This window comes from Saccharopolyspora hordei (genome assembly GCF_013410345.1).
GTDB classification, from domain to species: Bacteria; Actinomycetota; Actinomycetes; order Mycobacteriales; family Pseudonocardiaceae; genus Saccharopolyspora; species Saccharopolyspora hordei.
The window spans coordinates 5,632,088-5,688,926 of the sequence record NZ_JACCFJ010000001.1; the positions used below are offsets into that span (position 1 = coordinate 5,632,088).

The 56,839-nt window shown below is 73.2% G+C and carries 52 protein-coding genes and 1 pseudogene (1 of these 53 only partly in view); 23 read left to right on the top strand and 30 right to left on the bottom strand.

Going from position 1 to position 56,839, the window contains the following annotated elements:
* Positions 1-25 precede the first annotated feature (25 nt).
* Positions 26-1,102: a succinyl-diaminopimelate desuccinylase gene (gene dapE, locus HNR68_RS25740; RefSeq protein WP_179724288.1), complete on the bottom strand. Its 1,077-nt coding sequence runs from the start codon at positions 1,100-1,102 to the stop codon at positions 26-28.
* Between the two features lie 125 nt (positions 1,103-1,227).
* On the opposite strand from dapE, the gene HNR68_RS25745 reads away from it, so the two are divergent.
* The 7 genes from HNR68_RS25745 to HNR68_RS25775 all read left to right on the top strand — a co-directional run bounded on the left by HNR68_RS25745 (position 1,228) and on the right by HNR68_RS25775 (position 6,722).
* Positions 1,228-1,524 (top strand): hypothetical protein, encoded by a 297-nt coding sequence (locus HNR68_RS25745; RefSeq protein WP_179724289.1) that lies wholly within the window; start codon positions 1,228-1,230, stop codon positions 1,522-1,524.
* A gap of 3 nt (positions 1,525-1,527) precedes the next feature.
* Positions 1,528-3,327, top strand: a complete 1,800-nt coding sequence (locus HNR68_RS27525; RefSeq protein ID WP_179724290.1) for an alpha/beta hydrolase — start codon at positions 1,528-1,530, stop codon at positions 3,325-3,327.
* Positions 3,324-3,842, top strand: coding sequence for an LppA family lipoprotein (locus tag HNR68_RS25755; protein WP_179724291.1), 519 nt, complete (start codon positions 3,324-3,326; stop codon positions 3,840-3,842). The genes HNR68_RS27525 and HNR68_RS25755 overlap by 4 nt, the downstream gene beginning before the upstream one ends.
* Positions 3,835-4,167 carry a hypothetical protein gene (locus HNR68_RS25760; RefSeq protein WP_179724292.1) on the top strand — a complete coding sequence of 111 codons (333 nt, stop codon included), beginning with the start codon at positions 3,835-3,837 and terminating at the stop codon, positions 4,165-4,167. Before HNR68_RS25755 ends, HNR68_RS25760 begins: the two co-directional genes overlap by 8 nt.
* 91 nt (positions 4,168-4,258) lie before the next feature.
* A complete protein-coding gene (locus tag HNR68_RS25765; RefSeq protein ID WP_179724293.1) occupies positions 4,259-4,696 on the top strand; it encodes an LppA family lipoprotein in 438 nt (145 codons plus the stop codon).
* 43 nt (positions 4,697-4,739) lie between these two features.
* The gene (dapD, locus tag HNR68_RS25770) at positions 4,740-5,726 is read left to right on the top strand and encodes a 2,3,4,5-tetrahydropyridine-2,6-dicarboxylate N-succinyltransferase (protein ID WP_179724294.1); all 987 of its coding nucleotides are present in this window, start codon (positions 4,740-4,742) and stop codon (positions 5,724-5,726) included.
* A gap of 87 nt (positions 5,727-5,813) precedes the next feature.
* The gene (locus tag HNR68_RS25775; protein ID WP_179724295.1) at positions 5,814-6,722 is read left to right on the top strand and encodes a CHAD domain-containing protein; all 909 of its coding nucleotides are present in this window, start codon (positions 5,814-5,816) and stop codon (positions 6,720-6,722) included.
* 33 nt (positions 6,723-6,755) lie between these two features.
* On the opposite strand, the gene dapC is transcribed toward HNR68_RS25775, so the two are convergent.
* The 6 genes from dapC to typA all read right to left on the bottom strand — a co-directional run bounded on the left by dapC (position 6,756) and on the right by typA (position 13,701).
* Positions 6,756-7,877, bottom strand: a complete 1,122-nt coding sequence (dapC, locus tag HNR68_RS25780) for a succinyldiaminopimelate transaminase (protein WP_179724296.1) — start codon at positions 7,875-7,877, stop codon at positions 6,756-6,758.
* Positions 7,874-8,194, bottom strand: coding sequence for a ferredoxin (fdxA, locus tag HNR68_RS25785; RefSeq protein ID WP_179724297.1), 321 nt, complete (start codon positions 8,192-8,194; stop codon positions 7,874-7,876). The genes dapC and fdxA overlap by 4 nt, the downstream gene beginning before the upstream one ends.
* A 232-nt stretch (positions 8,195-8,426) precedes the next feature.
* The gene (locus HNR68_RS25790; protein WP_179724298.1) at positions 8,427-8,792 is read right to left on the bottom strand and encodes a hypothetical protein; all 366 of its coding nucleotides are present in this window, start codon (positions 8,790-8,792) and stop codon (positions 8,427-8,429) included.
* Positions 8,789-9,703 (bottom strand): N-acetyl-1-D-myo-inositol-2-amino-2-deoxy-alpha-D-glucopyranoside deacetylase, encoded by a 915-nt coding sequence (gene mshB / locus HNR68_RS25795; RefSeq protein ID WP_179724299.1) that lies wholly within the window; start codon positions 9,701-9,703, stop codon positions 8,789-8,791. The genes HNR68_RS25790 and mshB overlap by 4 nt, the downstream gene beginning before the upstream one ends.
* 86 nt (positions 9,704-9,789) lie before the next feature.
* Positions 9,790-11,541, bottom strand: coding sequence for an ABC transporter substrate-binding protein (locus tag HNR68_RS25800; RefSeq protein ID WP_179724300.1), 1,752 nt, complete (start codon positions 11,539-11,541; stop codon positions 9,790-9,792).
* 243 nt (positions 11,542-11,784) lie between these two features.
* Entirely contained in the window at positions 11,785-13,701 is a 1,917-nt protein-coding gene (typA, locus tag HNR68_RS25805; protein ID WP_179724301.1) for a translational GTPase TypA, read from the bottom strand.
* Between the two features lie 365 nt (positions 13,702-14,066).
* Here typA and HNR68_RS25810 point away from each other — a divergent pair, with 365 nt between their 5' ends.
* Positions 14,067-14,249, top strand: coding sequence for a hypothetical protein (locus HNR68_RS25810; protein ID WP_179724302.1), 183 nt, complete (start codon positions 14,067-14,069; stop codon positions 14,247-14,249).
* Positions 14,250-14,292: 43 nt separating this feature from the next.
* Here the strand turns inward: HNR68_RS25810 and HNR68_RS25815 are convergent, their stop codons facing one another.
* On the bottom strand, positions 14,293-14,604 hold the full coding sequence (locus HNR68_RS25815) for a YciI family protein (RefSeq protein ID WP_179724303.1): 312 nt from the start codon (positions 14,602-14,604) through the stop codon (positions 14,293-14,295).
* 205 nt (positions 14,605-14,809) lie between these two features.
* On the opposite strand from HNR68_RS25815, the gene trpS reads away from it, so the two are divergent.
* Positions 14,810-15,775 carry a tryptophan--tRNA ligase gene (gene trpS, locus HNR68_RS25820; protein ID WP_179724304.1) on the top strand — a complete coding sequence of 322 codons (966 nt, stop codon included), beginning with the start codon at positions 14,810-14,812 and terminating at the stop codon, positions 15,773-15,775.
* Positions 15,776-16,002: 227 nt separating this feature from the next.
* Here the strand turns inward: trpS and HNR68_RS25825 are convergent, their stop codons facing one another.
* The 3 genes from HNR68_RS25825 to HNR68_RS25835 form a co-directional block, all read right to left on the bottom strand.
* Positions 16,003-16,890 (bottom strand): NUDIX domain-containing protein, encoded by an 888-nt coding sequence (locus HNR68_RS25825; RefSeq protein ID WP_343050410.1) that lies wholly within the window; start codon positions 16,888-16,890, stop codon positions 16,003-16,005.
* Positions 16,891-17,008: 118 nt separating this feature from the next.
* A complete protein-coding gene (locus tag HNR68_RS25830; RefSeq protein ID WP_179724305.1) occupies positions 17,009-18,373 on the bottom strand; it encodes a sensor histidine kinase in 1,365 nt (454 codons plus the stop codon).
* Positions 18,370-19,056, bottom strand: a complete 687-nt coding sequence (locus HNR68_RS25835; RefSeq protein WP_179724306.1) for a response regulator transcription factor — start codon at positions 19,054-19,056, stop codon at positions 18,370-18,372. The genes HNR68_RS25830 and HNR68_RS25835 overlap by 4 nt, the downstream gene beginning before the upstream one ends.
* Before the next feature lie 548 nt (positions 19,057-19,604).
* Between HNR68_RS25835 and HNR68_RS25840 the strand changes: the two genes are divergently transcribed.
* From HNR68_RS25840 to HNR68_RS25870, 7 genes and pseudogenes are all read left to right on the top strand, one after another.
* Entirely contained in the window at positions 19,605-21,194 is a 1,590-nt protein-coding gene (locus tag HNR68_RS25840; protein WP_179724307.1) for an ABC transporter substrate-binding protein, read from the top strand.
* An 11-nt stretch (positions 21,195-21,205) separates the two neighbouring features.
* Entirely contained in the window at positions 21,206-22,159 is a 954-nt protein-coding gene (locus HNR68_RS25845) for an ABC transporter permease (RefSeq protein WP_179724308.1), read from the top strand.
* On the top strand, positions 22,156-23,058 hold the full coding sequence (locus tag HNR68_RS25850) for an ABC transporter permease (protein WP_179724309.1): 903 nt from the start codon (positions 22,156-22,158) through the stop codon (positions 23,056-23,058). Before HNR68_RS25845 ends, HNR68_RS25850 begins: the two co-directional genes overlap by 4 nt.
* Before the next feature lie 151 nt (positions 23,059-23,209).
* Positions 23,210-24,973 (top strand): ABC transporter ATP-binding protein, encoded by a 1,764-nt coding sequence (locus HNR68_RS25855; protein ID WP_179724310.1) that lies wholly within the window; start codon positions 23,210-23,212, stop codon positions 24,971-24,973.
* Positions 24,970-26,070 (top strand): serine hydrolase, encoded by a 1,101-nt coding sequence (locus tag HNR68_RS25860; protein ID WP_179724311.1) that lies wholly within the window; start codon positions 24,970-24,972, stop codon positions 26,068-26,070. The genes HNR68_RS25855 and HNR68_RS25860 overlap by 4 nt, the downstream gene beginning before the upstream one ends.
* Positions 26,071-26,122: 52 nt before the next feature.
* Positions 26,123-26,443 (top strand): annotated as a pseudogene (locus HNR68_RS25865) (GNAT family N-acetyltransferase); the annotation flags it as partial.
* A gap of 91 nt (positions 26,444-26,534) precedes the next feature.
* Positions 26,535-26,831, top strand: a complete 297-nt coding sequence (locus HNR68_RS25870; protein WP_179724312.1) for a 4a-hydroxytetrahydrobiopterin dehydratase — start codon at positions 26,535-26,537, stop codon at positions 26,829-26,831.
* Between the two features lie 5 nt (positions 26,832-26,836).
* On the opposite strand, the gene HNR68_RS25875 is transcribed toward HNR68_RS25870, so the two are convergent.
* From HNR68_RS25875 to HNR68_RS25885, 3 genes are all read right to left on the bottom strand, one after another.
* Positions 26,837-27,790, bottom strand: coding sequence for an FAD-dependent oxidoreductase (locus HNR68_RS25875; RefSeq protein WP_179724313.1), 954 nt, complete (start codon positions 27,788-27,790; stop codon positions 26,837-26,839).
* A 62-nt stretch (positions 27,791-27,852) separates the two neighbouring features.
* Positions 27,853-28,596: an alpha/beta fold hydrolase gene (locus tag HNR68_RS25880; RefSeq protein ID WP_179724314.1), complete on the bottom strand. Its 744-nt coding sequence runs from the start codon at positions 28,594-28,596 to the stop codon at positions 27,853-27,855.
* 535 nt (positions 28,597-29,131) lie between these two features.
* On the bottom strand, positions 29,132-29,656 hold the full coding sequence (locus HNR68_RS25885; RefSeq protein ID WP_179724315.1) for a MarR family winged helix-turn-helix transcriptional regulator: 525 nt from the start codon (positions 29,654-29,656) through the stop codon (positions 29,132-29,134).
* Positions 29,657-29,716: 60 nt separating this feature from the next.
* Here HNR68_RS25885 and HNR68_RS25890 point away from each other — a divergent pair, with 60 nt between their 5' ends.
* A complete protein-coding gene (locus tag HNR68_RS25890; protein WP_179724316.1) occupies positions 29,717-30,433 on the top strand; it encodes an SDR family oxidoreductase in 717 nt (238 codons plus the stop codon).
* Between the two features lie 62 nt (positions 30,434-30,495).
* Here the strand turns inward: HNR68_RS25890 and HNR68_RS25895 are convergent, their stop codons facing one another.
* From HNR68_RS25895 to HNR68_RS25905, 3 genes are all read right to left on the bottom strand, one after another.
* Positions 30,496-31,602, bottom strand: coding sequence for a GtrA domain-containing protein (locus HNR68_RS25895; protein ID WP_343050411.1), 1,107 nt, complete (start codon positions 31,600-31,602; stop codon positions 30,496-30,498).
* A 295-nt stretch (positions 31,603-31,897) separates the two neighbouring features.
* Complete coding sequence (locus HNR68_RS25900) at positions 31,898-32,368, bottom strand: NUDIX domain-containing protein (protein WP_179724318.1); 471 nt, start codon at positions 32,366-32,368, stop codon at positions 31,898-31,900.
* A complete protein-coding gene (locus HNR68_RS25905) occupies positions 32,329-32,814 on the bottom strand; it encodes a hypothetical protein (protein ID WP_343050412.1) in 486 nt (161 codons plus the stop codon). Before HNR68_RS25905 ends, HNR68_RS25900 begins: the two co-directional genes overlap by 40 nt.
* On the opposite strand from HNR68_RS25905, the gene HNR68_RS25910 reads away from it, so the two are divergent.
* Positions 32,762-33,607 carry a tetratricopeptide repeat protein gene (locus HNR68_RS25910; protein ID WP_484592939.1) on the top strand — a complete coding sequence of 282 codons (846 nt, stop codon included), beginning with the start codon at positions 32,762-32,764 and terminating at the stop codon, positions 33,605-33,607. The two genes, HNR68_RS25905 and HNR68_RS25910, sit on opposite strands and share 53 nt — an antisense overlap.
* 22 nt (positions 33,608-33,629) lie before the next feature.
* Here HNR68_RS25910 and cutA read toward each other — a convergent pair whose 3' ends face one another.
* The 3 genes from cutA to ychF form a co-directional block, all read right to left on the bottom strand.
* Entirely contained in the window at positions 33,630-33,947 is a 318-nt protein-coding gene (gene cutA / locus HNR68_RS25915) for a divalent-cation tolerance protein CutA (RefSeq protein WP_179724321.1), read from the bottom strand.
* A 136-nt stretch (positions 33,948-34,083) separates the two neighbouring features.
* Positions 34,084-34,617: a DUF1648 domain-containing protein gene (locus HNR68_RS25920; protein ID WP_179724322.1), complete on the bottom strand. Its 534-nt coding sequence runs from the start codon at positions 34,615-34,617 to the stop codon at positions 34,084-34,086.
* 163 nt (positions 34,618-34,780) lie between these two features.
* Positions 34,781-35,860 (bottom strand): redox-regulated ATPase YchF, encoded by a 1,080-nt coding sequence (gene ychF, locus HNR68_RS25925; protein ID WP_179724323.1) that lies wholly within the window; start codon positions 35,858-35,860, stop codon positions 34,781-34,783.
* 207 nt (positions 35,861-36,067) lie between these two features.
* Between ychF and HNR68_RS25930 the strand changes: the two genes are divergently transcribed.
* Positions 36,068-37,546, top strand: a complete 1,479-nt coding sequence (locus tag HNR68_RS25930; protein ID WP_179724324.1) for an AlkA N-terminal domain-containing protein — start codon at positions 36,068-36,070, stop codon at positions 37,544-37,546.
* Between the two features lie 24 nt (positions 37,547-37,570).
* Positions 37,571-38,068, top strand: a complete 498-nt coding sequence (locus HNR68_RS25935) for a methylated-DNA--[protein]-cysteine S-methyltransferase (RefSeq protein WP_179724325.1) — start codon at positions 37,571-37,573, stop codon at positions 38,066-38,068.
* Position 38,069: 1 nt separating this feature from the next.
* Here HNR68_RS25935 and HNR68_RS25940 read toward each other — a convergent pair whose 3' ends face one another.
* Positions 38,070-41,021 carry an AAA family ATPase gene (locus tag HNR68_RS25940; RefSeq protein ID WP_179724326.1) on the bottom strand — a complete coding sequence of 984 codons (2,952 nt, stop codon included), beginning with the start codon at positions 41,019-41,021 and terminating at the stop codon, positions 38,070-38,072.
* Positions 41,018-42,202, bottom strand: a complete 1,185-nt coding sequence (locus HNR68_RS25945; RefSeq protein WP_179724327.1) for an exonuclease SbcCD subunit D — start codon at positions 42,200-42,202, stop codon at positions 41,018-41,020. The genes HNR68_RS25940 and HNR68_RS25945 overlap by 4 nt, the downstream gene beginning before the upstream one ends.
* 230 nt (positions 42,203-42,432) lie before the next feature.
* Here HNR68_RS25945 and HNR68_RS25950 point away from each other — a divergent pair, with 230 nt between their 5' ends.
* A complete protein-coding gene (locus HNR68_RS25950; RefSeq protein WP_246331415.1) occupies positions 42,433-43,329 on the top strand; it encodes a DNA recombination protein RmuC in 897 nt (298 codons plus the stop codon).
* A 6-nt stretch (positions 43,330-43,335) separates the two neighbouring features.
* On the opposite strand, the gene HNR68_RS25955 is transcribed toward HNR68_RS25950, so the two are convergent.
* The 3 genes from HNR68_RS25955 to HNR68_RS25965 all read right to left on the bottom strand — a co-directional run bounded on the left by HNR68_RS25955 (position 43,336) and on the right by HNR68_RS25965 (position 47,460).
* Complete coding sequence (locus tag HNR68_RS25955) at positions 43,336-44,274, bottom strand: alpha/beta hydrolase (RefSeq protein WP_179724329.1); 939 nt, start codon at positions 44,272-44,274, stop codon at positions 43,336-43,338.
* Positions 44,275-44,355: 81 nt separating this feature from the next.
* Positions 44,356-45,855 (bottom strand): FGGY family carbohydrate kinase, encoded by a 1,500-nt coding sequence (locus HNR68_RS25960; RefSeq protein WP_179724330.1) that lies wholly within the window; start codon positions 45,853-45,855, stop codon positions 44,356-44,358.
* Positions 45,856-46,044: 189 nt separating this feature from the next.
* Positions 46,045-47,460 (bottom strand): L-fucose/L-arabinose isomerase family protein, encoded by a 1,416-nt coding sequence (locus tag HNR68_RS25965; RefSeq protein WP_179724331.1) that lies wholly within the window; start codon positions 47,458-47,460, stop codon positions 46,045-46,047.
* A gap of 224 nt (positions 47,461-47,684) precedes the next feature.
* Between HNR68_RS25965 and HNR68_RS25970 the strand changes: the two genes are divergently transcribed.
* Positions 47,685-48,686, top strand: a complete 1,002-nt coding sequence (locus HNR68_RS25970) for a substrate-binding domain-containing protein (protein WP_179724332.1) — start codon at positions 47,685-47,687, stop codon at positions 48,684-48,686.
* A 45-nt stretch (positions 48,687-48,731) separates the two neighbouring features.
* On the opposite strand, the gene HNR68_RS25975 is transcribed toward HNR68_RS25970, so the two are convergent.
* The 4 genes from HNR68_RS25975 to HNR68_RS25990 form a co-directional block, all read right to left on the bottom strand.
* Entirely contained in the window at positions 48,732-50,987 is a 2,256-nt protein-coding gene (locus tag HNR68_RS25975; RefSeq protein ID WP_343050413.1) for a glycoside hydrolase family 172 protein, read from the bottom strand.
* Positions 50,988-51,481: 494 nt separating this feature from the next.
* Complete coding sequence (locus HNR68_RS25980; protein WP_179724334.1) at positions 51,482-52,486, bottom strand: substrate-binding domain-containing protein; 1,005 nt, start codon at positions 52,484-52,486, stop codon at positions 51,482-51,484.
* 22 nt (positions 52,487-52,508) lie between these two features.
* Positions 52,509-53,540, bottom strand: coding sequence for an ABC transporter permease subunit (locus tag HNR68_RS25985; RefSeq protein WP_179724335.1), 1,032 nt, complete (start codon positions 53,538-53,540; stop codon positions 52,509-52,511).
* The gene (locus HNR68_RS25990; protein WP_179724336.1) at positions 53,537-55,138 is read right to left on the bottom strand and encodes a sugar ABC transporter ATP-binding protein; all 1,602 of its coding nucleotides are present in this window, start codon (positions 55,136-55,138) and stop codon (positions 53,537-53,539) included. The genes HNR68_RS25985 and HNR68_RS25990 overlap by 4 nt, the downstream gene beginning before the upstream one ends.
* A 330-nt stretch (positions 55,139-55,468) precedes the next feature.
* Here HNR68_RS25990 and HNR68_RS25995 point away from each other — a divergent pair, with 330 nt between their 5' ends.
* Positions 55,469-56,251, top strand: coding sequence for a DUF6542 domain-containing protein (locus HNR68_RS25995; protein WP_179724337.1), 783 nt, complete (start codon positions 55,469-55,471; stop codon positions 56,249-56,251).
* A 73-nt stretch (positions 56,252-56,324) separates the two neighbouring features.
* Here the strand turns inward: HNR68_RS25995 and HNR68_RS26000 are convergent, their stop codons facing one another.
* A protein-coding gene (locus tag HNR68_RS26000) for a 4-hydroxy-3-methylbut-2-enyl diphosphate reductase (protein WP_179724338.1) crosses the window boundary here: on the bottom strand, positions 56,325-56,839 show its 3' portion. Its footprint extends 505 nt past the window's final position; only the last 515 of its 1,020 coding nucleotides appear in the window; its start codon lies off the right edge, out of view; it ends in the stop codon at positions 56,325-56,327.

Here is a 56,839-nt window from a genome sequence, read left to right on the forward strand (position 1 = left end):
ACCCGGCGGCAGGCGCCTTCCGCGGTCAGCGCAGGAAGCGGGTGAGCACGTCCGCGCAGTGGCGGATCTCCGCCGTGGCCACGTGCTCCTGCTGGGTGTGCGCCAGGGTCGGTGAGCCGGGGCCGAAGTTCACCGTCGGCAGGCCGCGCGCCGCGAAGCGCGCCACGTCGGTCCACCCCAGCTTGGCGACCGGCTCGGAACCGGACGCCTCGACCAGCTCCGCCGCGGGCCCCGCGGTCAGGCCCGGCTTCGCCCCGGCCGCGCCGTCGGTCACCGTGACGTCGAAGCCGTCGAAGACCTCGCGCAGGTGCGCTTCGGCGTCGGCCAGCGACTTGTCCGGGGCGAAGCGGTGGTTGACCTCCACCACGCACGAGTCCGGGACCACGTTGCCCGCCACACCGCCGGAGATGCGCACCGCCTGCAGGCCCTCGCGGTACTGCAGGCCGTCGATCACCGGGTTGCGCGGCTGGTACTCCACCAGCCGCTGCAGCACCGGGTGCGCGGCGTGGATCGCGTTCTCCCCCATCCAGGCGCGCGCGGTGTGCGCGCGGGTGCCGGTGGTGCGCACCTCGACCCGCATGGTGCCCTGGCAGCCGCCCTCGATCACCGCGTTCGACGGCTCGCAGACCACCGCCAGGTCGCCGTCCAGCCAGTCCGGCAGCTCGCGCTCGATGCGGTTGAGGCCGTTGCGCTCGGCCTCGACCTCCTCGCAGTCGTAGAACACGAACGTCAGGTCGTGGCGCGGTTCGGCCAGCGTCGCGGCGAGGTGCAGCATCACCGCGTCACCGCTCTTCATGTCCACCGTCCCGCACCCGTGCAGCACCTCGTCGGCGCCCGAGCCGGACCGGGTCAGCGGCAGGTTGTCGTTGATCGGCACGGTGTCCAGGTGGCCGGCGAGGACCACCCGCGCGTCCCGGCCGAGGGCGGTCCGCGCCAGCACCGCGTCCCCGTTGCGCACCACTTCCAGGTGCGGCGCCTGGGCGCGCAGCGCCTGTTCCACCGCGTCCGCGATGGCCTTCTCGCCGCCGGAGACGCTGGGGATGTCCACCAGCGCGGCGGTCAGCTCGACGGGGTCAGCGGTGAGGTCCAGCAACGCAGTCACGACCCGGAGGCTACCCGGCGGCGGCGCCGGGGGCGGGGGCGGCGGAGGAGGCGGGAACCGATTCGCCCGATCGTGCATCTCACCGGTGATCACGACGCTAGGCTTCGGCCGCTGGAGGTGGGGCGTTGACGTTCACGGCAGACCCGGACGTGCTGCGCAAGGCCGGGAAGAGCGCGACGAGGGCGGGTGAACGAGCCGGGCAGGTCACGCTCGGGCCGCCCGTGGAGGACGTCGCCGGGGCGATGCCCGGCGGCCGGTCCGAGGGCGCGGCGAAGCAGGTCGCGCAGAGCTGGCAGCAGGCGGTCGCGCAGTGGAGCGCGGCGGCGGCGGAGCACGGCCGCTCGCTGACCGCCAGCGCGGACGAGTACCAGGGCTCCGACGAGGCCGGCGCGCAGGGCATCCGCGCCGCGGGTGGGCGGTGACCCGTGGTCTCGTACGCCGACGTGCGCCGCTGGAAGCCGGAGGAGCTCGAATCGGCCCACTCCGAGCTGGGCAAGCGCCGTGACGACCTGATCGGCCTGCAGGACGAGCTGGACGGGGCGAAGAACCCCGCGGGCTGGAGCGGGCCGGCCGCCGAGCGCGCCGCCGGGGAGCACGCCGAGCTCGTCGACGGCATGCGCTCGCTGATCGCCGAGGTCGCGACGGTGCGGGTCGCGGTGGCCGCGGCCGCCGACGAGGTCGCCCAGCTCAGGAAGCGGATCGAGCAGGCCGACCACGAGGCCCGGGCCCACGGCTTCGAGATCACCGAGGAGGGCGGCGTCCGCGACGTCAACCCGCCCCAGGACGTGCCCGAGGACCAGCTGGAGGAGGTCCGGCAGCAGCGCCTCCAGGTCCGCGACAAGCTCGTGGCCGACATCGAGAAGATCCTCGACGACGCCGAGCAGACCGACGCCGAGCTGGCCAAGGCGCTCACCGCGGCCGAGGAGGACCGGATCGAGCCCGGGAAGGGCGGCACGCTGGCCGACGCCGCGGCCACCGACGAGCTCGTGGAGCTGGCCGCCTCCGCCGGCAAGCCCGCCGACGACTCGCCGGAGGCGAACGCGCGGTGGTGGACGTCGCTGTCCGACGAGCAGCGCGCCGCCCTGCTGGAGAGCCCGCCGGCCTGGCTGGGCAACCGCGACGGCATCCCCGCCGAGGTCCGCGACATGGCCAACCGGGCCCACCTCGACGACACCCGCCGGGCCCTCGAGGAGGAGAAGGCCGCGCTGGAGCGGGGCGGGGTCAGCGAGGACGAGAAGGCCGAGCTCGAGCAGGTCAACGCCAAGCTCGAGGCGGTGGACGCGGTCGAGGAGACCGTCGCCCGCGACGAACCGCCGCGCCAGCTGCTGGTGCTCGACCCGAGCGGGGAACGGCTCAAGGCCGCCGTCGCGGTCGGCGACGTCGACGAGGCCGACCACGTCTCGGTGTTCACCCCCGGTTTCACCACCACCGTGGAGGGCAGCCTCAAGGGCTACGACGACACCATGCAGAAGCTCGTCGCCGAGTCCAACGACCAGCTGGCCGCCAGCGGCAAGGAGGAGGAGGAGGTCGCGGCGATCACCTGGATCGGCTACGAGGCCCCGCAGTGGTCCGAGGTCGGCGACATCACCGGCGACTCGGTGGCCAGCTCCGAGTCGGCGCAGGAGGGCGGCCAGAAGCTCAACGACTTCTACAAGGGCATCAACGCCTCCCGCGACCACGACCCGCACCTGACCGCGATCGGCCACTCCTACGGCTCGACGACCACGGGCTACGCGCTGCAGGGCGGCGGCCACGGCGTGGACGACGCGATCCTCTACGGTTCCCCGGGCGTGGGGACCAACGACATCGAGGACCTGCACGTGCCGAAGGGCCACGCCTACCTGCTGGAGGCGAAGAACGACCCGGTCGCGGACCTCGCCCGCTTCGGCGGCGACCCCTCCCACGTGGACGGCTTCACCGACCTGTCGACGGAGGAGTCCGAGCACGGCGACGGGGTGACCGGCCACAGCGACTACCTCAAGCCGAACACCACCAGCCAGCACAACATGGCGGCGATCGTCGCCGGGCTGCCGAAGGAGACGGTGAAGGGCTCGACCGACGGCGTGGGCGACGTGATCTCCTACGTGCCGCACCAGGTCCAGGAGGGCGTCTCCGCGGTCAAGGACTGGGGCACCGAGGCCTGGTCGGACCTCAAGGACTTCGGCAGCGACGCCTGGTCCGGTGTCAAGGACGCCGGCTCGAAGATCAAGGACCTGTTCTCGTGAGGCGACTCGCCCTGCTCGTCCTCACCGCCGCGCTCGTCACCGCGTGCGCGAGCCAGCCCGACACGCCCGACGGGGGAAGCATGGAAGACCCGACCAGCACGTTGCAGCAGCGGCCCTCGATGGCCGAGATCACCGCGCGCTACGAGCAGATGCTGCAGGAACTCCGGGACCGCTGGGCCTCGGAGCTGGGCCTGACGACCCCGTGGGTCAACGACGGCGACCGCGGCACGGCAGGCTGCGCGGAGTTCCCGGACGTCCCCGGCGCCGAGAAGCACACCCTGGACCGCTGGCGGTACGAGGGCGGCGTCCCCGACGACCAGTGGCCGCGCGCGCTGGAGATCGCCGACGAGCTCGCGGCCCGGTACGGCTTCACCGAGCGCGAGGTGGTGCTCGACCGGCCCGGCGACCACAAGGTCGAGATCCGGGACTCCTTCGGCGGCACGCTGCAGATCACCACGAAGGTGAACGCGGTGCTGCGCGTGCGCACCGGGTGCCACCTGGTCCAGGATGGCTGATCGGTCGGGTGCGCGGGTCGTCGCGCTGGTCTCCGCTGTCGCCTCGACCCTGCTCGCCGTGCCGCAGGCGGCCTACGCCGTCCTCATCGGCGTGTGGGCCGCCTCGGTGCCGTGCGAGGCGGGCGAGACCGGCGTGTGCCCGTCGATGGGCTACACGACGGCCATCGCGCTCTCGGTGATCGTGGCGGCCCCGATGGTGCTGTGGATGCGCGTGCGCAGGCCCGGCACCGTCGGCAGCGCCGTCGCCGTCGGGCTGCTCGGCGTGGTGGTGGCGCCGCTGGCCGCCTTCGGGATCATCCACGTCGCCGCGTCCTCGATCGGTTGACCCCAGGTGGTGCGGGCCACCAACTGCGGTTCCCGGAGGGTGATCTCCGGCATGATTCCCCTCCGGGGTAGTGCGATCGAGGGGAGATGCCGTGGAAGATCCGCGCAGCGTGCTCCGGCTCCGACCCAGCATCGAGGAGATCAGCGCGCAGTACAGCCAGCTGCAGCAGCGGATCCGGGACCGGCTCGACCACGAGCTCGGCCCGCTGTCCTGGGTGAAGACCGAGCCGGTCACCCGGGCGGGCTGCGCCGGGTTCCCGGACGTCCCCGAGGCAGAGGTCTGGGAGCTCGAGTCGTGGCAGGTGCCGGAGAACCTGCCGGACGCGTTCTGGCCGCGGGCGGTCGACATCGTCCGGCAGCTCAGCCGCGAGTACGGCTTCGGCGAACCCGAGGTCGTGGTGAACCGCAGCGGCGACCACGAGATCACCGCCAACGACGAGTACGGCGCGGTCTACCGGTTCAGCACCTCGGACCACACGGTGCTGTCCATCGTGACCGGGTGCCACCTGCGGGCGGCCGCGGAGGACTGACCCGTTCGGGCCACCACCACCTGCGCCGATTACCGTTCCCGGTATGAGTGCACAGTCTCCCGATCCGCAGACCACGGGCGCCCACGGCGTGGGCCTGGCCACCGTGACCGACGACGGCACGGTGCTCGACACCTGGTTCCCGACCGTCCGGTTGGGCGAGCCGGGGCAGTCCGGCACGACGCGGCTGAGCGCCGAGGAGGCCGCCGGGGCGCTCGGTGAGGCCGGTGCCGCGCTGCTCGGGCGGGACGAGGCCCGCGGCGTCGAGGTGGTCGCGGTGCGCACCGAGATCGGTCGGCTGGCTGACGCCCCGGCGGACGCGCACGACGTGTACCTGCGGCTGCACCTGCTGTCGCACCGCCTGGTCCGGCCGCACGGGCAGAACCTCGACGGCGTCTTCGGCCTGCTGTCCAACGTCGTGTGGACCAACCACGGCCCCTGCCCGGTCGAGGGCTTCGAGGCGACCCGGCTGCGGCTGCGGGCCCGCGGCCCGGTCACCGTCTACGGCGTGGACAAGTTCCCGCGCATGGTCGACTACGTCGTCCCGTCCGGCGTGCGCATCGGCGACGCCGACCGGGTCCGGCTGGGCGCGCACCTGGCCAGCGGCACGACCGTGATGCACGAGGGGTTCGTGAACTACAACGCGGGCACCCTCGGCGCCTCGATGGTCGAGGGCCGGATCTCCGCCGGTGTCGTGGTCGCCGACGGCTCGGACATCGGCGGCGGCGCCTCGATCATGGGCACGCTGTCCGGCGGTGGCAAGGAGGTCATCTCCATCGGCGAGCGCTGCCTGATCGGCGCCAACGGCGGCGTGGGCATCTCGCTGGGTGACGACTGCATCGTCGAGGCGGGCCTGTACGTCACGGCGGGCACGAAGGTGTCGCTGCCGGACGGCACGATCACCAAGGCCGCGGAGCTGTCCGGGTCGAGCAACCTGCTGTTCCGCCGCAACTCCACCACGGGCCTCGTCGAGGTCACCGAGCGCTCCGGCGGCAAGGTCGAGCTCAACGCCGCCCTGCACGCCAACGACTGACCAGCTCCTCGCAGCGGGCCCGTGAGCACTCCCGCTCGCGGGCCCGCTGCGCACGCGAGGTGCGGCCGGGCGCCCCTACCATGGGCAATGGCCAGCAGCCGGCAAGACTTCGGTCTGCCCGCCGAACCCGTGGTGGCCGACCGGGAGGCCTCCGTCGCCGAGCACGTGCGGGCGGTGCTGGACGCGCGCACGCGCGCGCTGGTCGCGCACGCCCCGGGCACCCGGCTCGGCGCGGACCCCGAGGAGCTGCACCGGGTGCGCGTCGCGGTCCGCCGGATGCGCGCGGTGCTGCGGGTGGCGCGACCGCACCTGGACCGCAGCTGGTCGGAGCCGCTGCGCGCCGAGCTCGGCTGGCTGGGCCGGGCGCTGGGACCGGCTCGCGACCTCGACGTCCTGCTGCAGCACCTGCGCGCGGAGACCACGGACCTGCCGCCCGGTGACCGGGCCGCGGCCGACCGGCTGGTCGCCGGTGTCGAAGCCGAGCGCCGCACGGCCCGGAGCGCGCTGCGGGAGGCGCTGGACAGCCGGCGGTACGCGGACCTGCTGCGCGCACTGGCCGCCGCCGTCCGCACCGCACCGGATCGGTCCGATGTGGACAGCCGGCGGCAGCTGCGGGAGCTGGTGCTCGGCCAGGTCCGCCAGCTCCGGGAGGCGGGCGACCGGCTGCCACCGGACCCGTCCGACCGGGACCTGCACGCGCTGCGGATCACGGGCAAGCGCGTCCGCTACGCCGCGGAGCTCGCGCAGCCCGCCCTCGGCGACCCCGCGCGCCGGCTGGTCGCCGAAGCCCGCCGGTTGCAGGACGTCCTCGGTGCGCACCAGGACGCCTGCGTGGCGGTGGAGCGCTTGCGCGGCCTGCTCCGCGACGACACCGACCCGCAGGTGGCGTTCGTGGCGGGCCGCCTGGTGGAACGCGAGCACCACCGCCGCACCGAGCTCCGGGCCCGATGGCCGGTGGTGTGGGAGTCGCTCCGGCAGGCGGCCGAGGCGGTCTGACCCGGGCCCTCCCCGCGCCGGGGAGGGCCGGGATCACTCCGCGAGGCGCTTGGCGGCGGCGCCGATGCGCTCGTCCGTCGCGGTGAGGGCGATGCGGACGTGCTGCGCACCCGCCGGGCCGTAGAAGGTGCCCGGGGCCGCGAGGATCCCCCGCTGCGCCAACCAGTCCACCGTCTGCCACGCGTCCTCGCCGCGCGTCGCCCACAGGTACAGGCCCGCCTGCGAGTGGTCGATCCGGAAGCCCGCGGCCTCCAGCGCGGGCCGCAGCACCGCGCGCCGCGCCGCGTACCGCTCGCGCTGCGCGCTCACGTGCGCGTCGTCCTCGAGCGCCGCGGTGATCGCCGCCTGGACCGGCCGCGGCACGATCATGCCCGCGTGCTTGCGCAGCTCCAGCAGCCGCGCCACCAGGTCCGGGTCGCCGGTGACGAACCCGGCGCGGTACCCGGCCAGGTTCGACGACTTCGACAGCGAGTGCACCGCGAGCACGCCGCGCCGGTCCGCGCCCACCGACGGGTGCAGCACCGACACCGGCTCGGTGTCCCAGCCCAGCGCCAGGTAGCACTCGTCCGAGGCGACCACCGCGCCCAGCTCCTGCGCGGCCCGCACCGACTCGCCCAGCTGCTGGGCGTCCAACACGCGCCCCGTCGGGTTCGACGGGGAGTTCAGCCACAGCAGCGTGGTCCCGGCCGGCGGCCGCTCGCCCGGCGCCAGCCGCACCACCTCGGCACCCGCGATCTTCGCGCCCACCTCGTAGGTGGGGTAGGCCAGCTCGGGGACGGCCACGACGTCGCCGGGCCGCACGCCGACCAGCGTCGGCAACCAGGCGACCAGTTCCTTCGATCCGACGGTCGGCAGCACGGCGTCGGGCTCCAGCCCGGTGATCCCGTAGCGCCGCTGCAGGGACGCGACCGCCGCCTCCCGCAGCTCCGGGGTGCCGTGCGTGGCCGGGTAGCCCGGCTGGTCGGCGACCGCCGACAACGCTCGACGCAGGTTCTCCGGCACGGGGTCGACCGGGGTCCCGACGGACAGGTCGACGATGCCGTCCGGGTGGGCCCCCGCGGTGGCCTTGTGCCCGGCCAGCGAGTCCCACGGGAAGTCCGGCAGCTGCGGACCGCGGGGCCCGGACGCGGTGCCCGGGCCGGTCGCGCCGCTCATTCGCCCTGCGGGGGAAGGCTCTTGATGGGCTCGACGTCCTTGTTGACCTTGCCCACCTTCGCCGCACCGCCCGGCGACCCGAGGTCGTCGAAGAAGTCCGCGTTCGCCTTGGTGTAGGCGGCCCACTCCTCCGGCACGTCGTCCTCGTAGTAGATGGCCTCCACCGGGCAGACCGGCTCGCAGGCACCGCAGTCGACGCACTCATCGGGGTGGATGTAGAGCATCCGCCCGCCCTCGTAGATGCAGTCGACAGGGCATTCCTCGATGCACGCCTTGTCGAGCACGTCCACGCAGGGCTCGGCGATCACGTAGGTCACGGTTGCACTCCTGCTCGAAGCGTTGTCCTACTCGCGCGCAGGAACCTCCTGCGGCGACTGCTGACAGTATCTCCCCTACCCACCCAGGACACGTAACCGGTCCACAGCTCGGGAGCGGTGATGACTCTACGTCGCACGAGTTAACGACGTAAACCACAAGGGTGACCCGCCGAGCGGTGACGCGCACGTCGGAGGTGGTCGGAGGCGCCGCGTGCGGTGCGCCACACCGCCGTCACCCGCGGGCGCGCTTGCCGAGGACGACGCCGAGCATCATGGCGCTCGGCAGCGCCCCGGCACCGATCAGCAGCAGCGTCCGCCAGTCGTTGCCGAGCAGCACCAGGTCGCCGCCCGGGCCGAAGGCGCCGAAGACCATCACGGTCGCGAACCACACCACCAGCGGCGCCCCGGCGATCCGGCGGCGCGGGGAGAGCCGGGCCGCCTCCGCGACCAGCAGCGGCGTGGTCACCGCCGCGACCGCCGCGGTGATCGGGAACTGCACGGTGCCGAGGTAGGACGGCAGGAACAGCAGCTCGACCAGCGCCAAGACCACGGCGTCGACCAGCAGGAAGCCGAACACCACGCGGTCCAGCGGACTCACCGGTCCTCCACCGGTTCGGTCCCGCACACGCCGAGCCCGCCGAACAGGTCCGCCTCGCACCCCTCGGACGGACCGCTGGCCAGCACGTAGTGCTCGGTCGGCACGATGGGCTGCGCGACGCCGTTGGACAGCGCGTACGCGGCGACCCCGCCGCCGTTGTCCCAGCGGTCCAGCCACACCTTGACCTGGGTGCCGTGCGCCCGCAGCGCGCTGATCTTGGCGGGCAGGTGCGTGGAGACGTCGATCACGGTGGTGATCGTCTCGTCCGGGACGCTGGCCAGCTCGTGCGGCTCGGGCAGCTGGAACGGCAGGTCGTCCTCGACCTCGGCCAGCGCGGCCAACCCCTTCGCCAGGGCGTCGCGCGAGGGCACGGCGTAGAAGACGCGCTGCACCTCGGGCACCTCCGCCGCGGCCGCGACGGTGATCTCGTGGGCGCGGACGTGGTCGGGGTGCCCGTAGCCGCCGTCGGCGGCGTAGGTGACCACGACCTGCGGCTTGACCTCGCGCAGCACCGCCTCCAGGGCGTCGGTCTGCTCGTCGGCGGGACCGACCGCGAACGCCCGGGGGTGCGCGTCCGGCAGCGCGCCCGCCACGCCCGGCCGCTCCCAGAGCATCCCGGAGTCGCGCCAGCGGCCGATGCCGCCGAGGAAGCGGTGGTCGGTCACGTGGAGCGCGGCGCAGGCCGAGCGCAGCTCGCCGACCCGGTAGCCGCCGAGCTGGTCCGCCTGGTCCGCGGCCAGACCGCGCAGGCTCTCCGGGATGACCTCGCCCTCCTCGCCGAGGGTGCAGGTCACCACGACCACCTGCACACCGCGTGCGGCGTAGCGAGCGATCGTCCCGCCGGTCCACAGGCTCTCGTCGTCGGGGTGTGCGTGTACCAGCAGCAACCGCGGTGGGGCCGTCAGCTTCACCGGTCCAGCCTAATCTGCGGCACGCACCACACGACGCCAGGCGTCGCGTTGCTCCGGACGGCCCAGCGACCAGCGGCGGAACGGCCTCAGTAGCCGTCGTTGTCGGCGTAGGTGCCGAGCCAGCGGGCAGCGGTGGAGAACGGACCGGCCAGGCCGTGGCCCGGCTCGACCCCCTCCACCTCGGGCCCCAGCGCCATGACCTGCGCCTGCTGGTACAGCGGCAGCGCGACCCCGGCCCGCCACAGCACCGGCTCCACGACCGCCGACGCCTCGGCGAACGGCACCTGCCCGGTCAGCGCCGCGTCGATGGTCGGCTGCAGCAGCTCGTCGCAGAACCCGGCCGCGTTGTGCGGGAACGGCTGCTCGCCGTCCGAGGACGTGGCGGGGCAGCCGTACGCCGTGGCCATCGTCGCGGCCGGGTCACCGCCCGCCGGCCGCGGCGCGATCGCCATGTCCACCGAGGCCGCGCCGCCGGAGTCCCCGGACTTCGGGTTGGCCGCCAGCATCTCGCCGAAGAGCTGGTCCCCGGTCGGTGTCACGACCGTCGCCTGGATCCCCTGCTCCCGCAGCTGCCGCGCCGCCTCCTCCGCGACGCGGATGTAGGACTCGCGCTCGAAGGGCGCGGCGATGACCAGGTTCAGCGGCCTGCCGTCGCGCATCCAGGTGTCGCCGCTGCGGTGGTAGCCGGCGCGCTCCAGCAGCGCGCTGACCCGCGCCGGGTCGGGCCCGGCCGGGAACGCACCGGCCGGTTCCGTCGGCACGTAGCCGGGCTCGGACGGCGCCAGCACCTGGGCGTGCGACTGCAGCTGCTCGGCCGGGCCACCGCCGGTGCCCGCCTCGATGAGCGCCGGCCGGTCGAGCGCCGCGAGGACCGCCTGCCGCGCCTGGACGTCGGCCAGCGCGCGGCTGTCCGGGCGGACCAGCACCTCCACGGTCGCCGGCCGCGGCACGGTGACCAGCTGCACGGAGTCACCGAGGTCGCGCAGCGCCTGCATGGTCCCGGTGTCCGCGCCGAACACCGCCAGGTGGCTGTCCCCGCTGCGCAGCGCCTCGACCTGGCGGGCCTTGTCGATCGCGCGCAGCACGATGCGGTCGGACCGCGCGGGCGGGCCCCAGTACCGGTCGTTGCGCTCCAGGACGATCTCGCCGCGGTCGAGGTCGACCTGCCGGATCGCGAACGGCCCGCCCGAGGCCGGGTAGCCGTCGTCCAGCACCGTCGACCAGCCCCGGGGCGCGTCCCGCAGCAGGTGCGCGGGCAGCAGGTTGGTGAACAGCGTCTGCCAGCCGGGGTAGGGCGTGGCGAAGGTGACGTCGACGGTCTTGCCGCCCTGGCGCGAGGCGACGTCGTCGATCAGCTGGTAGCCCGCCGCGTCGGCCACGCCGGGCTGCGAACGCAGCTGCTGCCACAGGTAGACGAAGTCCTCGGCGGCGATCGGCGCGCCGTCGGACCAGTTCGCCTCGCGGCGGATCCGGTACCGGACGGTGAACTTCTCCCGGTCCGGCACCACCTCCGCCGACTCCATCAGCGTGGTGTCCAGCTGCAACCGCCCGTCCGGGCCGGGCCGGTGCACCGACGGCAGCATCAGGCTGGCCAGCGCCGAGCTGGTCGGCGAGAGGTCGGCGAGGGTGTGCGGGTTGAACCCGCCCTCCAGCTCGTCGACCCCGACGACGACCTCGACCGGCATCGGCTGCGTCGGCGGCGCGGTGGTCGTCGGGGGCGGTGGCGTCGGGCGCTCGACCAGCGGCGGTGGTGGCGCGTTGGTGCAGGCCGCCACCACGCTCACGACCGTCACCAGCAGGGAGACCGCAGCCAGTGGGCGGCGTCGACCCTGGGACACGCCGAACCTCCCCTCATGTCGGATCCCCCCGATCCGCCCCGACCCCCGGGGCGTCTCACCACGTGCGGAAGACGCGCGAGAGCCCTCCATGGTTCCTGCCGCCGCCCGCGCGACCGCCACCGGGGTCGAGCCCCGTGTGCTGGGCACCGGCCCCACCGGCCGGTGAGGCGGCGGTGCCCGGCCCCCGCGAGGACACCGTGAACCGCCCGCCGACCGCTGGTCAGCGGCCGGTGGGGCGGGGTGTCACGCGTTGTTGTCGCGCGCCTTGGCCCGGGCCCGCTCACGGGCGCGGGTGGTGCCGTCGAGGATCACCTTGCGCACCCGGATCGCCTCCGGGCCGACCTCGACGCACTCGTCGGCGGCGCAGAACTCCAGGGCCTCCTCCAGCCCCAGGGTGCGCGGCTTGGCCAGCCGTTCCAGCTCGTCCGCGGTGGACGAGCGCATGTTGGTGAGCTTCTTCTCCTTGGTGATGTTCACGTCGAGGTCCTCGGCGCGCGGGTTCTCCCCGACCACCATGCCCTCGTAGACCTCGCTGCCGGGCTCCACGAAGAAGCTGCCGCGGTCGGCCAGCTGCAGCAGCGCGTAGGTGGTCGCCGAGCCCGACCGGTCGGCCACCAGCGACCCGGTGTGCCGGGTGCGCAGCTCGCCCACCCACGGGAAGTAGCCCTCGAAGACGTGGTTGGCGATGCCGGTGCCGCGGGTCTCGGTGAGGAACTCGGTGCGGAAGCCGATCAGCCCGCGCGAGGGCACCACGTACTCCAGCTTGATGCGCCCGGTGCCGTGGCCGTCCATGGTCTCCATCCGGCCCTTGCGCGCGGCCAGCAGCTGGGTGATCGCGCCGAGGTGCTCCTCCGGCGCGTCGATGGTCAGCCGCTCGAACGGCTCGCACAGCTGCCCGTCGATGGTGCGGGTGACCACCTGCGGCTTGCCCACGGTGAGCTCGAAGCCCTCCCGCCGCATGGTCTCCACCAGCACCGCCAGGGCCAGCTCACCGCGCCCCTGCACCTCCCAGGTGTCCGGGCGCTCGGTCGGCAGCACCTTCATGCTGACGTTGCCGATGAGCTCGGCGTCCAGCCGGTTCTTCACCAGCCGAGCGGTGATCTTGGTGCCGCCGTTGCGGCCGGTCAGCGGCGAGGTGTTCACGCCGATGGTCATCGAGATCGCCGGGTCGTCGACGGTGATCCGCGGCAGCGGCTGCGGGTCGTCCGGGTCGGCGATGGTGTCGCCGATGGTGATCTCCGGGATGCCCGCGATGGCGACCAGGTCGCCCGCGGAGGCCTCCGCGCACGGCACCCGGTCGAGGTTCTCGGTGATGAGCAGCTCGGAGAGCCGGACCTTCTCCACCGTGCCGTCGGCCCGGCACCACCCGACGGTCTGACCCTTGCGCAGGGTGCCGGAGTGGATGCGGCACAGCGCGATGCGGCCGAGGAACGACGAGGCGTCCAGGTTGGTCACCAGCGCGCGCAACGGGGCCTCGACGTCGGCGACCGGCGCGGGCACGTGCTCGAGCAGCACGTCGAACAGCGCGGTGAGGTCCTCCTCGGCGGGCAGCTCGCCGTCGGTCGGCTGGGCCAGGGACGCGCGACCGGCGCGGGCGGAGGCGTAGACGACCGGCAGGTCCAGGATCGCGTCCATGTCGAGCTCGACCTCGCCGTCGAGCTCGCTGGCCAGCTCCAGCAGCAGGTCGTGGGTCTCCTCGACGACCTCGGCGCAGCGGGCGTCCGGGCGGTCCACCTTGTTCACCACGAGGATCACCGGCAGCCCGGCGGCCAGCGTCTTGCGCAGCACGAACCGGGTCTGCGGCAGCGGGCCCTCGCTGGCGTCGACGAGCAGCAGCACGCCGTCGACCATGGACAGCGCGCGCTCCACCTCACCGCCGAAGTCGGCGTGACCGGGGGTGTCGACCACGTTGATGGTCACCGGACCGGAACCGGTCTCCCGGCGGATCGCGGTGTTCTTGGCCAGGATGGTGATGCCCTTCTCCCGCTCCAGGTCGTTGGAGTCCATGACCCGGTCGACCAGCTCGGCTCGTTCGGAGAAGGCGCCGGACTGGCGCAGCATGGCGTCCACCAAGGTGGTCTTGCCGTGGTCGACGTGCGCGACGATCGCGACGTTGCGGAGATCGCTGCGGGCGGGGGCGGCGACGCTGGTGGCGGACACGCGGGTACTCCATGGCTCGGCGCGGAAAGCGGGCACGCGGCGGTTCGTCGACTGCGGGCCGGGTGCGGGTGCTGGCGCTGCGCGCCACGGGCGCGCGCTGTCACCTGGTCCTGGTGCCCGGTGGGGCACTTGCCGCGGCTCCACCGCGCCGCTGCTGCGGAGCTGTTTTCCGGTCGGCGCCCCACCGGCGGTGGGACGCGTGCGTCGACGCGCGGCTCGGTCCAGCGTAGTGCAACGCTGCGCGGGTCCGGCCGCCGCGTGCTCAGCGCAACACCCGGGACCCGGGAGCAACATCATGTTCGCCCGAACGGGTTAGGTTCGCCTACCCTGAGCGGCGACCCCGTCTCCGCGTGGGAAGAAGCACCGTGGGCAAAGGCACCATCAAGGTCAAGAAGAAGTGCTGCCATTCGAAGCCGCCGTGCGGGAGCTGCCCGATCGTGGCCCTGCGCAACCTGCTCCGCGAAGCCAAGGCGGAAGAGGTCAAGAAAGCGAAGAAGAAGGCGAAGAAGAAAGCGGCCGAGAAGGACGAGGAGAAGAGCGCGGGTTGATCTCGCCACGGCGCCCGCCGTGGTCGTGGACCGGTTTTTCACATCACCTGTGGGCGGCCGGCATGAGCGGATCGGCGTACTTGGCCAACTCCGGGACCGTGCGCAGCGCGTGGAACTCGATCACCTCGTAGCGGACCAGCTTGTGCAGGGCGAACGGGTCCGTCGCGAGGATCGCGTCGAGGCGTCCGCGGGCCATCGCGCGAGCGATGATCACCGCCCCGCTGCGGGGGTGTCGGTGACCCGCGGCTATGAAATCGCCGGCGTCGTAGTGCCGGCTCACCCATTCGTAATGATCGACCAGATACGCGTCGATGTCCGATTCCGGCGCGGTGTAGTGCAGCAGAACGACGAACATGGCCCCACGGTAGCTCTTCCGCTTGACCGCTGCGGATCAAAGAGCGGTAGCATCGAACCGTGCGCGCATTCTCGAACAACTGGTGGGCCGCCTCCGGGCGGCCCCGCGACGCAGCGCACTGACGCACAGCACATCGGCCGTCCGACCGGGCGGCCGAGCAGTGCCAGGTCGCTCCCGGCGGCGGCGCCGACCACAGGAGAGCCCCATGACCCGCCTGTCCGGGATCACCCCGTCCGGCCACGTCCAACTCGGCAACTACCTCGGCGCCGTCCGGCGGTGGGCTGCCGAGCGCGAACCGTCGGACCTGTTCTTCGTCTCCGACCTGCACGCCATGACCACGCCGCACAACCCGCAGCGGCTGCGTTCCCTCACCCGCGAGCAGTTCGCCGTGCTGCTCGCGGCGGGCATCGACCCGGACTCGCTGTTCGTCCAGTCCGACCTGGCCGGTGAGCTGGGCGCGCTGAACTGGATCCTCGAGTGCACCTGCTCGTACGGCGAAGCCTCCCGGATGGTCCAGTTCAAGGAGCGGGGCGCCGGCAAGGACGGCTCGCGGGTCGGCCTGCTGACCTACCCGGTGCTGATGGCCGCGGACATCCTGCTGCAGGGCGCCGACGAGGTGCCGGTGGGCAGCGACCAGGACCAGCACGTGGAGCTGGCGCGCACGCTGGCCCGCCGGTTCAACGCGCAGTACGGCCAGGTGTTCACCGTCCCGCGGGCCGTGGTGCCGAGGACCGCGGCGCGGGTGCGCGACCTGGCCGATCCGGGCCGCAAGATGGAGAAGTCGAACACGCAGTCGCCCGGCGTGGTCTTCGTGCTCGACGAGCCCGACGTGGTCCGCCGCAAGTTCCGGCGGGCCACCACCGACGGGCTCGACCGGGTCCGCTTCGACCCGGACGAGCAGCCCGGGGTGGCGAACCTGCTGGAGGTGCTGGCCGCCTGCACCGGGGCCAGCCCGTACACCGCGGCCGGCTCGGTGAGCACCTACGCGGAGCTGAAGGACGTGGTGGCGGAGGCGGTGATCGAGGAACTGCGACCGCTGCGCGAGCGCACGCTGGAGCTGCTGGACGACCCGGCGGAGCTGGAGCGCGTGCGGATGCACGGCGCCAAGCGCGCGGCCGACCGGGCCCGGCCGCGCCTGCAAGCCGCCTTCCGCGTCACCGGGCTGCGCTGACCCACGCCGCGAGCCCCTCCGTGCCACACGGAGGGGGCATCCACTGGCCCGTTCGTTCACCAGTTCGAGCGGTAATCCTTGCGAACACGTGATCGACGCCCGGACCCTGGACCGCGTGATCGTCCGCATCGTCGCGAGGAGGGAACCCGTGCGCGCACTCGACCCGACCAGCAGCTCCCGGACCGAGCCCGCGGGACGCACGCCGCGGCCGACCGGACCGTTCCCGACTACCGGCCCCGCTCGTCCGGGGCTGCCTGCTGCGCCCGCCAGGAGTCGGCCAGCAGCTCGCGGAGGGAGTGGACCAGGACCCGGTCGGCGTCCAACCAGTCGAGGTCGGCGAGCTCCTCCGCGGCGACCCAGCGGACCTCGTGGTGCTCCACGGCCCTCGGCACCGCCGTCGGGTCGACGAGCTCGGCCGCGTGGATGCGCAGCAGCATCCCGTTGCTGAGCGGGACGTCGGTGCCGATCCGGCCGGTGGGGCGCACGTCGACGGCGAGCTCTTCCCGGCACTCCCGGACGACCGCCGCCGGCTCGTCCTCACCGGGCTCCACGCGCCCGCCGGGCAGTTCCCACCGCCCGGCGTCCGGCGCGGGGTAGCTGCGCCGCTGCGCGAGCAACCGTCCCTTGTGGACGATGGCAGCGCCGACGACGACCGGCCTGCTCGCCCAGGACTCGGCGAGCTGGCGCACCGCGGCGATCCGCACCGCCAGCACGTTCAGCACGAAGCGGCGGCCGATCGCGACGTCGGCCAGCCGCCCCAGCGGCCCGAACGGGGTCGTCCAGTGGACCGAGTCGGTCAGCAGCGTCCGGGGCCCGGCCTCGGCGAGCACCGACTCGTGCCGCAGCTCCGGCAGCAGGCCGGAGACCAGCACGGTGCTCATCGCGTCGGCGTCGGCGCGCACGATCCGAGTGGTCAGATCGATCGGGAGGCGGGCGATCCTCGTGTGGAAGACGACCTCATCACCGGGCACGAGCAGGGCGGCGGGGCGCGTGGCGGCGTGGCCGTGGATCCCGAGCTCCGCGAGGCCGACCTCGGCGGTCCTGGTGTGCCGCAGTGCGGCCCCCACCGTGGCGACGGGGGCCTGGATCAGTCCGGTGCTCCGCAGAACCGACACGTGCACACATCTTGCCCGACCCGGTCCGGCCGACCAGGACCGCCTCTCCTCGCCCCGGCACGACGGCGGTCTCGCTCCTGCTCGTCGCGGCCGACCGGCACGGTCGGGCCGGCGCGGGTCAACTCAGCGGCTGGTGCCTCGGCCAGCGCACCTCGATCCGCGCACCGCCTTCCGGCGACGCCGCGGCACGGACCGTGCCGCCCCGGCGGCGCACCGCGTCGGCCACGAGCGCCAGGCCGAGCCCGGCACCACCGGTGCTGCGCGCGCGGTCCGGTTCGACGCGGTAGAAGCGGTCGAACACCCGCACGCGGTGCTCCTCCGGGATCCCCGGCCCGTCGTCGTCGACCACCAACCACACCCACCCCGCACCGGAGGCGCCCATGCCGTCGGCGAACACCGACACCCGCACCACGGTCCGCGTGTAGCGCAGCGCGTTGCCGACGACGTTGTCCAGCACCGCCGACACCTCGGCCGGGTCGGCGAGCACGAGCACCGGCGCGCTCGGCACCTCGACCGCGATCGGCGGGCCGCCCGGCGGTGCGAGCCGGTCCGCGGCCGCCCGGGCGGCGGAGCCGACGTCGACCGGCTGTCCCGGTGGTCCCGTCCCGCGCTCGGCCCGGGCCAGGGCGAGCAGGCTCTCCACCAGCGCGGACAACCGCTGCGCTTCGCCGGCGATGTCCTGCAGGGTCTCCTGGGCGAGGTGCGGGTCCGGGTGCACCACGGCGACCTCGGCCTGCGCGCGGATCGAGGCGACCGGGTTGCGCAGCTCGTGGGCGGCGTCGCCGGTGAACCGGCGCAGCCGCTCGGTGTCCGCGTCGCGCCGGGCGAGCATCGTGTTGAGCTCCTGGGCCAGGGCGCGGATCTCGTCGGCGGCCTCCGGGACCGGCAGCCGCTCGCCCTCCGGGAGCTCGGCGGCAGCCAGGCGCATCCGCTCCACCGGACGGAGCGCGCGGCGCACCACCAGCCAGGTGGCCAGCCAGACGAGCCCGGCGGCGAGGATCGAGCCGAAGCCCAGCAGCCGCCCGGTCTTGCCCGCCGCGTCGACGAACCCGACCAGCCGGGCGCCGGTGGCCACGAGCAGCGGCTGGCCGTCCGGGGACGGCACGACGACGGCGCGCCAGCGGTGCAGCTCGGTCGGCGGGTCGAGGTCGAGCACCCCGCTGCCCGCGCGCAGCTGCTCGACCTGCCAGTACGGGAAGCCGGGCGCGGGCAGGCCGTCCAGCGGCTGCCCGGAGACGTCGAGCACGCGGACGTCCGGCCGGGCCACCGTCGCCGGCGGACTCCCCTGCTCGAGCTGGTGCGCGGTCGCGGTCGCGGTGCGCTGCAGGTCGGCGTCCACCGACTCGATGAGCAGCCAGCCGACGACGCTGGTGCTGGCGTGCGCGATCACGCCGAGCCCGATGAGCGCGACGGCGGCCGCGACCAGGCTGGTGCGGAACTGGATGGTGCGGCGCCGCCACCACCGCCGCAGGCGACCGGTCATGCCGGATGGGCGCAGACCCGGTACCCCTGTCCGCGCACGGTCTGCACCAGCTCACCGGCACCGACCGCGGCGAGCTTGCGGCGCAGGTACCCGATGTAGACCTCGACGACGTTGCGGGTGACGTACTGCTCCTCGCCCCACACCATGCGCAGCAGGTCGTCCTTGGGCACCACCGACTCCGGGTGGCTGGCCAGCGCGACCAGCAACTCGTGCTCCCGGGGCGAGAGCGCGACCGGCTGCCCGGCCCACCGCACCTCGCGGCCCGCGCGGTCGATCTCCAGCTCGCCGACCCGCAGGCACGCCTGGCGACCGGCGGTGTCGCGTCGCCGCAGCAGCGCGCGGACCTGCGCCACCAGCACGAGGAAGGAGAAGGGTTTGACCAGGTAGCCGTCCGCGCCGAGGTCCAGCCCGTCGGCCTGGTCGACCTCGCCGTTCTTCGCCGAGATGAGCAGCACCGGGGTGGTGACGTCCTGCTCGCGCACCCGCTCCAGCACGCGGTAGCCGGACAGCCCGGGCAGCATCACGTCGAGCACGACGACGTCGAAGGCGCCGGTGAGCGCCAGGCGCAGCGCCTCGGTGCCGTCCCCGCTGACGGTCACCTCCATGCCCTCGGCGGAGAGGCCGCGCCGCAGCGCCGCCCGGACCCCCGGTTCGTCGTCCACCACCAACACGCGCGGCACCATGCGCACCAGCATGCCGATCAGCCGCTGGGCCGGACATCGACTCTCAGCACGTTCTCAGGCGGACACCGGTTTCTCAGGCGGGTCTCAGCATCGGGACCGCACCCGGCACGACGCCGCGGGCCGCGAGCACCGTCCGGATCGGACTGACGACCACCCGTCACCGGGCGCACCGCGCGGGGTGTGAGATGCCTCGCCGGTGGTGCGCGCGCCCGCGAGCGCTCCGCAGCGGGGGCGGCGGCCACCGGCGCACCCGGGCGCGGAGCGGCGAAACCCATGGCCACGCCGGGTCCGCCGGTGCGACCGCGCGTTGCGAAAGTAGCAAGGCAGCGCAAGGCCGGGTCACCACCGATCGCCGGGGTCTTGACATGTCTACCCAGCACATGGCGTCTTGACAGCCCCGTTCGCGTCCGCGAAGGTCGATGCGATCGATTGACTGGTCAATCAGTAGCGCATCGGATCGCAGCAACGGCGGGGAACTGCCGGGCCGCCCGGAACGAGCGCGGGCGAGCCGGCGCACGTCCCCGCGCGACACAGGAGGTACCGCCCGGATGGTGAGCAGAGGACAGTCGGGCACCACCCCGAGCCGTCGCGACTTCCTCCGGTACGTCGCGGCGGGTGCGGGCGCGGTGGGCGCGGGCGCGCTGGTCACCGGGTGCGCGGGCGGTGCCGTCCGCAAGGCGCCGGTGCCCTCCGGTCCCCCTCGGTACGGCGGTCGGCTGCGGGTCGGCGTGGTCGGTGGGTCCAGCAAGGACACCCTGGACGCGCACACCGCCGTCACGCACCCGGACCAGGCGCGGACCTTCCAGCTCTACGACACCCTGCTCGAGCACGACGACGACTACCGGATCCGGCCCGCCCTGGCCGAGTCCGTCGAGTCCGACCCGCAGGCGACGACCTGGACGATCCGGCTGCGCGAGGGCGTGGAGTTCCACCACGGCAAGACGGTCACCGCCGAGGACGTCATCCACTCGCTCCGCCGGATCGCCGACCCGGACGACCCGAAGAACGGCGCGGTCGGGCTGAGCTCGCTGGACCTGGGCGCGATGCGGGCGATGGACTCCCGCACCGTCCGGCTCACCCTGTCCCGACCGGACGTCACGCTGCCCGACCAGTTCGCCGAGTACTCCAACGGGATCGTGCCGGTCGACTACGACCCGGCCCGGCCGGTCGGCTCCGGCCCGTTCCGGCACGACTCCTTCGACCCCGGCCAGCAGAGCCTGTTCACCAAGAACCCCCGGTACTGGCGGGACGGCGAGCCCTACGTGGACGAGCTGGTGATCATCGACTTCCCGGACGACACGGCGCGGATCAACGCGCTGCTCGGCGGCCAGGTCGACGCCATCGACCAGGTGCCGCTCGGCCTGCTGCGGGTGCTCGACGCCGACCCGAACCTGCGGCTGCTGGAGTCGGAGACCGGCTCGTGGCTGCCGTTCACCATGCGGGTGGACCGGCCGCCCTTCGACGACGTGCGGGTGCGGCAGGCGTTCCGGCTGGTCGTGGACCGCGAGCAGATGGTCCGGCAGGTCCTCGGCGGGCACGGCAGGGTCGGCAACGACCTCTACGCCCCGGCCGACCCGCTGTTCAACTCCGCGCTCCCCCAGCGCCGGCGCGACGTGGCCAAGGCCCGGCAGCTGCTGCGCGAGGCCGGCAAGGAGGGCCTGACCGTGGAGCTGGTGACCTCACCGGTGGCCGCGGGCGTGGTGGAGGCCGCGCAGGTGTTCGCCCAGCAGGCCGCCGACGCCGGGATCACGGTCACCATCCGCCGCGTGGACACCGGCGAGTTCTTCGGCGACGCGTACCTGTCCTGGGACTTCGCCCAGGACTTCTGGTTCACCCGGAACTTCTTGGCGCAAGCCAGTTCCGGCAGCCTGCCCGACTCGCCGTACAACGAAACCCACTGGGACCACCCGGAGTTCAACCGGCTCGTGCGCGAAGCCCGGGCCACCACGGACGAAGCGCGTCGCCGGGACCTGATCGCGCGGGCGCAGCAGATCGAGTGGGAGAGCGGCGGCTACATCGTCTGGGGCTTCCCGAACCAGCTCGACGCGCACAGCGTCCGCGTGGTCGGGCTCGCCCCGGACAAGAGCGGGATCCCGCTCAACTCCTACGGTTTCCGGCACGCCTGGCTGGCGCAGTGAGGGGGCACCAGATGAGTCGCATGCTTCTCAAGCGCGTCCTGCTCGGCGTGGTGATCCTCTGGGCGGTGTCCGTGGTGGTCTTCCTGGCCACCCAGGCGCTCCCCGGTGACGCGGCGCGCGCCATCCTCGGTCGCGAGGCCACCCCGGAGCGGCTGGCCGCACTGCGCGCGCAGCTGCACCTCGACGATCCGCTGTGGCTGCAGTACGCCTCCTGGCTGGGCGACCTGCTCCGGCTGGACCTCGGTGAGTCCTACTCCAACGGCATGCCGGTGACCGAGCTGCTGAGCGCGCGGCTGAACAACTCGCTGGCGCTGATGGTGTGCGCGACGGTGATCAGCGTGCCGCTGTCCGTCCTGGTCGGCACCTACAGCGCACTGCGCCGGGACAAGGCCTTCGACCACGCCACGTCGGTGGTCAGCCTGGTGCTGGCGTCGCTGCCGGAGTTCGTGGTCGGCATCCTGCTGGTGCTGCTGCTGTCCACGGGGGCGCTGAACCTGCTGCCCGCGGTCTACGTGATGACCGGGTCCGGGTCGGCGTGGAGCGATCCGGTGCAGCTGGTCCTGCCGACGCTGACCATGGTGCTCGCGGTCTCGCCGTACATCGTGCGCATCATGCGCGCCACCATGATCGAGGTGCTGGAGAGCGAGTACGTCCAGCAGGCCCGGCTGAAGGGCCTGCCGGAGCGGACCGTGGTCCTGCGGCACGCGCTGCCCAACGCGATCGGCCCGGTGGCGCAGGTGATCGCGCTGCAGCTGGCCTGGCTGGCCGGTGGCGTGGTCATCGTCGAGTTCCTGTTCCGCTTCCCCGGCATCGGGTTCGCGCTGGTGGACGCGGTGAACAACCGCGACCTGCCGGTGGTGCAGACGCTGACGCTGGCCATCGCCGCCGTCTACATCGTCGTGAACCTGCTGGCCGACGTGGTGAGTCTGGCCGCCAACCCGAAGGTGAGGTCTGCCGCGCGATGACCACGACCGCACAGAGCACCGGCACCGCGACCGCTGCCTCCCCGCCCGCGCCGCGGCCCCTCGGGGTCTGGCGGGCCGCGCTGCGGTTGCCGCGCACGAAGGTCGGGCTGGCGCTGTCCGGGCTCGTGGTGGCGATCGCGGTCGTCGGACCGCTGCTGGCCCCGCACACCGCCACCGAGTTCGTCGACACCCCGTTCTCCGACCCGACCGCGAACACCTGGTTCGGCACCGACAACCTGGGCCGCGACGTGCTGACCCGGTTCCTGCACGGCGGGCGGACGTTGCTGCTGCTGGCGGCACTGGCCACGCTGCTGGGCGTCGGGCTGGGCGCGCTGCTGGGCATGTACGCGGGCTACCGGCGCGGTTGGCTGGACGAGGTGCTCATGCGCTTCGGCGACGTGGCGCTGGCGTTCCCGCAGGTCGTGCTGGCCCTGCTGTTCGTGAGCGTGGTCGGCCCGCAGCTGTGGCTGTTGGTGCTGGTCGTCGGCGGCAGCCACCTGCCCCGCGTGATGCGCGTGGTGCGGGCGGCGACCCTGTCGGTGGCCGAGCGCGACTTCGTCGCCTCCGCCGAGGCGATCGGGCTGTCCAAGCTGCGGATCCTGCTCGGTGAGATCCTGCCGAACGTCACCGGCACGGTGCTGGTCGAGTTCGGCCTGCGGTTGAACTACTCGATCGGGCTGGTCGCGGGCTTGAGCTTCCTCGGTCTGGGCCTGCAACCGCCGACCGCGGACTGGGGCCTGATGATCAACGAGAACCGGATCGCGCTGACGGTCCAGCCGTGGGCGGTGGCGCTGCCGGTCGTGGCGATCGCGGTCCTGACCATCGGCACCAACCTCGTCGCCGACGGCCTGGCCCGCTCGGTGGCCGGCGTCGACCGCGGCATCGAGAAGGCCCGCTGATGCCCACCGACCTCCCACCCCCGCCGGTGGTTCCGCGACGTCCACGGGAGTTGGACGGGACGTCGTGGAGGACCACCGCACACCGAGCCACTCCCGCTGCGTTCTCCTCCCACCTCGGGAGCGCGTTCCCCCACCACCCCTGGAGGTGTCGATGACCGCCCCCGCCTTGGACGCCGTCGGCCTGGAGGTCCGGGGAGTTCCCTCGGACGCCGCCATCGTCACCGACATCTCGCTCACCCTGGCACCGGGCGAGGTCCTGGGCCTGATCGGCGAGTCCGGCTCCGGCAAGACCACCCTCGGCCTGGCGGTGCTGCGCTACTGCAAGCGCGGCACGCGCATCGCCGACGGCCGCATCCGCATCGGCGACACCGACCTCACCGCGCTGCCCGCCAAGCAGGCCGCCGCGCTGCGCGGCCGCCGCGTCGCCTACGTCCCGCAGTCCCCGGCGTCGGCGCTGAACCCGGCGCTGCGGCTGAGCACCCAGCTCGCCGAGGCGGTGCACGACGCCTCCGGCGCCGCCGCCCGGACGCGGATCAAGCAGGTGCTCACCGAGGTCGCGCTGCCGGACGACGACGAGTTCCTGCGCCGCTACCCGCACCAGCTCTCGGGCGGCCAGCAGCAGCGGATCGCGATCGCGATGGCGTTCGTCGGCCGCCCCGAGGTGGTGGTGCTGGACGAGCCGACCACCGGCCTGGACGTCACCACGCAGAAGACGGTGCTGGCCACCGTCCGCGAGATGTGCGCGCGGCACGGCACGGCCGGGGTGTACGTCTCGCACGACATGGCGGTGGTCGCCGAGCTGGCCGACCGGATCGCGGTGATGTACTCGGGCCGCATCGTGGAGAGCGGTCCGACCCGCGACGTGCTCACCGAGCCGCGCCACCACTACACCGCGGGTCTGGTGCTCGCGGTGCCGGACCTGGACGGCGAGCGCGCGATGCAGGCCATCGACGGCCAGGCCCCGTCCCCGCTGGACCGGCCCGCCGGCTGCGCGTTCGCGCCGCGCTGCGCCGCAGCCACCGACGAGTGCCGCAGCGTTGTTCCCGGCGTGGACGAGGTCTCGCCTGGGCACGAGATCCGGTGCCACCACCCGCGTTCCGGCCGCCTGGTCGCCGCGCCGCGGCCCGCGGACACCGCGCCGGAGGCGGCGGAACCGGTGCTGGAGGTGCGCGGCGTCCGCGCCTGGTACACGAGTTCGCCGGTGCTGCACGACGTTTCGCTGTCCGTCGCTGCGGGTTCCTGCCTGGCGCTGCTCGGCGAGTCCGGCAGCGGGAAGACCACGCTGTCGCGCTGCCTGGCCGGACTGCACCCCGGGCACGAGGGATCGGTGCTGCTGCGCGGCACCGAACTCCCGCCGAGCAGCGCGAAGCGGACGCGGGAGCAGCGCCGCCAGGTGCAGTACGTGTTCCAGAACCCCTACGAGTCGCTGAACCCGCGCCGCCGCGTCCGCGACCTGGTGGCCCAGCCGATCTCGGTGCTGGGCGCTCCCGACGACCGGAGCACCGAGGAGCGGGTGCTCGAGGCGCTGGAGCTGGCCGCGCTGCGCCCCGACATCGCCGACCGCTACCCGGACCAGCTCAGCGGCGGCGAGCGGCAGCGGGTGGCGATCGCCCGCGCGCTGGTCACCCGGCCCGAGGTGCTGATCTGCGACGAGATCACCTCCGCGCTGGACGTCTCGGTGCAGTCGGCGATCGTCGACCTGCTCCAGGACCTGCGCGAGAAGATGGGCCTGGCGCTGGTCTTCGTCACGCACAACATCGCGTTGGTGCGCAACATCGCGCAGCAGGTGGCGGTGTTGCGGGACGGCCGGATCGTGGAGCAGGCCGCGGCCGAGGAGCTGTTCACCGCGCCGCAGCACGAGTACACGCGGTCGCTGCTGGCCGACGCGCCCCACTTCCGGCTGGGTGACCGGTGAGCGGGTTCGACCGGGTCGCCGAGGAGTTCGCCGCGGTGGTCGAGGCCGACGGCGCGGGGGCGGCGTTCGCCGTGTTCCGCGACGGCGAGCAGGTCCTCGACCTGCAGGCCGGGCACCGCGACCCCGAGGCCACCCAACCGATGACGACCGACACGCTGATGCCGGTCTTCTCCGGAACCAAGGGGATCGTGGCCACCGGCATCGCGCTGCTCGTCGACCGCGGCGCGCTCGACCCGGACGCGCCGGTGGTGCGCTCCTGGCCGGAGTTCGGCGCGGCGGGCAAGCAGGACGTCACGGTGCGCCAGCTGCTCTCCCACTCGGCCGGGCTCCCGTACCCGCAGCGCCGGGTGACGCGCGAGGAGGCGGCGGACGACCGGACGATGGCCGCGCTGCTGGCCGGGCAAGCGCCGCTGTGGCCGGCCGGTTCGACGACGGCCTACCACGCGTTCACCTTCGGGTGGCTGGCCGGCGAGCTCGTCCGCCGGGTGGACGGCCGGGCGGTCGGCGAGTTCCTGCGCGCCGAGGTCGCCGAGCCACTGGGTGCGGACTTCTGGCTCGGCCTGCCGGAAGCGGAGTGGCCACGCACCGGCCGCCGCTGGCGCGCACCGGACTACCAGGTCGCCAACCGGCTGGACACCCCGGAAGCGCTGGCCCACCGGGACCGGGTGTACGGCAACCCGCCGCTGCTGGTGGGCGAGGACGCACCGTGGAACACCCCGGAGTGGTGGACCACGGGCACGCCGGGCGGCGGCGCGATGGCATCGGCCCGGGGCATAGCCGCGATCTACTCGGCGCTGGTGTGCGGCGAGCTGGTCAGCGCGGCCACGCTGGAGCGGGTCAGCCGGGAGGAGAGCCGGGGTGTGGACCCGGGCACCGGACGGCCGCTGGTGTTCGGGCTGGGGTACGAGCTCCAGGACGAGCTGGAGACCTACGGGCCGGTGGCCGAGGGGTTCGGGCACAGCGGTGCCGGTGGTTCGCTGTTCGGCTGCTGGCCGGGCGAGCGCGTCGCGTTCGCGTTCAGCCCCTGCCTGATGCGCACCGAGGGCTTCGACGACCGGGCGCACCGGCTGCTGACCGCCCTGCACGCCGACCTGTGACCGTCGAGACGGCGGAGTGATCCGTCGGTGGCCGCCGACGCAGCGGGACCGGGTGGACCGCGACGCGGTCCGGCACCTGCTGTCCACCGACGCGTGCTGGGCAGGGGGCGCGAGCGAGCCCACGTCGAGGAGCAGGTCGACCGGGCGTGGCGGGGTCGGCGCCTACCGCGAGCCCGACGGCGAGCAGATCGGGTTCGCCCGCGCGTTCTCCGACGGGGTGGGCAACGGCTCCCTCGCCGACGTGATCGTCCACCCGGACGCCCGTGGCCACGGGGTCGGCGAGGCGCTGGTGCGCGCCATGGTGGAGGAGGGCCCGGGCCGGGACTTCCGCTGGGTGCTGCACACCGCCGACGCCCACGGCCTCTACCGCGCGTTCGGCTTCGCCGAACCCGACGCCACCTACCTGAACGGCGGGGCTGACCGCTGCGGTGGAGTTCGGCGCGGGGAGCCGCCACCATGTCCCCATGACCGAACTGCTCACCGACACCCAGGTCGCCGAGGCGCTCCAGCACCTCCCGGAGTGGCGCCAGGAGGGACGCCGGCTGTCCCGCACCGTGGAGTTCGCCAGCTTCCCGCAGGCGATCCAGGCGGTCACCCGCATCGCCGAGATCGCGGAGAGCGAGAACCACCACCCGGACATGGACATCCGCTGGCGCACCGTGGTGTTCCACTGCACCACGCACTCCCAGGGCGGCATCACGGCCAACGACACCTCGCTGGCGCGGGAGATCGACAACGTGGTCGAGCAGCTGACGTCCTGAGTCGCTCAGCCCGCCACCAGGTCGGCGACCTCGAAGGCGCACCCCCAGGACAGCGCCACGCCGCTGCCGCCGTGCCCGTAGTTGTGGATGATCCGGGCACCCTCGTACCGCTCGACCTCGAGCCGCACCGACTCCCGCCAGGGCCGCAGCCCGACCTTCTCGTCGAGCACCTCGGCTTCGGCCAGCCGCGGTTCGATCGCCGCGCACCGGCGCCGGATGCCCGCGCTCACCTCCGGACGCACGTCGAGCTTCCACTCCTGGCCCTCGGCGATCCCGCCGAGCACCACGTGGTCGCCGTGCGGCATGTAGGCGGCGAAGTCCGCCGAGTCGGTGAGCTCCATGAAGTACTCGTCGATGCCGGGGTTGCGCACCACGACGCCCTGGCCGCGCACCGGCTGCACGCCCGGGTCGCCGACCAGCTCGCGCGCCCCCACGCCGGTGCAGTTGACCACCGTGCTGGCCTCGGCGGCCGCGTCGGCCAGCGTCTGCACGGGGCTGCGCTGCAGGTCTCCCCCGGCGTCGAGGAACCGGGCGACCAGGTGGTCGAGGTAGCGCGGCATGTCGATCAGCGGCAGCGTCCCCCGGTACCCGCTGACGAAGCCCTCGGGCAGTTCTTCCGGGGTGCAGCGCCGCAGGTCGGGGATCAACCGGGCCTCGGTCGGGACCGCCTCGCCCAGGTCGAAGCGGGCGGCCATCCGGCCGGTGGCCAGGTGCACCCCGGAGGACTCGTCGCGGGCGAGCGCGAGGAACTCGGCGTGCGCGCGGGTGACCCAGTACAACACCCGATCGGCGGGCCGGAGTTGCGCCGGCCCCCACATCGCACCGGCTGCCGCCGAGGTCGTCTCCCGCGGCCGGTCCGCGGTCCGCACGCGCACGTCCCAGCCCGCTTCCGCGAGCACGACGCCGCAGGTCAGCCCCTGCACTCCCGCGCCGATCACCAGCACCGGTTCTGCGGTCATCCTCGCAACGCTAGCAGCGATCGCCCGAGTTCGGCGGCTTGCGAACCGCGCCGCTCACCGCCTCACCGCAGGAAGCCCTGGACGGCCGCCAGCCACGCGTCCGGGGCCTGGGCGCCGATGAGGTGCCCGGACTCGACCTCGACCAGCCGCGCCCCGGGGATCGCGCGCGCCAGTTCCCGGGAGTGGTGCGGCGGCACCAGCGTGTCCTGGGTGGTCGCGACGACCAGCGTCGGCACGGAGATCCGGGGCAGGTCGGCGCGGGTGTCGATGGTGCGCAGCAGTGCCAGGTGGTCGCCGACGCCGGGTGGCACCCCGTCCGCCGTCGTCCGCAGCGCCTCGTCGACGTCGTCGAGCGCGTTCAGCGCCTCCGGCCCGAAGCAGTTGAGCAGCAGGAACCGCGCGAGCGCGTCCCGGTCGTCGAGGAGCTGCTCCCAGAGGTCGATGGTGAGGTGCAGGTGCTGGTCGGGCCGGGCGAGCCCGGCCGTGAGCACCAGCGAAGTGACCCGATCGGGGTACTTGGTGGCGGCCCGCACCGCCACCGCCGTGCCCATCGAGTACCCGAGCACCGCGAAGGTCCCCACCCCTGCGGCGTCCGCGGTCGCGACGACGTCGTCGACGAGCCGGTCCAGCTCCAGCGGCTGCTCGGCGCGCGGCGTCGCGCCCGAACCGGGGTAGTCCGGGGCCACCACGGTCCGCTCCGCGGCGAGCTCGTCGAGGAACGGGAAGTTGGCCGCGATCGACCCACCCGCTCCGTGCGCCAGCAACAACCCCGGCCCCGAACCACGGACCTCGTAGGACAGCGACATCGAATCGTCCTCCCGTTCCAGGAGCCCCCCATCGGACCCCGACCGCGAACCAGTGCGGCGCCGCGCCGATCCCCGAAGGTCGAGCACCGAGGCGCCCACCACGGAACGCTAGAGCCTGCCACTGGTGTCAGGGTCAACATCGCGTGAGCCGGATCTCACGGAGATCGGCGAGCCGTTCGTCACTGCGACCCCAGGGGCGGAGGACCTCGATCGCCTGCCTGAGGCACCCCGGCACACCGAGCTGGTCGAGGGAGCCCTCGTCTTCACGACACCCCGCAGCGGTCCTGGCACGGCCGCCTCGTCCCCGGACTCACTGCCGAGCTCGCCCGCCAGGCCCCCGAGGGCGTCGGAGTCGAAGGAGAGACGACCGTCCGGCTTGACGCCCGCAACCGGCCGGAACCGGACCTGGCACGAGTGGGACGGTGTCCACGCCCTGGCCGGGATCTGCCGCGACGCCCTACAGCGCCCAGTTCCCCACGGGATCGACACCGACCCCCACGAGCTGGTGCCACGTCGACGCGCCTGAGTTCCGTGTTCAGGGGCTCCCATCGCCGACGTGGACGGTGGGCGCGTCGCCGACCAGGTCCACGCAGAGCTCGCGCAACAGCTCGGCGAGGACGCTCCTGTCCTCTTCGGACAGTGCGCCGAGGAGATCGCCCTCGTGGTCGAAGATGGCCCCGGCCGTGTCGTCCACGACCTGCTTGCCCTCGTCGGTGAGCCGGACGAGCACCGCGCGCCCGCGCGCCGGTTCCCGGGTGACCCACCCCCGCTGCTCGGCGCGAGCGAGCCGCTGCGAGATGGCCGCCGGTGTGACGGCCGACTGCGCCGCGAGTTCCCGGGTGGTGAGCGCGTAGGGCTCGCCGCTGCGCCGCAGCGTTTCCAGCAGGTCCATGAGCGAGGGGTCGATGCCCCGCTGCCCCAACAGCTTCCGCCGGTCGTCACCGAAGAACTTCGCCAGGTGCCAGATGCGCGTGACGATCGCGACCGACGCCGGGTCGAGGTCCGGTCGCTCACGCCGCCACGCAGCCATGATCGCCGCAGCACGGTCGGCCTTGCCCATGGTCGCGAGTCTACATTAAGGTCTTAACGAACTTCTCCCCGAGCCTTGACGGAGGCATCCGTGCACATCGTGACTGGGGGCGGTACCGGCATCGGACGCGCGATCGCGCTGGCGCTGCACGCCCGCGGAGAGCAGGTCCTGGCCATCGGCCGGCGGCGCGCACCGCTCGACGACCTCGCCGCGGCGAGCGGAGGCGGGATCGCGGTCCTGTCCTGCGACCACTCGGCACCGGCGGACGTGCGCAAGCTGGTCGAGGCCGTCGACGGCCCGGTGACCGGGCTCGTGCACTGCGCGGGCGGCAACCCCGCGATCGGCCGCCCGGACCCGACGTCGTTGGACGAGGAGAAGGCGCTGCTCGACGAGACGATCGCCGGGAACCTGACCTCGGCGGCGCTCACCGTCACCGCGCTGCGCCCGCTGATGCCGACCGGGGCGTCGATCGTGCTGTACGGCTCGATCGCCGCCGAGCACGGCGTCGGCTACTACGGCCCGGCGAAGGCAGCGGTCGCCTCCTACGCCGTCGGCCTCGCCGCGGCCCTCGGCCCGCAGGACATCCGGGTCAACTGCATCTCGCCGGGCTACATCGCCGACACGGAGTTCTTCGGCCCCGGACTGGACGCGGACCGCGCCGAGCAGCTGCGCCGGCAGACGGCGATCGGCCGCAACGGCACCCCGGACGACGCCGTGGCCCTCACCCTGTTCCTGCTCTCCCCCGAGTCCCGCCACCTCACCGGCCAGAACCTCCACCTCAACGGCGGAGCGTTCACCACCCGCTGACGTTCCACCGACCGCGTCCGGCCCGTGATCAGCACTGCGACCGCCACCCGTGGAGCGCCCGGTCAGCCTTCCGAGGAGCCGCCACGGCGTTCTTGCCGTTCTCGTCGGGTCGTCGTGTCGTGCAGGGCTTGGCGGCGTTCGCGTTCGCGGTAGCTGAAAGCGGCTTCGCGGACCGAGTCCTCGCTCTCGAAGCCGGAACCGACCGCACCGGCGACGGTCGCCGCCGCCGTGACCAGCAGCATGACGACGGCGTAGTCACCGAACCCCGGACCGGGCCCGACGTACTGTCCGAACACCTCGGGAGTGAGGACCACACCAGCCGCGATCATGTTGACGACGTAGAGCGCCGCGTACATGCACCCCACCCCGATGACCAGGGTCAGCACCGTGGAAGCGTTGAACAGCACCGCCTCTTCGCGTTCGTTCGCGGGCCGTCCCTCGGTCGGCTCCCACAGCCGGTGGTAGACGATGAGCCACCCGACCATGACAGCCACCGACCCGAGCGCCGCGGCCACGAGGTGCAGCGGCGTCATCGTGCTGGCCAGTCGCCAGACCGTTGTGTTGATCAGGTAGAAGGCGCTGAACGCGAACGCCCCCACCAGCGGTCCGGTCAACCCCAACACCAGCCGCCACGGACGGTTGTCCCGCACCATGCCGATCAACAGCCTCAGCGGGCCTCGCGAGGCCAGCACGCGCATGTCGACGTCGCGTTGGTCCGGCGTGACCCACCGGAAGCGGTCGGGCAGCCAGGGCAGTCGGCGACGCCGGCGCTCCTCACCCCCCTCCGTGGCAGTGCCCGGGGTGCACATGTCGGCGATGAGCTGAGTCACCAGGCTCTGGACCCGGCGGTGCAACGCCATGCCTCCGAGTGCCGGCAGCGACACCACGAGGATCCTGCGCTCGGTGCTCACATCGGCGACGATGGGCTGCTGGCCGCTGCGCAGCGGGAAGTCCGTGATGCACGCGACGAGGTCCCACCCGTGCTGCCGCATCCGCTCGCCGGCGATGTCCATCATCTCGGTGTGGCGGTCGTCGCTGGGCGGCAACTGCTCGCGGTGCACGTCCACGCGCCACTCGCAGTCGTCCGCCAGCCGTTCGGACAGCAGTCTCGGCAGGTCGTGGCCGAGCTGGTCTGCGATCTCCGCAGGCGCGGCCACTGGATCAGCCACCACTCCCACGGTCACCGTCTTCCTCGGACCTCTCACCTTCGTCATCGCGGCGCTCCCCACCCTCGGCGACTCACCCAGGGCTACCCAGGTCACGCTGGGTTCACAGGGGGCAGCGTGGGCGTCCGCTCGAACGGTCCGAGCGCGACGCCGCGCCTTCCACGCGATCACCATCGCCCAGCAGGCATACCGACGATCGGCGGCCCGGATCCGGAGAACCACCGCCGCAGCGGACGATCAGCGTGCCGGACAAGGGGGCGGAGCTGGTCGTCGCGCTCGTCAACCACCACCTCGCGGTTCAGGGGGATTCTGTGCCGACAGGTGACGGTCGGGATCCATGCCAGCCCAGGAGCGACATCCCGCGAAGTCCGCGGCGGTAGGCGTCGATCCCGGCGGCCGGGTATTCGATGATGTTTGCGGGCAGGCTGTGGAAGTCGAACCAGCCCAGTCCATGACACTTCTCGGGTTCCCGGTTGGTGGGCTCGCCGATCCATCGTGTCGTGACGAAGAAGTGCCCGATCCTAGCTTCGGGGCCAGAGCCCGCGACGTGGATGCTGTGAACATGTTCGAGATCGGCCGGGTTGATCAGGACCCCGACCTCTTCTTCAGCCTCGCGGGCGGCTGCGGTGAAGATGTCCTCGCCCGCGTCAAGCTTGCCGGATGGCAGGTGCCACATTCGGTCCCACTGGCCGCCCCGTCGCTCGGTGAGGAGCAGTTCGGCGTCGCGGATCAGGAGAACGTGGACATCGATGATGTGGCGATCGGGCACGGCGGTCGATCCTCGTGTTCGTGGTCTGCGGCCATGCCGGGCGCGCACCAGACGGGTAGCGCGCCCGGACAGGCGGCAGCGTACGCCGTGGCCTCCTGACCGCTGGCACCTTGGGTGTTCTCGGTGATCCGCTCGGCGATTCGCTCGGCTACCTGCTCCACGACCCCGCGAGGGTCACGACGGGTGGTGTCGATCGTCAGAACCGGCACCCCACGCCCGGCGAGGTAGGAGGCGGCGTCGCGGTACATCCGGGCTTCGATCCGGCTCGTGCTGATCCCGGCCTGGAACCGATCGTGGGCACCCCGTGCTGCGACGCGGGCGGCGGCCTCAGCCGCGTCGGTGAGGAGCATGACCGCCAGGTCCGGCCGGTCGGCATGACCGTTTAGGGATTCGATGAACGGCAACGGCACGCCATCCATCTGTTGCAGCACGTACGACGAGGCCACGTACCGATCGCAGAGCACGATCTCACCCTGCTGTACACGGGGACGGATCTCCGTCGCCAGTGGTGGTACCGGTCGGCTGCGATCACGCACGCGAGCGCGTGGCCCTGGTACACGTCGGTCTTGCACCGGGCCAGTTCGCCCAGCTCGCCGTGAGTCGGCTGAAAACCGCACGGCGACCTTCTTCCGAACCGAAGAGACCTCACCTGCCCGCCAGCTCGTCCAGTCGCTCATGCAGCACCGGGCGGAGCTTGCGGCGATCATCGACACGACCGCGAACGAATCGCTCAGGCGACGCCTGGTCACGGCCATCGGAGAGACCGAGGCCCTTGCCGGCTGGACGCTGTTCGACCTCGGCCGGCACCGAGACGCCCTGCGCCTCTACCAGTCAGCACTCGACAACGCGAAGGAAGCCGGTGACGGCCCGCTGGCGGCCTGCGTTCTCACGTACTGGTCGTACCTGGTCAGCAACCAGGGCAACACCGCGGAAGCGATCAACGAGCTCAACGACGCGGCCGAACGTGTGCGAGGCTCCGCACCGGCGACGCAGGCATGGGTCCTCGGCCGACTCGCGGAGGAGTACGCCCAAGGCGGGGATGCGCGGGCACTTCGAGCGCTGGACCGTGCGATGAGCGTCTTCGACCACGCCTCGCCGGAGACCGAACGGCCCTGGACCGCGTTCTTCACGCCGTCGCGTCTCGGCAGCCTCGCCTTGCCCTGGACCGGCTGTGGGAGGTCGTGGAACTCCTGCCTGCCCACGGACGTGGAAGCGGTGCGAAGACCCGCGAGCGGTTGACTGAGAACCTGCTCCAGAAGACCTAGCTACGGGTTTCGTCCACCACCCACGACAGGTACTCGGCCGAGCCACCCTCGATCGGGGTGGCAACGATCTCCGGCACGTCGTAGGTGTGGATCTTCTTCAGGTGGTCGGTCAGATCGGCCACCCGGTCCGCGGCCGTCTTGATCTCAACTCGCCATTCCGGGTCCGTCTCGACCTTCCCCTCCCAGCGGTAGACGCTGGTGATGGGAACGATCTGCGCGCAGGCCCCGAGCTTCGCGTTGATCACGCTCGACGCCAGCTCGCGCGCCTTGTCCTCACTGTCCGTTGTGGTCACCACGATCGCGTGTTCGGCCATGCGTCGAGCGTACCGAGCGACTCGATCACGCGGCCAGAACGAGACGACCGGCGCGCTGCACCACCCGGGGCGCCAACGAACTCCGCCGGATCCCCTTCCCGGCGGCTCAAGAACGATCCCGGGACTGACCGTGCGGTCACCGACTCGCGCGCACCCGCTTCTCCACCCGGTCCCGCTGCGCGGCGACGATCAACGGCACCAGCGCGCCGAAGAAGCACACGAGCACGAGGGGGAGCAACCACCACGGCGTCTCGGAGCTCGGAGCGGTGCGCCACTGCACCGCGCACAGCGGCAGCAGCCCCACGCCCAGCCCGGCGGTGCACGCCAGGACCGCCTTGGCGAGCCGCGCGGCCGAGGCCCGAGTGGCGGGGCGCTTGATCGCGCTGGGCGGACGGTCGGAGGGGAGTTCCTCCTCCGGGGCGGTCCGCACGACGCCGAACGCGATGCCGGCGAACAGCACCGTGAGGCCCAGGTGGAGGAACACCGGGAGGAAGGCGGAACCGATGCTCTTGCTCGTCCACGCATCGACCCCGCCCAGCCCGATGTGCTGGGGGATCGACTCGGGCAGCTGCGGGTACCGCACCGCTCCCCACGCGCCCATGGCGACCAGGAGCACCAGGCTCGGCACCAACCACAGCCAGGGGAACCGCGGCGGAGGCTCGGCGGGCATCGCGCATCACCCCACTGGACGGCTGATCTCGCCCGCAGCCTACCCGCCCCCGCCCGGTCATCGGGCCCTCGGGCACAATGCGCACGCGCTTGCGGCTGGACGCCGCGCGCTCAGCGGAAACCGACCGGCGGAGGGGACTCAGGAGAGCGGGGCCGAGCTCCGATCAGACGTTGAAGCGGAACTCCACGACGTCCCCGTCGGCCATGACGTAGTCCTTGCCCTCCATGCGGACCTTGCCGGCGGCCTTGGCCTCCGCCATGGAACCCGCGGCGATGAGGTCCTCGTAGGAGACGATCTCGGCCTTGATGAAGCCGCGCTCGAAGTCGGTGTGGATCACGCCGGCCGCCTGCGGGGCCGTCCAGCCGCGGCGGATCGTCCAGGCGCGCGCCTCCTTCGGCCCGGCCGTCAGGTAGGTCTGCAGGCCCAGGGTGTGGAAGCCGGCGCGGGCAAGCGCGTGCAGGCCCGGTTCGGCCTGGCCGATCGACTCCAGCAGCTCGCGCTGGGACTCCTCGTCGAGCTCCTTGAGCTCCGCCTCGACCTTGGCGTCCAGGAACACCGCGTCCGCGGGAGCGACCAGCTCGCGCAGCTCGTTCTGCTTGACCTCGTCGGCCAGCACGCCCTCGTCGGCGTTGAACACGTAGAGGAACGGCTTGGTGGTGAGCAGGTTCAGCTCGCGCAGCTCCGGGGTGTCCTTGCCCAGGCCCGCCGCGAACAGCGTCGTGCCGGAGTCGAGGACCTCCTTGGCCTGCTGCGCCACCTCGAGGGCCGGGCGCTTGTCCTTGTGGGTCCGGGCTTCTTTCTCCAGCCGCGGCAGCGCCTTCTCCAGGGTCTGCAGGTCGGCGAGGATGAGCTCGGTGTTGATCGTCTCGATGTCGCTGGACGGGTCCACCCGGCCGTCGACGTGCACCACGTCGGGGTCGTCGAAGACGCGGATGACCTGGCAGATCGCGTCCGCCTCGCGGATGTTGGCGAGGAACTTGTTGCCCAGGCCCTGCCCCTCCGAAGCGCCCTTGACCAGGCCCGCGATGTCCACGAACGAGACCGTGGCGGGCACCGTCTTGGCCGACCCGAAGATCTCGGCGAGCTTGTCCAGCCGCTCGTCCGGCAGCGGCACGACACCGACGTTCGGCTCGATGGTGGCGAACGGGTAGTTCGCCGCGAGGGCGTCGTTGCTGGTCAGCGCGTTGAACAGGGTGGACTTGCCGACGTTGGGCAGCCCGACGATTCCGAGGGTGAGGCTCACGCTCCGTGAGTCTAGGCGCTGGCCCGCACCCACCTCGGCCCCGGTGGGCGGTGACGGTGGCCCGCGCCACCGTCCCGCCGGCTCAGTCGTCTTCGCCGTCCTCCTGCTGGTCGCCCTGGTGCTCGTCGTCGCCCTGCTGACCGCCCGACGACGGCCATGTCCGTTTCCCGCTAGTGACCGGCCCCTGCGGGTGGCAGGCTCGGAGGCGTGTTGGTGGGAACCGAGGAAGCCTTCCGAGCGGTGGCCTCGCGCGACGCGCGGTTCGACGGCTGGTTCGTCCACGCCGTCCGCTCGACCGGCATCTACTGCCGTCCCTCCTGCCCGGCGCGCACCCCGAAGCGCACCAACAGCGAGTTCTTCCCGACGGCCGCCGCGGCGCAGGCCGCGGGCTACCGGGCGTGCCGCCGGTGCCTGCCGGACGCCGTGCCCGGCTCCCCGGAGTGGAACCTGCGCGCCGATCTCGCCGGTCGGGCGATGCGGCTGATCAGCGACGGCGTGGTGGACCGCTGCGGGGTGCGCGGGCTGGCCGCCCAGCTCGGCTACTCGGAGCGGCACCTCACCAGGGTGCTCACCGCCGAGCTCGGCGCCGGGCCGCTCGGTCTCGCCCGCGCGCACCGCGCGCACTCGGCGCGAACCCTGGTCGAGACGACCGCGATCCCGTTCAGCGACGTCGCCTTCGCCGCCGGCTTCTCCAGCCTGCGCCAGTTCAACGACACCATGCGCGAGGTCTTCGGCACCACGCCGACCGCGCTGCGCGCTCGCGCGCAGCGCAAGGACGCCGTGCCGAGCGGGGCGGGCACCGTGCAGCTGCGGCTGCCGTTCCGCGCCCCGTGCGACACCGCGGGCGTGCTGCGCTTCCTCGGGCAGCGCGCCCTGACCGGCCTGGAGGACGCGGGACCCGACCACTACACCCGCGCGCTGCGGCTGCCGCACGGCACCGGGGTCGCCACGCTGCGGCCGCAGGACGAGCACGTCGCCTGCACGCTGCGGCTGACCGACCTGCGCGACCTCGGCAGCGCGGTGTCCCGCCTGCGCCGCCTGCTCGACCTCGACGCCGACCCGGTCGCGGTGCGCGACGTGCTCGGCGCCGACCCGGCGTTGCGCGCCACCGCCGAGCGCACTCCGGGGGTGCGGCTGCCCGGCAGCGTGGACGGGTGGGAGGTCCTGGTCCGCGCGGTGCTCGGCCAACAGGTCTCGGTCGCCTCCGCGCGCCGGACCACCAAACGGCTGGTCACCGCGCTCGGCGAACCCCTCCCGCACCCGCACGGCACGGTGACGAGGCTGTTCCCCACGCCTGAGGTGCTCGCGGAGCGGGCGCTGGAGGTGCTGCCCGGTCCGCGGCGACGCGCCGAGACCGTCCGCGACGTCGCCACCGCGGTCGCCGGGGGACGGCTCGCGCTGCACCCCGGCCGCGACGAGGCGGAGCTGCGGCGCGACCTGCAGGAGGTCCGCGGGATCGGCCCGTGGACGGCGAGCTACGTCGCCATGCGCGTCCTGGGATCGCCGGACGTGCTGCTCATCGGGGACCTCGCGCTGCGCCGCGGCGCCGAGGCCCTCGGACTCCCGGACGACCCCGCGGCGCTCGAGGAGCACGCGCGGCGGTGGAGCCCGTGGCGCTCCTACGCCGGCGTGCTGCTGTGGGAAGCTGCGGCAGCCGCACCACCGCGGCTGCAGCGGGCGTCCTGACCACGACGAAGAGAGGCAACCGCGATGAAGTGGTCTACTGTGGACACGGCTGTCGGGCCGTTCACGGCGGTGGTGGACACCGCTGGTGCCGTGCTCGCCTCCGGCTGGACCGCGCGGCTGGACGAACTGCTGCCGCTGATCGCCCCGGAACTGCGCACCGCGGACCCGGTCGAGGCGACCGACCTCGGCCCGGTGACGCGGGCGGTCCGCGCTTACCACGACGGCGACCTGCACGCCGTGGACGGGGTGCCGGTGCACCAGGTCTCCGGCCCGTTCCGGGAGCACGCCTGGGACGTGCTGCGCAAGGTCCCGCCCGGGGAGCCGGTGACCTACACCGAGTACGCCGCGCTCGCCGGTCGCCCGCAGGCGGTCCGCGCCGCCGCCGCGGCCTGCTCCCGCAACGCGGCGGCGCTGTTCGTCCCGTGCCACCGGGTGTTGCGCAGCGACGGCACGCTCGGCGGCTTCCGCTGGGGCCTGCCGGTCAAGCGCTGGCTGCTCGACCACGAGGCCGCCGCGGCCTGAGTCAGGTCTGCAGCTCGAGGGTGGAGCCGTCGCGGGACTTGCGGACCCGGAGGCGGACGCCGATGCGCTGGCGCATCTCCTCGACGTGCGAGACCAGGCCGACCACGCGGCCCCCGGCCCGGAGCTCGTCGAGGGTGTCCATCACCAGGTCCAGGGTGTCCGCGTCGAGGGTGCCGAAGCCCTCGTCGATGAACAGCGTGTCCAGCAGCGCCCCACCGGTCTCGCCGGCCACCACGTCGGCGAGGCCGAGCGCGAGCGACAACGAGGCCAGGAACGACTCGCCGCCGGACAACGTCTTGGCCGGGCGGACCTTGCCGGAGTAGTCGTCGAGCACGTCGAGCCCGAGCCCGCCCCGGGTCCCGCGCGCCCCGGCCGCGTCGGAGTGCACGAAGGAGTAGCGGCCGCCGCTCATCCGCTGCAACCGCCGCGTCGCCGCGACGGCCACCTCCTCCAGCCGCGCGGCCAGCACGTAGGAGCGCAGCGACATCCTCCGCGCGTTCTGGCCGCGCCCGTTGACCACGTCCGCCAGGGCCTCCAGCTCGGCGTGCTCGGCCAGCGCCGGGCCGAGCTCCGCCCACGCCTGGCGCAGGCGCTCGCCGAGCTCGGCGATGTCGCGCTGCCGCTGCTCGGCGCGGTGCGCCAGCGCGGTCGCGCGCTCCGCGGCTTCCCGGGCGACGGTGGCCGCCTCGGTGGCCTGCTCCAGACCGACCTCGGTGGACGGGTCGATGCCGGCGAGCTCCGGGCCGGCCAGCGCGGCGCGGGCACCCGCGGCACGCTCCTCGACCTCGGCCAGGGCCTCGGTGAGCTCGGCGATCCGCTCCTCGCTCCGCTCGGCGGCCAGCGCGGCGGCCGGGCTGTCGAACCCCGCGGTGGTGGCGGCCTCGGTGAGCGCCTCCCGGTGCTCGGCCAGGCGGCGTTCGGCGTCGTCGCGGGCGGTCCGGGCGGCGACGAGCTCCTCGATCCGCGCCGCGGTGTCGAGCAGGTGGGCGCGACGCTCCTCGATGCTGGGGAACTCGCCGCGGCCCTCGCGCAACCGCGCCTCCCGCTCCTGCACCGCGGACACCAGCGCGGCGTGCTCGCTCCGCGCGGCCGCGAGGTCGGTGCGCAGCCGGGTCAGCTGGTCGGCCAAGCGCTCCGTGGAGGCCTCGAGCTCCGCCAGCTGCGCGGTGCGCTGCGGCAGCTGCTCGGCCGCGCTGCGCAGCGCCTCGCGCTCGGCGCGCAGCTCCGCCAGCTCGGCGGCGAGCCCGTCCTCGGTCCGGTCGCCGAGGCGCTCCCGCAGGCCGTCGACCTCCTGCTGCGCCCGCTGCGCGGCCACCGCGGCCTCCTCGCGCACCGCGTGGGCGCGCTGCTCCGCGCGCTGGGCCTCCTCCTCGTCCTCGGCACGCACCAGCTCCTCGACCGCCTCGGCCGGTGCGGGGTGCTCGGCGGAGCCGCACACCGGGCAGGGCTCGCCGGTCTGCAGCCGGGTCGCGAGTTCGGCGGCCATGCCGGCGAGCCGCCGGGCCCGCAGGTCCTGGAGCACGTCGCGGGCCCGCTGGTGGGCGTCGACCGCCCGCTGCGCCTCCGCGGTCGCCGTGGTGAGGGCCTGCTGCGCGGCGGGCAGGGCGCGCGCGGTGTCCAGCAGTGCGGCGACCTCGGCCTCCCGGGCCTGCACGCCCTCCAGCCGGGCCTCCGCGTGCTTGGCGTCGTCGACCTGCTGCCGGGCGGCCGTGATGCGCTCCGGCAGGGCCTCCTGCTGCTGCCGCAGCTCGGCTTCGCGCTGCTCGTCGCGCGCGATCCGCTCGGCCAGCTCGGCGACCCGCCGCTGGTCGGTCTCCTGCTGCTGCGCCTCGGGGACCAGGTGCGCGAGGGCGCCGGCTGCCTCGCGCTCCGCCCCGGCCAGGGACCGCAGCTCGGCCACCGGTGTCGCCGCGTCCAGTCCGCACCGCTGCGCGGCGGCCGCGACCTCGGCGCTGGTCCGCTCGCACTCCTGCTCGGCCCGCAGCACCGCCCGGTTGGCCGCCAGGACCGGGACCGCGCGGTGCGCCGCGTCCCGCTCCGCGCGCCACGCGTCGTGCTCGGCCTGCCGCTCGGCGATCTCGGCGAGCGTGGCGTGCGCGTCGCGGACCCGGCGCACCTTGTCCGCCAGCTCGCGGCGCTCGGCCAGCGCCGCGTCCGCCGCCTCCCGCTCGCGGCGCAGCCGGGACTGCTCGGCGCGCGCGGCCTCCAGGTCGCGCAGCGCGTTCTTCTCCACGTCCTCCAGCCAGCTCTGGTCGTCCACATCGGACTCGCGGGCGGCACCGGAGACCTGCGAGACGCGCGCGAGCAGTTCGCGCACGTGCTGGCTCTGCGCCTCGACCTCACGGCCGCGCTCCCGGCGGCGCTCCACGAACCAGCGCTCGACCTCGCCGAACCGCTGGGTGCCGAACAGCTTCTCCAGCAGCTGCTCCCGCTCGGCGGTGTCCGCCCGCAGGAACCGCGCGAACTCGCCCTGCGGCAGCATGACCACCTGGAAGAACTGGTCCACGGTCATGCCGAGCAGCCGCTGCACCGTGCGGCCGACCTCGTCGATGCGGGTCAGCCCTTCCGGCGGGTGCTCGGTCGGCGCACCGTCCACCCAGGTCAGCGAGGCCTTCGCGGGTTGCGTGGTGAAGCCCTCGCCCCGCTTCTTCGGCCGCTCGTACTCGGGGCTGCGCTCCAGCCGCAGGCGCTGGCCCTGGATCGTCAGCTCCAGCACCACCGTGGTCGGCACGTCGGGCGCGGCGGTGTCGCAGCGGAGCCGCTTGACCTGGCCGCGCGCGCCCGGCACCGAGCCGTAGAGGGCGAAGGCGACCGCGTCCAGCAGCGTCGTCTTGCCCGCGCCGGTGTCGCCGTGCAGCAGGAACAGGCCGTCGGCGCCGAGCCGGTCGAAGTCGACGACCTGGCGGTCCCGGTACGGACCGAAGGCGGTGACTTCCAGGCTGTGCAGTCTCATCGCGTGCCCTCCGCGGCCGCGACCGCGCGCAGCGCCTCGCCGAGCAGCGCGCGCTCGGACTCGGTGGGGGCCGAGCCGCGGCAGTCCGCCACGAACTGCTCGGCCAGCGCGCGGTCGTCGCGGCCGCGCACGATCTCGGCGTAGCGCAGCGGGGCGGTGGCGCGGCCGCTGGCCGGCTTCCACTCCAGGTGCACCGCGTGCGGGAACCGCTGCTGGAGCCGGCGCATCGGCTCCAGCGGGCGGACCTCGTCGGTCAGCGTCACCGACAGGTAGCAGTCCTCCAGGTCGGCGTGCTCGGGCGCGGCGAGCAGCTCCTCCAGCTCGCCCTGCACGGTGGCCAAGCGGCGCGGCACCGGCAGTTCCCGGCGCTCGACCCTGGCGAGGCCGTCGGCGTCGAGGTCCACCAGCCACACCGACTTGCGGTGCGACGCCTCGGAGAACGAGTACGGCAGCGGGCTCCCGGAGTACCGCAGGTGCTCGGCGAGCCGCTGCGGACCGTGCAGGTGCCCGAGCGCGACGTAGTCCACGCCGTCGAAGACCGAGCCCGGCACCTGCTCCACGCCGCCGACGGCGATGGTGCGCTCCGAGTCGCTGCTGTCGCCCCCGGTGACGAAGGCGTGCGCCAGCACCACCGACCGCGTGCCGGCGGGCCGGGCCGCGAGGTCGGCGCGCACCCGGTTCATCGCTTCGGTGAGCACCGCGGTGTGCCCGCGGGACCCGATCTCGGCGCTGGCGCCCGGCACGTCCGGGCAGTCCTGCAGCGCGCGCCGCGCCGGGTCCGGCTCCAGGTACGGGATGCCGTAGACGGCGACCGGTCCGTGCTCGTCGGTGAGCTCCACCGGCACGTGCAGCGTGGCCACCTGGGTGCGCAGGTGCAGGCCACCGGCCGCGGCGAACTCTGCGAACGCGCCCACCCGCGCGGCCGAGTCGTGGTTGCCGGAGGTCACCACGAGCTGGGCGCCCGCCTCGCGGATCCGCGCCAGCACCCGCACGCAGGTCTGCACCGCCTCCCCCGACGGCACGGCGCGGTCGTAGAGGTCGCCGGCGACCACGACGACGTCGACCCGCTCGTCGACGACCAGGTCGGCCAGCCCGCTCAGCACGGCCTCCTGGTCCCCGAGCAGGTCGCGCCCGTGGAACGTCCGCCCCACGTGCCAGTCGGAGGTGTGCAGTACCCGCATGGGCCTCAAGTTATCGACGCCCGCCCGGATCCCGGCCCACCCCCCCACATCGCGTCGGCGTGTCGGGCACGTGCGTCCCGTCGCGTGATCGCGCGATCACCAGAGGTCACGGACGGCTCGCGCGGTGGTGCGTGATCTTGTCGGCCGGAGCCGCCATCATGGGATCGCAGCGGCTACTACCGGACGGAGCTCGTGTGGGTACTGGCGTCCTGATCACCGTCGTCGTCGTGATGGCGCTGTTGTTCGCGGCGGCGCTGGCGCTGATCTGGCGGCTGTACACCGACAGCGCGCGCCGCGCCGACGAGGCGCTGCGCATGGTCGAGGCCGAGCGCGCCCGCAGCGCCGAGCAGCAGGCGGCGCTGCGCCGGTACGAGGTGGCGTTCGCGTCCATCACCGGCCGCGGCGAGCTCGGCGAGCAGGTGCTGGTCGAGACGGCGCGGTCGCTGGGGCTGCGCGAGGGCGTCCACTTCACCCTGCAGACCGACCTCGCCGGCGGGGGCGCGGCGCGACCGGACATGGTGCTCCTGGTCGGCGGCGGCCGGCAGGTCCCGGTCGACGCGAAGGCGAGCCTGGCGGTGTGGGCCGAGGCGGTGGAGACCGACGACCCCGAGGAACGCCGCGACGCGCTGCGGGTCCACGTGCGCAACATCCGCTCCCGCGCCACCGAGCTCGCGGGCAAGGGCTACCAGAAGTGGGCCGACGCGATCTACGGAACGATCATGTTCGTGCCGTCGGACGCGGCGGTGGTCGCCGCCCTGGACACCGACCCGCAGCTGCTGGGCTGGCTGCTGGACAAGCGGGTCTTCCTGTGCGGGCCAACGGGTTTCGCGGTGCTGGCCTCGGCGGCGGTGTTCGCCGCGACGGAGCGCACCATCGCCGAGGACATCGAGCAGGTGCGCGCCCAGGCGGTCCGCGCCCAGCGGGCCGCGAACAGCGCGGTGGAGGCGGTGAACCTCTCCAGCACCCACCTGCAGCGCTTCGTCTCCGCCCGCCGCCGCGAGCTCGACGCGCTGGAGTCCTTCCGCAGCGCGGTGCAGCCGCTGGCGGAAGCGGCCGGCTCCGGCAGCGTCGAGGCGGTGCGCCGCACCGAGGATGCGCTGGTCAACGGGACGCCGCCGGCGGAGTGAGCCCGGTCAGACGTGGGTCTCCACGAAGGCCGCGACGGTGTCGACGATGAGCGCGGCGTGCGGGCCGCGACCGAAGCCGTGGTCCAGCCCCTCGTAGGGGTGCATCTCCACGGTCACGCCGAGCCGCCGCAGCTCCGCCGCGAAGTCGAGGGGCTGCTCCAGCGGCACCAGCGAGTCCGCGGTGCCCTGCTGGATCAAGAACGGCGGCTCGTCGCCGGAGAGGTTGCGGACCGGGCTGTTCGCCTCGGCCTGTTCCGGGCAGTCCACCGGCATGCAGCCGAGCAGCTGGCCGACCACCCGGCGCGCGTACTCCTGCATGTGCGGGTGCGCGCGCTGCGCCTCGGCGGTCATGTCCGTCGGGCCGAACCAGCTCACCACCGCGCGGATCCCGGTCAGCCCGCCGCCCGGCTTGCTCGGGTCACCGGCCACCGCGCCGAGCTGCGACACCAGGTGCCCGCCGGCCGAGGCACCCCAGAGCGCGACCCGGTTCGCGTCCAGCCCCCACTGCCCGCCGTGCTGCTGCAACCAGCGCACCGCGTCGGCGACGTCGATGACCTGCGCCGGTGCCCGCGCCACCCCGCTCAACCGGTAGTCCACGGTGGCCACCGCGTAGCCACGGTCCAGCAGCCGCTCCGCGGTCAGCGCCTCGAGGGCGCCGAGGTCCGCGTCGAGGGTGCGCACCCCGGCGTCCCAGCCGCCGCCGTGCACGTAGACCACCAGCGGGACCGGGTCCGGCTGCGGGGCGGGCAGGAACAGGTCCAGCTCCAGGGCGCCGGTGTCGTGCTCGGCGTAGACCTGGTCGCGCACCACCTGGGCCGCGCCGAGGTCGCGCTCCGCCGTCTCGACCTGCGGGGCTTCGTCGGCGTCCGACACGCGCGAGCAGCCCGCGGCGACCAGGGCCGTCAGGGCGACGCAGGCCGCGAGAACACGCCGCGTGACTGACATCCGCCCCGAGCCTCCCCGATCTCGTCAACGCTCACTCGGGTGCATGAGCTTAACAAGATCAGGTGTCCGCCCACCGCGGTTTCAGCCGCGCTCGTCGGCGGCGCGCTGCTCACCTGCCAGGAAGTGTGCGATCCGGACCGTGGAGTCGTAGAGGTCCCGGTAGTGCCGGTAGAAGGCGTTGTAACGCTCCGTGTGCTCCGGGTTCGGCCGAACGGTGCGCACCACCGGGTTCCAGCTGTCCGGGTCGACCGCGGTGCCGGTGCCCACCCCGGCGAGCAGCGCGTCACCGTAGGCCGCGCCGATGGTCTCGCCCGGCAGCTGCTGCTCCTGCCCGGTGATGTCGGAGACGATCTGCGTCCACAACCCGCCCTGGGTGCCGCCGCCGACCGCGACCAGCCGCCCGGCCGTGCCGCCGGCCTCGCCCATCGCCTCCAGGTTGTGCCGGACCCCGTAGCCGATGCCCTCCAGCGCCGCCCGGTACAGCTCGGCGCGCCCGTGCTCCAGGGTCAGCCCGGCCAGGAAGCCACGCGCGTCCGGGTCGAAGATCGGCGTCCGTTCCCCCGCGAAGTACGGCAGCAGCAGGAGGCCGCGGCTGCCCGCCGGCACCGCGGAGGCCTGCTCGACCAGGTCGGCGTACTCGCCGTCGACCAGGTTCCGCAGCCACTGGGTGACCGCGCCGGAGGTCGCCATGCCCGCGGCGAGCGTGTAGGTGTCGGGGAACGCGCCGCAGGTGCCCCACAGCGCCGGGTGCGGTCGCACCTCGTCGAGCACCTGGACGAAGAACATCGTGGTGCCGTACATGAGCATCGTGTCGCCGGGCTGGCGCACGCCCACGCTGGTGGCCTCGGCCCAGGCGTCCACGGTGCCCGCGGTGACCGGGAGCCCCTCCGGCAGGCCGGTCTCGGCCGCGGCCTGCGCGGTGACGTGCCCGACGACCTCGGTGGGCCAGGCCAGCTCCGGCAGCGGCAGGTCCGGCGCCACGCGCTGCGCCCAGTCCGCCGACCAGGTGCGGGACTGCAGGTCGTAGAGCGGGTCGCACTGGCTGGCCGAGTGGTGGTCGAGCACGTAGCGGCCGGTGAGCCGGTGCACCAGGTACGAGCTGCACATCAGCAGCATCTCGGTGCGCCGGTAGACGTCCGGCTCGTGCTTGGCCAGCCACCGGACCTTCGGCCCCACCGCCTGGCTGGACAGCGCGGAACCGCCCCGGCGGAGGATCTCGTCGGCGCCGAGCTCCTCGGTCAGCTCGGCGATCTCCTCGGTCGCGCGGGTGTCGACGCCGTAGAGGATCGCCGGGCGCAGCGGCTTGCCGTCACCGTCCGCGGGCAGCAGCACCGGGCCGATGCCGCTGACCCCCAGGCCGGCGATCTCCCGGCCGTCGGCGGCCGGGACGAGTTCCCGCGCCAGCGTCAGGAAGTCGTCCCACCACACCGCTTCGGGGTCGTGCTCGACCCAGCCCGGGTGCGGGTAGGACGTCTCGTGCTGGCGGCTCGCCCGGGCCAGGACCCGCCCGTCGGTGCCGACCAGGACCCCCTTCGAACTAGCCGTGCCGATGTCGATCCCGAGCAACACCTTCTCGGCCACCTGACCCGCTCCTCCACAGCTCGACTGCTCGGTCCCCACCGCACCCCGCGGCAGTGCGGTCCGCGATCCCGGTGGGAACCAGGGGTCCGGTTTCCCTGGGGACCGCGTGTTGTGCGCGGGACCCGGCGCGTCGGGGCCCGACACGCCGGAGGTCCGCGACGTCCATCAAAACCGCTCGCAGGCGTCGTGTCAGCCCCTGGTCCACTCGTCGAGGCGCACGCCGAGCTGCTCGGCCACGGCGCGCAGCGCCGGGCGGTGGTCCCCCGGGATCGCGTGGATGTGGTTGGCGCCGAACTTGGACAGGAACAGCTCACCCGGCGCGTCCAGCCGGGCGAAGGCGTGCGGCCACTCCGGCGTCGACTGGTCGACCAGCGCCTTGTTGGTCTCGTCGTCGTAGCTCTCGAACTCGCCCAGCATCAGCTGCAGCCGGTACTCGCCGTCCTCGCGGGTCAACCGGCCCAGCGTCATCTGCCCCGGCGCCGCGATGTGCTGCACCGACGCGCCACCGGCCGGGAAGAAGAACACCTCCGGGTAGAAGTTGACCTTGGACAGGTTCTCCGCCGGGTCGTCGCTGCGCGCGGCGTACCAGGTGGCGTGCTGGCCCGAGTTGCACAGGTCCCAGATGTCGCGGTCGGCGTGGTAGTGGCGCACGTCGGCGAACAGCACCGGCGTGCCGGAGACCGCCTTGAACAGCTGCATGGTCAGCGCGCCGTCCATGTCCGCCTCGGTGGCGCAGACGTGCGGCTCCTTCGGGCCGTTCCAGTCGTAGGGGTCGTTGAGGAACGCCTCGGTGACGTCCATCGTCGCGAAGTTCTCGGTCAGCTCCGGCTGCGCCTTGATCCCGGAGAAGTCCAGGTTCCGCTCGGCGATGATGTCCCGCACCGCCAGGTAGGAGCGCAGCTGCCGCTCCAGCAGTTCCGGGGTGAGCTTCGTGCCGTCGTAGTGCACCCCGGCGGCGTGCTGCTCGATCCACTCGCGGGCCTTGCGCGCCTCCGCCTGGTCGGCCTTCTCCGCGCGCAGCACCAGCTCGTACTGGTCGATCTCCTCGACGTCGATGCCGAACTTGCGCATCCACTCGTCGGTGTTGGCCACCGCGGTGTTCATGCCCATCGGCCGCCCGCCGAACCGGCCGAAGGTCGACCCGTGCAGCGACTTCACCGCGGCCGCCGCCGTGGCCTGCACGCCGATCTGCTCGGCCAGCTCGGCGTCGTCCGGCGCGCCCCACGCCCGGGTGTGCTTCCGGCCGATCTGGTCCAGCGCGCCACCGGCCGCGAGCATGCCGACCAGCCCCGGCTCGGTCGGGTCGGTGCTGGCCACCAGCACCAACGGGCTCCGGGTGGCGTCCGCGGCGAGCATCGTGAAGTGCGGGAAGGCCCAGACCGTGTAGTAGAAGACGGTCACGTCCACATCGGCCGCGGCGACCTTGCGGGCCACCGAGGTGGCCAGCGCGTTGGTGGCCACCAGCTTCTCGCCGACCACCACTTCGTGCCCGGCCGCGCGCAGCGTCCGAACCAGACCGTCCTGTTTGGACCGGATGAAGTCGGCGTTGCGGGCGTGGACGTGATCACGACCGTCGGAGATGGTGACGACACCGATGCGGGCCACGGTTCCCTCCAAGTGAGCAGGCGGCGTTGACTGCGCGGGACCGGCGACGAGGAGGCGCCGCCGGCACCACCCGGCGGGCCCCTCGCGGGGGTGCCCGACGGGACGACGTCCGAATACCGACAAGACCGGCGAGCAATCGTTTTCTCGGACGCTATTCTGGCAGGACACGGGCTGTCAAGGCGGGCAGCGCGCCATCACTCGGGAAGAGGGCACGAGGAGGAACCGTGGCGACGATCAGTGATGTGGCGACCCGCGCCGGGGTGTCCACCGCGACGGTCTCCCGTGCGCTCAACGGCAAGAGCACGGTCGACCCCGCGCTGGCCGCTCGGGTGTTCGCCGCGGCCGCCGAGCTCGGCTACCGGCCCAACGGACCGGCCCGCAACCTGCGCAAGCAGGAGACCGCGGTGCTGGCCCTGATCATCGCGGACGTGGAGAACCCGTTCTTCACCGCGATCGCCCGCGGCGTGGAGGACGTGGCGCACGCGGCGGGGTACTCGGTGGTGCTGTGCAACTCCGACGACGAGCCGGAGAAGGAGCGCGAGTACATCGACGTCGCCCTCCAGGAGCGCGTCGCCGGGGTGCTGCTCTCCCCCACCGGCGACAGCGAGAGCGTCGAGCTGCTCGACCGGCACGCCACCCCGGTCGTGGCGGTGGACCGCCCGCTGCCGAACACCACGAGCGACACCGTGCTCGTGGACAGCCGGCTGGCGGCCGCCGAAGCCGTCCAGCACTTCGCCGACCAGGGGTACCGGCGGGTCGGCTGCCTCACCGGCCCGAGCGGCGTGCGCACCGCCGACGACCGCCTCGCGGGCTACCGCGACGGCGTCGAGGCGACCGGGTTGCCGGTGAGCGAGGAGCTGGTGCGGCGGTCCGAGTTCAAGGCGGCCGGGGCGAAGCAGGCGGCGCACTCGCTGCTGACCGCGCCGGACCGCCCGGACGCGGTGCTGGTCGCGAACAACATGATGGCGGTCGGGGTGCTGGAGACCTGCGCCGAGCTCGGCCTGCGCCCCGGCCGGGACGTCGGCGTGGTGGCCTTCGACGACGCGCCCTGGGCGACCCTGCTCGACCCGCCGCTGACCGTGGTCGCCCAGCCCGCCTACGACGTCGGCGCGGTCGCGGCCCAGCTGCTGCTCGGCCGGATCAGCGGCGAGCGCGCGGAGGCGACCACGAAGACCCTCTCCGCGCACCTGGTCGCCCGCGCCAGCAGCACCCGGCAGCAGGCCTGAAGCGACGGGCCACCCACCCCGGGGCGGCCCGTCGCGCTCGGCCCGTCAGTCGTCGTCCGCGCCGAGGACGTCCTCCACCACGTGCCCGAGGTCGAGGAAGTCCCCGTCGTCCTGGCCCGTGGTGTGCGGGGCCGTCGTCGTCGGCCGCGAGGGCCGGGTCGGGACCGCCGAGGAGGTCGGCGGCGTCACCGACGGGGTCGGTGCCGGGACGCTCGACGGCTGGGACGGCAGCGGCGGCAGGGGCAGCAGGCTGCCGGAGACGTTCCCGCCGTACCAGTAGGCCGTCGAGCCGTAGTCCCCGGGCTCGTCGTTGCCCGGCCCGTGCTCGATGCCGGCCACCAGGTGGTGGCGGAACGGCACCGCGTCGTTGAGGAGCAGGCGGTACCCGCCCGTGCAGTCGTACCGGCAGCCGTCCCCGCCGATCTCGTGCGACGGGTTGCCCGCCATCGGCATCGAGTAGGTGGTGCCGAACCGGAAGTACCAGCCGGACTCGTAGAAGTCCTCGGTGCCGGTCCCGTGCCACGCCGGCTCGCGGGAGCCGTCCACGTAGAACCGCTCGTCGCCCTCCAGGTAGTTGCGCTGGTTCACCTCGAGCACGTGCGACTCCAGGTCGGACTGCGGCTGGGCGGTGCGCGTCTGGGCGCCCGGCGGGATCAGCCCGCGCATGCTGTGCGTGACGCCGTAGAAGGTGCCGGAGCCGCCGGTGGTCAGGAAGTTCCAGTCCTGGCCGGGCACCGTGTTCCCGCGGTGGTGGGTGGCGTGGAAGTAGCCGGTGCCGGGCGGCAGGTCGGCCGGTGCGCTGGTCACCTCGGCGGTCGCCCCGACCACCGGCACGCCGCTGGTGTTGACCAGCTCGACCGTGGCGCCCTCGCGGAACGGCATCGGCCACCAGGACGTGTACCAGCCGTCCAGCCCCGGGTCGACCGAGCTCATCAGGCTGCGCACGTCGTACTCGCCGAGGCCGGTGCCGAAGAACTCGCCGAGCGGCGCGTCGACCGTGGTCTGCCCGTCGAAGGTGATGCGCAGCCGCACCCCGTCCAGCACCGCGTCGGAGGCGGCCACGTCCTCCGGGCTGTGCGGGTAGCGCCCGATCAGCTTCTCGCGGGCGAAGACCGGGTTGTCGATGCGGTAGCCGTGCGCGGACTCCTCACCGGGGTGCCCCGGCCCGAGGTCGAGCACGTCGGTGCGGACCCACTCGCCGCCGACCAGGCTGTGCACGTCGTAGCGGAACTCGTTGAAGTCCAGCGAGGAGGAGAGGAAGCGGTTCTCCACCTCCACCGTGGACCGGCCGGCGGTCACCTCCGCGGGCACGTCGATGACCTGCACGCCCCACAGCCCGGGGGTCGCGGCCCCGCTGCGCCACTCGCCGACCTGCCGGCCGTTGACGTGCAGGCTGCCGACCTGGTCGGCGATCTGCGGGTCGTACCGGCGGATCACCCGGATGCCCTGGTTGTCCGGGTGCACCCGCATGGTGAACCGGCTGCCGCCGCCCGCGCCGAACGCGCGGCCGTCGTCGACCACCTGCGGCGCCGCCACCACCTGCGGCAGCTTCACGCGCAGCTGGTTGACCTGGGCCGGTCCGGACAGCTCGGCGACCGTGGTGGCGGCGCCGGGGGCCAGGTCGAAGTCGCGGCGCACCGGCACGCCGCTCGGGCCGCCCTTGGGGTCGGCCACGCCGAACGCGCGCAGCTTCTCCAGCACGTCCGTGGCGGGGTCGTTCGGGTCGAAGGTCCGCACCCCGTCCGCGTCGGGGAAGACCCGGTAGGACAGGTGGTAGAAGTACGGGTTGTTCTCCACGGTGACCCGCATCGACTCGCGGTAGGGCATCGGCACCTTGATGACCACGCCGCCCGCGGTGTCGTTGGCGTCGCCGACCAGCGGCCACGCGAACGGCGCACCGAGCTTGCCGGTGACGACGTCGATGAACGGGGCGTCCAGCACGGTCCGGCCGTCCAGCTCGACCACGATGTTGCCGGTCGCGGAGACGTCACCGAGGGGCTCGCGGGTGCTCCAGATCGAGGTGATCTCACCGGGACCCTCGTGCTCGGCGATGACGCAGCCGCGCTCGCTGGTGCGCAGGCAGGAGTAGGTGCCCTCGAAGCCGTCGTTGTTGCCGCCGGTGCGGTCGTAGCTGGAGAACTGCAACGACTGCTCGGCGCCGCGGGACCGCGACATCGCGCTCAGGTCGCGGAAGGTGTCCCAGCCGACCGGCCCCTTGGTGGCGGCCTGGACCTGCCCCGGCGCGCGACCGGAGCCGAACCCGACGCCGGCGCCGGCGACCACGGCGGCCGCCGCGAGCACTGCGACTCCCAGGTAGGCGCCGAGCCGGCGGGCACGGGGTCCCGCGCTCGACCGCGGTGTTGCTGAGCGGACTCTCATGGTGCTCGCCCTCCCCACGCCCCACCGTCCGCAGTGGACTGTGGTGCTGCTGGTTCCGATTGATCGTGCGCGGCCACTGGATCGATCTCCCGCTCGGTGTCACAGCAGGAGATCACTCGCGCGGTTGCGCGACAGCGTAGGGAAGGAGATCTCAGCCGTGCCAACGAATCGAGCGGTGTCGGTGAATCCGCAACCCGAATTCACTCGACCTGATGGTCACCGGGCGCGATCACGCCGGACAACCACCAACCAGGTGTATTGCCCGGTACCAGCAGGAATGCCGGACCACCGGGGGGTGGTCCGGCACCGCGGAAATCCACATCGGACGGCGTGCGTCGCCGCGCGTCACCCGGAAGGCCGGGTGCGAGGGCGGTCCGGTCACCGCGCTCGGTGACCGGACCGGGTGAGCCTGACGATCAGCTCCCGTTCAGCCGGGCGTAGACCTCGGCCGCGTTCTCCTGGGTGACCAACTCGGTCTGCAGGGTCTGCGTCTTCGGCACCGGCTGGCAGTCGATCAGCAGCTTCTTGGCCGCCTCGACGGCCTCCTTGCCACCGGTCGGGTACAGGTTCGTGGCCTGCAGGCGCCCCTCCTCGACGGCCTTGATGCCGCCCGAGGGGATCGGCAGCCCGTCGATGCCGACGAACTTCAGGTCGTGGCGCCCGGCCGCCTGGGCCGCCAGGTACGCACCCTCGGCCATCGGGTCGTTCTGCGCGTACACCGCCTGGATGTCGGGGTGCGCCTTGAGCAGCGCGTCCATCTTCTCCTGGCCGACCGAGCGCTCCCACTCACCGTCCGCGGTGGCCACGACCTCGATCCCGGAACCGGCGATGCCCTCCATGAAGCCCTTCTCGCGCTCCGCCGCCGGGGTCGAGCCGGAGAGGCCCTTGATCTGCACGATCTTGCCGCCCTGCGGCAGCAGCGTGTTCTTGAAGTACTCGCCGGCCTGGCGCCCGATCTGCACGTTGTCCGCGCCGATGTAGGTCGTGTAGGCATCACCCTCGACCTTGCGGTCCAGCACGATGACCGGGATGCCCTTGTTGTAGGCCTTGCGCACCACGTCGGTCAGCGGCGCGGCCTCGTTCGGCGAGATCATCAGCAGGTCGACCTGCTTGGTGATGAAGTTCTCCACGTCGCTGATCTGCTTGGAGTTGTCCTTGGCGGCGTCGGAGAACTGCACCTCGAACTGCGGCACCTGCTCAGCGGCCTTGCGGATGTCCTCGTCCATCCGCACCCGGTACGGCTCGGCGAGGTTGGCCTGGCTCATCCCGATGGTGTACTTGCCCTCGGGTCCCTCGCAGTGGGCGGTGGGGTCCTGCTGCTGCACCTGCCCGCTGTTCTCGCTGGTGGTGCCGCACCCGGCGGCGGCGAGCGCGACCGCGGCGCACGTAGCTGCGAGCAACGACCTCATTGTCTTGCGCATCGTGCTTCCTCCCGGAGTTGGTTCACGACGTGGGGCGCAGACGCTGCAGCGCCGCCGCCGCGACGATCACCAGACCTTTGATGAGCAGTTGCAGATCGGTGTTGACGCTGTTGAGGCTCAGGATGTTGTTGAGGATGCCGAGCAGCAGGGCGCCGGCGATGGTGCCGATGACCGAGCCGCGGCCACCGGCGAGGCTGGTGCCGCCGACGACCACCGCGGCGATGCCGTCCAGTTCGTAGGCGATGCCGTCGTTCGGGCTGCCCGCGTTGAGCTGCCCGGCGTGCACGATGCCGGCCAGCGCGGCGCAGAAGCCGGCGATGCCGAACGCGATGACCTTGACCCGGTTCACCGGCACGCCGGAGAGCCGCGCGGCCTTCTCGTTGCCGCCGATGGCGTACAGGTGCCGGGAGTACGCGCTGCTGCGCAGGAACAGGATCGCGGCCACCGCGACCACGGCGAAGACGAGCACCGGGATCGGCACCACACCGCCGAACGTGCGCTCGCCGAGCAGCGAGAACAGCACCGGGGCCTGTCCCGGGCCGTCACCGTAGGAGATCTGCACGGTCTCGCCGCCGGACCACATGCGCGCCAGCCCGCGCGCGATCTGCAGCCCGGCCAGCGTGACGATGAACGCCTGCACCCCCAGCAGCGCGACCGCCGCCCCCTGGAGCAGGCCGAACACGATGCCCGCCACCAGCACGAGCGCGACGGTGGCCCACACGCCGAGGCCGTCCTCCACCATGAGCACGGCCGAGCCCACCGCGGCCAACCCGAGCACCGACCCCACCGACAGGTCGATGCCGCCGATGAGGATCACGAAGGTCAGGCCGACCGCGATGATCCCGATCTCGGACACCGCGCGCACGATGTTGAACAGGTTGTCGCTGGTCAGGAAGAGGATCTCGCCCTCGTCCCCGCGCGGCGAGAAGACCACCGCCGCGACGAACACCACGACCAGCCCGAAGAAGCTCTGGAAGCGGAACAGCGTCTCCGCCCTGCTGGACCGCTTCTCCGGTGCGGCCGCCGCGGGCCGTTCCGCCGTCTGGTTGCTCACCTGGCTCCTCCCCCGGTGCTCTGCGGTTCGCTGCCAACCGCCGGCTCGGCCCCGTCACCGTCACCGGCGCCGGCCCGCTCGCCCATCGCGGCGGCCAGCAGGTCCGCCTCGCCGACCTCCGCGGTGTCGAACTCCGCGACGCTGCGCCCACCGCGCAGCACCACCACCCGGTCGCACACGCCGACCAGCTCCGGCAGCTCCGAGGACGCCAGCAGGACCCCGATGCCGCGCCTGGCGATCTCGTCGAGCAGCTGGTAGATCTCCGCCTTCGCGCCGATGTCCACGCCGCGGGTGGGGTCGTCGAGCAGCAGCAGCCGGGGCTCGGTCAGCAGCATCCGGCTGAAGACGACCTTCTGCTGGTTGCCGCCCGACAGGGTGCCGACCGGGTCGAGGACGCGGCCGAGCTTGACCTTGAGCTGCTGCACGCTGCGCTCGGTGGCGGCCACCTCCTTGCGGCGGCGGACCAGTCCGACCGGCCCCAGCCGGTCCAGCACCGACAGCACCGTGTTGGCCAGCACCGAGTGCTCCAGGACCAGTCCGGACGCCCTGCGGTCCTCCGGCACGAAGGCGATGCCCTCGCGCAGCGCACGGCGCGGACCCCGCGGCCGCACCGGGCGCCCGTCGAGGGTCACCTCCCCCTCCCACGTGCCGGAGGACCCCGCCCCGAACAGCGATTCGAGCAGTTCGGTGCGACCCGAGCCGAGCAGTCCGCAGAGCCCGACGATCTCCCCGCGCCGCACGGTCAGGTCGATCCCCGCGGGCTCCCGGCGGCCCACCCGCGGCCGCCGCGGGCGCACCGCGAAGCCCGACACCTCCAGCAGGACCTCGCCGACCTCCCGGCGCCCGGAGCGGAACATCGTCTGCACCGACCGGCCCACCATCGCCTCGGCGGCCTGCTCGGCGGTCATCTCCCGGGCGTCGAACTCGGCGACCTTGCGTCCGTTGCGCAGCACGGTGGCCCGGTCGGCCACCCGGCCGATCTCGTCCATGCGGTGCGAGATGTAGACGATCCCGGTGCCCGCGCGGCGCAGTTCGGCGATCACCGCGAACAGCCGCTCCACCTCGGTGCTGGACAGCGCCGAGGTCGGCTCGTCCATGATCAGCACCTTCGCGTCCAGCAGCAGCGCGCGGGCGATGGTCACCAGCTGCTGCTCGCCGACGCGCAGCTCACCGACCGGGCGCTGCGGGTCCAGCTCGATGCCGGTGCGGCGCAGCAGCTCTCGGGTGCGCTCGGCCATCTTCCGCCGGTCGACCACGCCGAACCTGGTGCGCGGCTCGCGCCCGAGGTGCAGGTTCTCCGCGACGCTGAGCCCCGGGACCAGGTCGAGCTCCTGGTGGATCATCGCCACCCCGGCCTGCTGGGCGTCCGCGGGCTTGCTGAACTGCACCGGCCGGCCCTCGATCGCGATCGTGCCGGAGTGGTCGGTGACGTCGCCGGACAGCACCTTCATCAAGGTGCTCTTGCCCGCGCCGTTCTCCCCCAGCAGCGCGTGCACCTCCCCGGCCCGGACCGACAGGTCCACGCCGTCGCACGCCAGCACGCCCCCGTAGCGCTTGGTGATGCCGGTCATCTCGACCAGCGGTGGCGCCGTGCTCATAGGCCCCCCGTCGCGCCGTTTCGCGGAACGTGAGAAAACGATTGCTCGGACGCTAGAACGCTCACGACAGCTGTGTCAAGGTTCACACCCCCGGCCAAGCGAGGGGTCGCCGCTCGGCGGCGTGAACATCACAATCCGGACACCACCGACCGCAACCACCCGGAACGCGGCGCGGAACGGAGCGCGAGTTGCCCAAGAGGGCTCTCGGGCCGAGGTACTGGACCGTTACCGTTGTGACCCGTGACCGCGATCCGCGACAGCCAGAGCGCCTCAACCCCCGGCAACGGCGCGCCGCCCTGGTCGGCGCGCTCGGCCTTCCGCTCGGCAGGAGTGCCGCTTTGGGTTGCCGTGCTGCTGGCCGCAGTGCCCACTGCGATCGGCACCGTGCTGGACATCCTGATCTGGAACCAGCCCGACGTCCTGTTCAAGTCGTGCTTCTTCGTCGGCTGCGTGCTGGCAGTGCTGATGGCGAAGCGGCGGAACGTGTTCGGCCCTATGGTCCAACCCCCGCTGGTCCTGGTCGTCGTCATGCCGCTGCTCGTGCTGATCACCGGGTCCGGTGCGGCCGCTGGGGCGGGCGCGACCGGCAAGGCGCTGTCGGTCGCCCGGCCGCTGATCAGCAGCTTCCCGATCATGGCCGGCGCGACGGTCGTCGCCCTGGGAATCGGGCTCGTCCGGATGTTCGTTACCGAGAAGGCCGACCACCGGCCCGAGGTCGCCGACAGCGACGCGGCCACCAAGAAGCGCCGCCGCCCCACCCCGTCCCGCGGTTCCGGGGACCGCAAGCGGCCTGACGAGCGTGGGGAGCGCCGCGAGGGGCGTCCGGCCCGGGGCGAGCGGCCCACGCGCGAGCGCGGCGACCGGGGGCGCCCCGAGCGCGGGCGCGCGCAGGCGCCGGGGCGGGCGCGCCGGGAGGAGGCGCCGCGACGCGCCGACGCGCCCCGGCGGGGCGAGGCGGGACGGCCGCGGGGCGCGGAGGGCCGGCCGGAGCGTGCCGTGCCGCCGCGGCGGGGCACCGGCCCGCGGCAGGTGCCGGGACGACCGCGGCAGGCCGAGCCGCCGCAGGGCGAACCGCCCCGGCGGCCGCGACGGCCGCGCCGCGACTTCGGCTGAGCAACAGCACGACCGGCACCCAGCGCGGGTGCCGGTCGCTCTCGCGTCGTGCGGGCTCACGCCCCCGGTCGGGTCAGCGCACGCCCTGGGGCTTGTCCGGGTTGCTGTCCAGGTCCTTGCGCAGCTCGCGCGGCAGCGCGAAGGTGACCTTCTCGTTGGCCGTGGTGACCTCGTCCACCTGGTCCCAGCCGCGCTCGGCCAGGTGGTCCAGCACCTGCATGACCAGCACGTCCGGCACCGAGGCGCCGCTGGTGACGCCGACGGTGGAGACACCGTCCAGCCACGCGTCGTCGATCTGCGAGGCGTAGTCCACCAGGTGCGCGTCGGAGGCCCCGGCCTGCAGGGCCACCTCCACCAGGCGCTTCGAGTTCGAGGAGTTCTGCGAGCCGACCACGATCACCAGGTCGCACTCCGGCGCCATCGCCTTCACCGCCTGCTGGCGGTTGGAGGTGGCGTAGCAGATGTCGTCGCTCGGCGGCGCCTGCAGCTCCGGGAACCGCTCCTTGAGCTGCTCCACCCGCTCCATCGTCTCGTCCACGCTGAGCGTGGTCTGCGACAGCCACACCACCTTGCTGGGGTCGCGCACCT

What these genes read in the sequence shown, in the direction of transcription:
- HNR68_RS25815 (WP_179724303.1), bottom strand. Translation starts at nt 14,604, where the DNA reads ATGTTCGTCGTTCTGCTGCACTACACCGCGCCGGAATCGGACATCGAC.
- HNR68_RS25835 (WP_179724306.1), bottom strand. Translation starts at nt 19,056, where the DNA reads ATGGTGCCGCGCGTGTTGGTGGTGGACGACGAACCGGGGGTCCGGGCG.
- HNR68_RS25935 (WP_179724325.1), top strand. Translation starts at nt 37,571, where the DNA reads ATGAAGTGGTCTACTGTGGACACGGCTGTCGGGCCGTTCACGGCGGTG.
- dapC (WP_179724296.1), bottom strand. Translation starts at nt 7,877, where the DNA reads ATGAGCGGCGCGACCGGCCCGGGCACCGCGTCCGGGCCCCGCGGTCCG.
- HNR68_RS25845 (WP_179724308.1), top strand. Translation starts at nt 21,206, where the DNA reads ATGAGTCGCATGCTTCTCAAGCGCGTCCTGCTCGGCGTGGTGATCCTC.
- HNR68_RS25840 (WP_179724307.1), top strand. Translation starts at nt 19,605, where the DNA reads ATGGTGAGCAGAGGACAGTCGGGCACCACCCCGAGCCGTCGCGACTTC.
- trpS (WP_179724304.1), top strand. Translation starts at nt 14,810, where the DNA reads ATGACCCGCCTGTCCGGGATCACCCCGTCCGGCCACGTCCAACTCGGC.
- HNR68_RS25850 (WP_179724309.1), top strand. Translation starts at nt 22,156, where the DNA reads ATGACCACGACCGCACAGAGCACCGGCACCGCGACCGCTGCCTCCCCG.
- HNR68_RS25990 (WP_179724336.1), bottom strand. Translation starts at nt 55,138, where the DNA reads ATGAGCACGGCGCCACCGCTGGTCGAGATGACCGGCATCACCAAGCGC.
- HNR68_RS25940 (WP_179724326.1), bottom strand. Translation starts at nt 41,021, where the DNA reads ATGAGACTGCACAGCCTGGAAGTCACCGCCTTCGGTCCGTACCGGGAC.
- HNR68_RS25955 (WP_179724329.1), bottom strand. Translation starts at nt 44,274, where the DNA reads ATGTCAGTCACGCGGCGTGTTCTCGCGGCCTGCGTCGCCCTGACGGCC.
- HNR68_RS25875 (WP_179724313.1), bottom strand. Translation starts at nt 27,790, where the DNA reads ATGACCGCAGAACCGGTGCTGGTGATCGGCGCGGGAGTGCAGGGGCTG.
- HNR68_RS25980 (WP_179724334.1), bottom strand. Translation starts at nt 52,486, where the DNA reads ATGCGCAAGACAATGAGGTCGTTGCTCGCAGCTACGTGCGCCGCGGTC.
- HNR68_RS25945 (WP_179724327.1), bottom strand. Translation starts at nt 42,202, where the DNA reads ATGCGGGTACTGCACACCTCCGACTGGCACGTGGGGCGGACGTTCCAC.
- HNR68_RS25855 (WP_179724310.1), top strand. Translation starts at nt 23,210, where the DNA reads ATGACCGCCCCCGCCTTGGACGCCGTCGGCCTGGAGGTCCGGGGAGTT.
- HNR68_RS25775 (WP_179724295.1), top strand. Translation starts at nt 5,814, where the DNA reads ATGGCCAGCAGCCGGCAAGACTTCGGTCTGCCCGCCGAACCCGTGGTG.
- HNR68_RS25950 (WP_246331415.1), top strand. Translation starts at nt 42,433, where the DNA reads ATGGCGCTGTTGTTCGCGGCGGCGCTGGCGCTGATCTGGCGGCTGTAC.
- cutA (WP_179724321.1), bottom strand. Translation starts at nt 33,947, where the DNA reads ATGGCCGAACACGCGATCGTGGTGACCACAACGGACAGTGAGGACAAG.
- HNR68_RS25880 (WP_179724314.1), bottom strand. Translation starts at nt 28,596, where the DNA reads ATGTCGCTGTCCTACGAGGTCCGTGGTTCGGGGCCGGGGTTGTTGCTG.
- HNR68_RS25885 (WP_179724315.1), bottom strand. Translation starts at nt 29,656, where the DNA reads ATGGGCAAGGCCGACCGTGCTGCGGCGATCATGGCTGCGTGGCGGCGT.
- HNR68_RS25830 (WP_179724305.1), bottom strand. Translation starts at nt 18,373, where the DNA reads ATGACCGGTCGCCTGCGGCGGTGGTGGCGGCGCCGCACCATCCAGTTC.
- HNR68_RS25760 (WP_179724292.1), top strand. Translation starts at nt 3,835, where the DNA reads ATGGCTGATCGGTCGGGTGCGCGGGTCGTCGCGCTGGTCTCCGCTGTC.
- HNR68_RS25920 (WP_179724322.1), bottom strand. Translation starts at nt 34,617, where the DNA reads ATGCCCGCCGAGCCTCCGCCGCGGTTCCCCTGGCTGTGGTTGGTGCCG.
- HNR68_RS25870 (WP_179724312.1), top strand. Translation starts at nt 26,535, where the DNA reads ATGACCGAACTGCTCACCGACACCCAGGTCGCCGAGGCGCTCCAGCAC.
- dapD (WP_179724294.1), top strand. Translation starts at nt 4,740, where the DNA reads ATGAGTGCACAGTCTCCCGATCCGCAGACCACGGGCGCCCACGGCGTG.
- HNR68_RS25910 (WP_484592939.1), top strand. Translation starts at nt 32,762, where the DNA reads ATGAACGGCAACGGCACGCCATCCATCTGTTGCAGCACGTACGACGAG.